The sequence below is a fragment of the Cupriavidus basilensis genome (assembly GCF_000876015.1).
GTDB lineage: Bacteria > Pseudomonadota > Gammaproteobacteria > Burkholderiales > Burkholderiaceae > Cupriavidus > Cupriavidus basilensis_B.
The window spans coordinates 670,360-726,934 of record NZ_BBQM01000012.1; the positions used below are offsets into that span (position 1 = coordinate 670,360).

Consider the following 56,575-nt stretch of genomic DNA (forward strand, 5'->3'; position numbering starts at 1 on the left):
TATCGCGCGCCGCTGGGACCGCGGCTACGGCCATTTCAGCACCCGCCAGAACATGCAGTTCAACTGGCCGCGCCTGGAAGACGCGCCCGCCATCCTCGCCGAGCTGGCCACGGTGCAGATGCACGCGATCCAGACCAGCGGCAACTGCATCCGCAACACCACTACCGACCACCTCGCCGGCATCGCGCCGGACGAGATCGTCAACCCGCTGGTCTGGTGCGAGATCATCCGGCAATGGTCGATGCTGCATCCCGAGTTCGCCTTCCTGCCGCGCAAGTTCAAGATCGCCGTGAGCGGCGCGCGCACGGACCGGGCCGCGGTGGGCGTGCACGACATCGGCCTGCAGGCCGTCAGCCGCGACGGCGAGACCGGCTTTCGCGTGTGGGTGGGCGGCGGCATGGGCCGCACGCCCATCGTGGGCAAGCTGATCAGCGAATACGTGCACTGGTCGGACCTGCTGACCTACCTGCAGGCCACGCTGCGCGTCTACAACCTGCATGGCCGCCGCGACAACAAGTACAAGGCGCGCATCAAGATCCTCGTCAAAGACCTCACCCCGGCCGTGTTCGCGCAGCAGGTCGACGAGCAATGGCAGCGCATCCGCGGCGGCCCCGACACGGTCAGCGCCGAGTTCGTGCAGGACATCGCCGGCCGCTTCACCACGCCGGCCTACGATCCCGCCGCGGCCGGCGACGACGACCCCGCGGCCGCGCTGACGGAACAGGACCCGCGCTTCCGGCGCTGGCTGCGCAGCAACGTCCATGCCCACCGCGTGGCCGGCTATTGCTCGGTCACGGTATCGCTCAAGGCCACCGGCAGCCCGCCGGGCGACATCACCGCCGACCAGATGGATGCCGTCGCCGACCTCGCCGACACCTACGGCTTCGGCGAGCTGCGCGTCTCGCACGAGCAGAACCTCATCCTCGCCGACATCCGCCGCGTCCACCTGCATCAGGTCTGGCAACGGCTGGACCCGTTGCGGCTGGCCACGCCGAACATCGGCCTGCTGACCAACATCATCGCCTGCCCGGGCGGCGATTTCTGTTCGCTCGCCAATGCCGTCTCCATCCCGCTGGCCGAGGCCATCCAGCAGCGCTTCGACGACCTCGACTTCCTCCACGACATCGGCGAGCTGGACCTGAACATCTCCGGCTGCATCAACTCGTGTGGGCACCACCACGTGGGCCACATCGGCATCCTCGGCGTCGACAAGGCCGGCGAGGAGTGGTACCAGGTCACCATCGGCGGCCGCCAGAACGGCGCGCTGTCCGGCGAGCGGCGCGACATGGAAGACGGCGCCGGCGGTGCGGCCATCGGCAAGATCATCGGCCCGTCGTTCGCGCGCGAGGAAATCCCCGACGTGGTGGAACTGCTGGTGCAGACCTACCTCTCGCTGCGCGAGGACGACGAGGAACGGTTCATCGACGTGGTCGAGCGCACCGGCATCGAACCGTTCAAGACCGCGGTCTACACCGACGCGCGGATCGTCCAGCGCAAGCTGCAGGCGGAGAACGCACGTGTCTGAGGCCCGCATGACAAACCCGGTCGCCAACGTCATCCGCAACGGCGCGCTCGAGCCGGACAAGTGGCGCGCCTTCGTGGCCAATGACGGCGAAGGCGATGAAGGTGGTGAAGTTGGAAAAGGCGACGGCGCCGATGCGTCCGCCGCGCTGCCGCCCGACGAGGACGGCTGGCTCGTCACCGCCGCCACCTGGCTGGCGATGAAAGCCCGGCTGCGGCAGCGCGCGCATCCGGTCGCCGTGTATCTCGCGCCGGACGCCGACCCCGAGCTGCTGCTCGAGCCCGGCGCGAACGTCATCGACCCGGCCGGCATCGCCCACCTGGCGATCGACTTCCCCGTCTACACCGATGGCCGCGGCTACTCGCTGGCGCAGTTGCTGCGCACGCAATACGGCTGGACCGGCGAGCTGCGCGCGGTGGGCGACGTGATGATCGACACGGTGCACTACATGGCGCGCTGCGGCTTCGACAGCTTCGCCATCAAGCCCAGTCACGATCCGCGCGCGGCCCTCGAAGCGCTCGGCACGTTCACGGTCCATTACCAGAAAGGCTACCGGCGCCCGGCCACGCCGGCCTGAGCGTCCGGCGCTGGCGTCCAGGCCGGCAGCACCTCCTGGGCGAACGCGACGAAGGCCCGCACGGCCGCGCTGCAGTAGGCGCCCCTGCGCTGGAGCAGCGCGGCCTCGCGCGGCGGCAGCGGCGGCTCCAGCCTGACCTTGCGCAGGTCGCCGCTGTCCTGCGCGATGGCGGCCGGCAGCACCGTCATCAGGCGGCCGCGCCGCACCGCCTCGACCACCGCGCTGACCGAGTTCGCCTCCAGTGCGACCTGCGGCACGATGCCCTGGCGGCCAAGATAGTTGTCGATGTAATGGCGCGTGGCGAACTCCTGCGTCAGCAAGGCAAACGGCTCGTCCTGCATCTCCTTGCGCGTGAGCGGCGTGCGCCGCCTGGCATAGCGGTGCCCCGCGCCCACCACCAGCGCCAGCGGCTCCAGCAGCAGCGGCTGCGTGTCGATGTCCGCCAGCCGCACGTCCTTGAACGCGATGCCCATGTCGAGGCTGTCCTGCAGCAGCATCTGCTCGATCTGCGCCTGCGGCATCTCCAGCACACTCAAGACGATGCCGGGATAGCGCTCATTGAAATCCATCACGAGCGGCCCGACCAGATAAGGCGTAAACGTCGGCGTCATCGCCAGCCGCAAGCTGCCGCGCGTCAGTTCCTGGACGTCGTGAACCGCCCGCTTGCCCGCCTCCAGATCCTGCAGCGCGCGCCGTGCATAGAGCAGGTAAGCCTGCCCGGCATCGGTGGTGCGGACGCTGCGGCCCGAGCGGTCGAACAACTGCACGCCGAGCGTGTCCTCCAGTTGCCGGATCTGCTGCGAAAGCGTCGGCTGCGAAACATGCAGCGCCTCGGCCGCGCGGGTGAAATTGCCGCATTCGGCAACGGCGAGAAAGTAGCGGACATGGCGGAGCAGCATCGGGATCAACGATTGGGATTGGCTATGGGAGGGATGGTAAGCCAGTCCCTGGACCAATAGCGGATCGCACCTGGACTTTCGTGCGCCGCCGCCGGAACCGCTTCGCGGCAGATGGCGGCCCGTGACAATGCGACAGCGCGGGCAATGCGCGCGGCGACGGACAGGGCAATGAAAAAGACAATGCAAAAAGGGCTTCCGGAAACGGAAGCCCTTCAAATAAGGTGGTGCGGCTGGCAGGATTCGAACCCACGACCCCTTGGTTCGTAGCCAAGTACTCTATCCAACTGAGCTACAGCCGCACGCGAGGTCGCAATTGTAGCGCAGCCATGCCTGAATGCAAGCGTTTTTTACAGCTATGTGTCAGGCCGTTTCCCCGCCGCGGCGGGGCTTACCAGCGATAGCGCGCGCCCAGCGTGCCGCCCGGGTTGCGTCCGGCCTTGAGCTTGATCCACAGCTTGACGCCGCCGTTCGTGCTGCCGTGCGCGCCGACGTTGACCGACAGCAGCCCGCGCAGCATGTCGGGGTCGATGCGTGTGCCGTTGATGTTGATGGCCTGCTTGTGGTCCTGCCAGAGATCGGCCTCGACGAACGGGTAGACCCCGTTGGCGCCGTTGAGCCGGGTCGGCTGGGTACGGTAGAGCCGCACCAGCACTTCGGCCGCGCTCGCGTCCGCGGGCTGGCTGCCGAGGAAACCCGTGCCGCTGCGGTCGAGGGCCGGCTGGTAGGCGAGCTGCACGCGCGGCTGGATCGTCAGGCCGCCGCTGCGCGGCAGCACGGTGTCGAGCGACAGCGCCATGCTCTGCACGCGGTTGCCGACATGGCCCGTGGCCGAGGTGGCGTCGTCGAGGTGCACCGACACGGCGGGCCACGCGGCGCGCGGCGCCGGGTCCGCGTAGGCGGGCAGCGGGCCTGGCGCGTCGTTGTAGGCCGTGGCGGGCGTGCCGGACGAATGCGTGGTGGCGGGCCGGCCCCAACCGCCGAGCGAGGCAACCAGGACAGGCTGGCCGCCGCGCGCCGCGCCGGCCGGCATGGCCGGCGCCGCGACAACCGTGTCGGTGGCCATGCCGGCCGGCACGGCGCCGAGCGTATTGGCGGCGACGATGACCGCATCGCTGCCGGAGACCTGCGCGGGCGGTTCGCCTTCGAGCTGGTCCCAGCCGAAGGCGCCGCCGCCGGCTGGCCGTTCCTCGCCCTGGGCGAGGCTGGCCACGATCATGGCGAGTATCGAGCAACAACACTGGCGGCACGGATGGGGATGGAGATGGCGATCGTGAATACCCGGGCAATGCCCGCTAGCACCGACCTGCGCCCTGCTCGGAGACCACGCGCCCCTGGCCATGACCGCACCTCTGGCTTGAAAATCCGCTACGGCTTTGCTTGAGCATAGGTCAAAGCCCTCGCGACCGTAAGGGCGCTCCGTAGGCACCCGCGCGCACCTGCGTGTGCCACCGCACGGCGGCAATGCGAGGGGGTTCCGCGCTTGCCGGCGCGCGAAGAGGAAACGAGGAAACGAGGACTGGCGCAGAGAGATGCGCGATGGCGGGTCCGCATGGACCGGCGTGGCGGACGATGCAAACCTGAAACAGAACGGCGCTGAAGGCGCGAAGCCGGCGCGTACCCGCGGACCAGGACCGTGCCGCCGGAAGCTCGCCTCGCCATCGGAGTCTCATCGCAAAACGAGCGCCGCAAAAAGAAAAAGGCCGCTGCATCTGCAACGGCCTTTCTCATCGAGTCTTGGTGCCCAGAAGAGGACTCGAACCTCCACAGTGTTGCCACCGCTAGGACCTGAACCTAGTGCGTCTACCAATTTCGCCATCTGGGCTTCGTTTTGCTGCGTGAACTGCTGCAGCGCTGCGAAGAGAAACATTATGGCAAGTTCGGATTCGGCTGTCAACACCCCGGCACGCATTTTCTGGCGCCGGCGGCGCTCATGGCTGGAAGCACACCTGCCCCGGCCGGCCCGGCAGATGCAGCGTGGCGGTGGCCGGACGCGTGCTGGCGACCACCTTGCCCGCGCGCAGCACCATCAGCCGCGTGGCGCGCAGCCGGATCGCCTCCACCGGATCGCGCGCCTGCAGCAGCACGAGGTCGGCGCGGCATCCCGGCGCGATGCCGTAGCCTTCCAGCCCGAGGATGCGGGCCGGGGTCTCGGTGACGGCGGCGAAGCACGCGCGCATGGCGTCCTGCCCGGTCATCTGCGCCACGTGCAGGCCCATGTGGGCAACCTCCAGCATGTCGCCCGAGCCGAGCCCGTACCAGGGGTCCATCACGCAGTCGTGGCCGAACGCCACCGGCACGCCCGCGGCCATCAGTTCGGGCACGCGCGTCATGCCGCGCCGCTTCGGATAGGTGTCGTGCCGGCCCTGCAGCGTGATGTTGATGAGCGGGTTGGCGACGGCGGCCACGCCGGACTGATGCATGAGCGGGATCAGCTTGGACACGTAGTAGTTGTCCATCGAGTGCATCGAGGTCAGGTGCGAGCCGGCCACCCTGCCCTCCAGGCCCAGCCGCACGGTCTGCGCGGCCAGCGTCTCGACATGGCGCGACAGCGGGTCGTCGGTCTCGTCGCAATGCATGTCCACGCGCAGCCCGCGCTCGCAGGCCAGCTCGCACAGGATGCGCACGGAGTCGGCGCCATCGCTCATGGTGCGCTCGAAATGTGGAATGCCACCGACCACATCCACGCCCATGCCGAGCGCGCGCTTGAGGTTGTCGAGCGCGCCGGGCGCGCGCAGCAGCCCGTCCTGCGGGAACGCCACCAGTTGCAGGTCGAGGTAGGGTTTGACCTTCTCGCGCACGTGCAGCAGCGCCTCGGTGGCGAGCAGGCGCGGGTCGCATACGTCCACGTGCGAGCGGATCGCCAGCAGGCCCTTGGCCACGGCCCAGTCGCAATAGGCCAGCGCGCGCTCGACGATGGCGTCCTGCGTCAGCAGCGGCTTGAGCTCGCCCCACAGGGCGATGCCCTCGAGCAGCGTGCCGGACTGGTTGATGCGCGGCTGGCCGTAGGACAGCGTGGAGTCCATGTGGAAATGCGCGTCGACGAACGGCGGCGTCACCAGCTGGCCGGCGGCGTCGACCTCGGTGGCGGCGTGCGCCTTGAGCGCCGGCTCCACCGCCTTGATGTGGTCGCCGGCGATGCCGACGTCGATGCCGGTGCGGCCATCGGGAAGCGTGCAGTTGCGCAGGATCAGGTCGAGCATGGCGGGTTCTTTTTCTGGGAGACGGGATGGATCAGCGTTCGCCCTTGCGATAGGGCTTCATCAGCGCCTGCGGATAGGTGGCGCGCCGCGCCACCAGCACCAGCGCGAGGATCGACAGCACGTAGGGCAGCATCAGGTAGAGCTGGTATGGCAGCGCCGGCAGGCCCGGCAGGCTGGCGCCGCTTTGCTGCAGGCGCAGCTGCAGCGCGTCGAAGGCGGCGAACAGCAGCGCGCCGGCCAGCGCGCGGCCCGGGCGCCACGAGGCGAACACCACCAGCGCCACGCAGATCCAGCCGCGGCCGTTGATCATGTTGAAGAAGAAGGCGTTGAAGGCCGACAGCGTGAGAAAGGCGCCGCCCACCGCCATCAGCGCCGAGCCCGCCATCACCGCGCCGATGCGCATGGCGCCCACGCGGATACCCTGCCCCTCGGCCGCGGCCGGATTCTCGCCGACCATGCGCACCGCGAGGCCGAGCGGCGTGCGGTACAGCAGCCAGGCCACCAGTGGCACCAGCGCCAGCGCGAGCAGGGTCAGCGCGGTCTCTTCCCCGAACACCGGGCCCAATACCGGGCCAAGCAGCGGCACCTCCGCCATCCAGCGCATCGGCGCGAACGGCACGATGGTGGGCGGCGTGGACACCGAGGCAAAGCCGAGCCGGTAGGCGTAGTAGGACAAGCTGGTGGCCAGCATGGTCACGCCCAGCCCGGCGACGTGCTGCGACAGCGCCAGGCTCACCGTCAGCCAGCCGTGCAGCAGGCCGAACGCCAGCCCCACGGCCGCGGCCGCCGCCACGCCGCCCCACAGCGGCAGGCCGTGATAGACCGCCAGCCAGCCGCCGAAGGCGCCGGCCACCATGATTCCCTCGATGCCGAGGTTGAGCACACCGGCGCGCTCGCACAGCAGCACGCCGAGCGTGCCGAACACCAGCGGCGTGGCCACGCGCAGCACCGCGATCCAGAACGGCGCCGAGGCCAGGATGTCGAGCAGTTCCATCAGGCCACCTTGCGCAGGGCGTCAAAGCAGATGCGGTAGCGCGCCAGCATGGTCGCCACCAGCATGGACAGCAGCGCCACCGCCACGATCACGTCGGCGATGGTGTTGGGCACGCCCACCGCGCGGCTCATGCCGTCGGCGCCGACCAGCACGCCGGCCACGAACACCGAGGCCGCCACCACGCCCAGCGGATGCAGCCCGGCCAGCATGGCGATCACCACGCCCGCGTAGCCGTAGCCCGGCGAGATGTCCAGCGTCAGGTAGCTGGTGCGGCCCGCCACCTCCACCACGCCGGCCAGCCCCGCCAGCGCGCCCGACAGCAGCGCGGTCCACATCGTCACGCGCCGCACCGGCACGCCGACGAAAGCCGCCGCGCGCGCGTTGGCGCCCACCGCGCGCATGTGCAGGCCGAACACCGTGAAGCGGTTGACCGCCCACAGGATCAGCGCCAGCGCGCACGCCAGCAGCAGGCCGCTGTGCACGCGCGAGCGCGCCATCAGCTTCGACAGTTCCAGCTCGGGCACCAGCGGCACCGACTGCGGCCAGCCCATCGCGGTGGCGTCCTTCATCGGTCCGTCCAGCATCATCGAGACGAACAGCAGCACGATGAAATTGCCGAGCAAGGTGGTCACCACCTCGTCCACGCCGAGCCGCGTCTTGAGCCACGCGGCGCCCAGCAGCAGCAAGGCGCCGGCCAGCATGCCGGCCGCCACCATCAGCGCGAAATGCACGGCCACCGGCAGGTGCTCCGCCCACGGCGCCACCGCGCCGTCGACCTGCCCGCCCACGGCCACCGCCGCCAGCGCGCCGAGGTACAGCTGCCCCTCCGCGCCGATGTTGAACAGCCGCGCGCGGAACGCCACCGCCACCGACAGCCCGGTCAGGATCAGCGGCGTGGCGCGCGTCAGCGTCTCCGACCATGCGAAGCGCGAGCCGAAGCCGCCTTCGAGCAGCAGCGCATAGGCGCGCCCCACCGGCGCGCCGGCCCAGCGCACCAGCACCGCGCAGATCAGCAAGGTGGCCGCGATGGCCAGCACGGGCGCGGCCAGCATGGCCACGCGCGACACGCCGCTCCGGGGTTCAAGCCGCATGCAGCACCTCCGCGTCGCCGGCGCCGCCCGGCGCGCCGCCGCCGGCGCCGGCCATCGCCAGGCCGAGCGCCGCGAGCGTCCAGTCCGCCGTCGGGCGCGCCTCGGTCAGGCGGCCGGCGTGCATGACCGCGATGCGGTCGGCCAGCGCGTGCAGTTCGTCGAGGTCTTCCGAGATCAGCAGCACGGCCGCGCCCTCGCGCGCCGCCTCCAGCAGGCGCGCGCGCACGTAGGCCACCGCGCCGATGTCCAGTCCCCAGGTCGGCTGGCTGGCCACCACCAGCAGCGGCGCGCGGCCCTCGCCGCGCACCGACAGCGCCCGGCCCAGGATCAGCTTCTGCATGTTGCCGCCGGACATGGTGCGCGCCGGCACCTCGATGCCGGCGGTGCGCACGTCGAAGCGCGCCACCAGTTCGCGCGCGAAGCGCTGCGCCGCCGCGCGGCGGATCACGCCGGCGCGCGAGAAGCGCGGCTGGCCAAGCTGCTCGCTGGCGGCGTTCTCCCACACGGCGAGGTCGCCCACCACGCCGACCGCATGGCGGTCTTCCGGCACGCGCGCGACACCCGCGCCGATCCACGCGCGCGGGCGCGCCGGCATCGGCTGGCCGGCCAGCGTGACGCGGCCTTCGGTGGCCGCCAGCGTGCCGCTGAGCAGTTCCGCCAGCGCCGCCTGCCCGTTGCCGGACACGCCCGCGATGCCGACGATCTCGCCGGCGCGCACCCGCAGGCTGAGCCGGTCGAGCCGCATGCGCCCGTCCGCGCCGCGCGCGCCGGCCTGCTCCAGCGCCAGCACCACCGGCGCGGCATCGCCCGCGGCACCGGCGGCCCGCTCCGGCATGGCAACCGCGCGCCCCACCATCAGTTCGGCCAGTTCCGCCTTGCTGGTCTGCGCCGCCTCGCGCTGCGCCACCAGCTTGCCGCCGCGCAGCACGGCGATGCGGCTGGACACGCGCAGCACTTCATCGAGCTTGTGGCTGATGAAGATCACCGACAGGCCCTCCGCGATCAGTTGCGCCAGCGTGGCGAACAGCGTCTCGGCCTCGTGCGGCGTCAGCACCGCGGTGGGCTCGTCGAGGATCAGCACGCGCGCGCCGCGGTACAGCGCCTTGACGATCTCCACGCGCTGGCGCTCGCCGACCGACAGCTCGCCCACGCGCGCGCCCGGCCGCACCGCGAGGCCGAAGCGATGCGCCAGCGCCAGCACCTTCGCGCGCGCGGCGCGGCGCTCCAGCCGCCATTGCCACAGCGGCTGCGTGCCGAGCAGGATGTTGTCGAGCACGGAAAGATTGTCGGCCAGCGTGAAATGCTGGTGCACCATGCCGATGCCGGCGGCCAGCGCCGCGCGCGGCTGGCCCGGCGGCAGCGGCCGGCCGTCGACCTCCACGGTGCCGGCGTCGGCCACGTAATGGCCGAACAGGATGCTGACCAGCGTGCTCTTGCCCGCGCCGTTCTCGCCCAGCAGGGCCAGCACCTCGCCGCGCTGGAGTTCCAGCGAGATGGCGTCGTTGGCCAGCAGCGTGCCGAAGCGCTTGGTGATGCCGGTCAGGCGGAGGATGGGAGTTGGCATGAAAACGAAATGCGGAGCATCAGGAATACCAATGGTTCGCTCCCCTCTCCCACAAAGTGGGGAGGGGAGAAAGACGGGGCCGGCGCTACCAACGCCAGCCTCACTGCGTCGACTTCGGCTCCGTCTCCACCACCTTCACCACGAACTTGCCGTCGAGAATGGCCTTCTCCTTCGCCTTGACCTTGGCCATCACGTCGGCCGGCACCTTGCCTTCGAAGGTGCCCAGCGGCGCCAGCTCGGCGCCCTTGTACTTCATCAGCGAATACGAGCCGTAGTCCTCGTTCTTGAACTGGCCCGACTTGACCTTGGCCAGCGCCGCGGCCACCGTGGGCTCCATGTTCCACAGCGCCGAGGCCACCACCGTGGCCGGATACTGCGGCTGGGTGTTGATGACGTTGCCGATGGCCAGCCGGCCCTTCTCCTTGGCCGCGTCGGAGACGCCGAAGCGCTCGGCGTAGAGCACGTCCGCGCCCTTGTCGATCATGGCGAAGGCGGCTTCCTTGGCCTTGGGCGGATCGAACCACGAGCCGATGAAGCTGACCGTGAACTTCACCTTGGGATTGACCTCGCGCGCGCCTTCCATGAAGGCGTGCATCAGCCGGTTGACCTCGGGGATGGCATAGCCGCCGACCATGCCGATATGGTTGGTCTTGGTGATGCCGCCAGCGATCATGCCGGTCAGGTAGGAAGGCTCCTGGATGTAGTTGTCGAACACCGAGAAGTTGGGCGCCTGGGGCTTGCCGGACGAGCCCATCAGGAAGGCGGTCTTGGGATAGTCCCTGGCCACCTTGCGCGCGGCCGCCTCGACCGCGAAGGATTCGCCCAGGATCAGCGCCGAGCCCTGCTCGGCATACTGGCGCAGCACGCGCTCGTAGTCGGCGTTGGACACGCTTTCCGAGAACACGTAGTCGATCTCGCCGCGCGCCTTGGCCTCGTTGAGCGCCTTGTGGATGCGCGACACCCACTGCTGCTCGACCGGCACCGTGTACACGGCCGCGACCTTCACCCTGGCCTGCGCCCATGCCGGCTGCACGCCGGCCAGCGCGCTTGCGCCGGCGGCGGCGGCCGCCAGTTTCAACCAGGTCCTGCGCTTGCCCTCAAACCTCATGGTTTTCTCCCCTTGTTGACGATAACTCCACGGCCAGGCCGGCCGGTTCCAGCCCGCAACCGCGCAGCAGCAGCCGCACCAGGTGGTCGGTGGCCTGTTCGAAATCGCGCTGGCCCAGGTGGCTCACCCCGAGCACGGCGCATACCTGCGACTCAAAATCGGCATAGGTCTGGGTGGCGGCCCAGATCGTGAAGAACAGGTGCCGCGGATCCACGCTGGCCATCTCGCCGCGCGCGATCCATTCCTTGATGACGCCGGCCTTGCGCAGCACCAGCGCGCGCAGCGCGCCGCTGAGCACGTCGCGGATCTCCGGCGCGCCGTGCAGCAGCTCGTTGGCGAACACGCGCGAGGCGTCCGGGTGGCTGGCCGACAGCCGCATCTTGGCGCGGATGTACTGCTCCAGCGCCACCTGCGGGCGCTGCCCGGCGTCGATGATGTCGGTCTCGGACAGCCACAGCGCCAGCGTGTGCGCCAACACCGCGCGGTACAGCGCCTGCTTGGTGCGGAAGTAGTAATGCAGGTTGGACTTGGGCACGCCCGCGCGCGTGGCGATCTCCGCCATCGTGGCGCCGGCGAACCCGGCGCGCGCGAACACGTATTCGGCCGCGCGCAGGATCAGCGCCTCGTTCTCCTGGCGGATGCGCCCGCCAGCCGCCTCCCGCTGCGGCGGGAAGCATGGCGGCTGCGCCGTGGCCGGCGCGCCCATCACTTGGTGCCGTAGAGCCTGTCGCCCGCGTCGCCCAGGCCGGGCACGATGTAGCCGTGCTCGTTGAGCTCCTCGTCGATGGCGGCGGTGACGATGGCCACGTCCGGATGCGCCGCCTGCAGCGCGCGCAAGCCCTGGCGCGAGGCGATCAGGCACACGTACTTGAGCGTGCTCACGCCGGCTTCCTTGAGGCGGTTGAGCGCGGCGATGGCGGAATTGCCGGTGGCCAGCATCGGGTCCACCACGATCACCAGCCGCTCGTGGATGTCCTCCGGCATCTTGAAGTAGTACTCGATCGGCTCCAGCGTCTCCGGGTCGCGGTACAGGCCGATGTGGCCCACGCGCGCGGCCGGCAGCAGGTCCAGCATGCCGTCCAGGAAGCCGTTGCCGGCGCGCAGGATCGACACCAGGCACAGCTTCTTGCCGGACAGCACCGGCGACTCCATCGGCGCGATCGGCGTCTTGATGGCGATGGTCTCCATCGCCAGGTCGCGCGTGGCCTCGTAGGTCAGCAACTGGCTGATCTCGCGCACCAGCCGCCGGAAATTGTCGGTGGTGGTGTCCTCGCTGCGGACCAGCGTGACCTTGTGCTGCACGAGCGGATGGTCCACCACCATCACCGAAGGCGTGACGGGCGGTACGGCGGAAAGGTCGGTCATGTTGCGCTCCTCGGGAGGCGAATCGCGAAAAGGTCGTGCCGCGCGCGGCGGGAAAGCGCGCGGCGCGGCGGCTAGAACACCGTGCCGTCGCTGTCGATGGCGAAGGGTGGCGCGCCGCCCGGCCTGCGCTTGGCGGCAATGCGCCGTCCCGCCGCCCAGGTGCCGCCCTCCAGCACGCGCGCCAGCGGGAAGGCCTCGGCCGACAGCCCGAGCGCCTCGCGCACCGACGCCGCCACCAGGTCCAGCCCGGTGACGGTGAGCGCGCGCCACTCCACGATGACCGGCTCGTCCACCGTATGCGTGACGGTGGCGAAGGCGGGATCGCGCGGCACCATCAGCTCGAAGTCGAACAGCAGGCCACCGTTGCGGTATTCGGGCAGGCCGGTGAGGACTTCCAGTCCCGTCACGGTCAGGCCGGCGTCCTCGAGCGGCTCCAGCAGCGAGTACGTCAGCCATTGCGTGAGCTTGTGGAACGGCACCAGGCCGTCGGCGCAGGCCGGGTGATGCCAGCAGTCGCCCAGCGAGACGCCCTCCAGCTTGACGCGGCCGGGCCACACCGGCCCCAGCGCCACCAGCAGCGTGGTCAGCACGAAGCCGGCTTCGATGCGGCCGTCGACGGCGTGCGCCTTGAGGTAGTCGTACAGGTTGCCCAGCCGCGCCGGCGTGCCGAACACGGCGGGCGTGGCCTGCGCCACCTCGCCCAGCCGGCGCAGCAGCCCGGCGCGGCCTTCCAGGCCGACCAGCGGGTTGTGCTGCGCCACCTGGAACGCGGTGGCGATGGAGGATGCATCGATGCGCATCAGCCGCTCGGCATCGGCGCGCAGCGGCTGGCCGAGCTGCGCGGAAAAACCGCCGCGCGCGAACAGGTCGAAGCTGGCCACGCCGAGCCCTTCCGAGCGCGTGAGCAGCAGGTCGCTGGCCGGGTCGCGGTAGCGCCAGTCGGGGCCGGCGCCGGCGTCGAGCAGCACGCTGGGGATCACCAGGTCGATGCCGATGCGGGCCCGTTCCTCGCGGTCCGCCTCGCCGGACAAGCCGCCGCGCTCGCACAGGATCTGCCAGCGGTCCAGCCGCTCGCCGCCCTGGCCGCTCTCGAAATGGCGCCAGCGGCTGTGATACGGCACGTTCAGGTCCGGATAGCGCTGGCGGATGGTGGCCGCCACGTAGTCGGCCACCGCCGGGATGCGGTCCGGGTGCCAGGTAAACAGCTCGGACGCGCCCGCCGCCACGTGCCCGGTCACGGCCGCGCAACGCGTGCGCACGGCCTGGCCGGTCAGCAGCGCCGCGGCCGGATGCCCCGGCGGCACCGGGCTGGCCCAGCCGGGCGCATCGGTGAAGCCGCCGGACGCGCCGCCCGGCGCGCCCGCTTCAGGTGTCTCGTTCATTCGTCCAGTCCTCTACCCTTTGCCAGCGCCAGTTCTTCCGCGTCGGGCGGGGTATAGCTCGTGAAGTAGCCAGCCGCTACCTTGGCGTCGATTTCCACGCGGGCGTCGGCCGGGATCAGCGCATCGGGAATCGCCACCTGCTCGACCACTTCGATGCCCTGCGCGGTCAGCGCCCCATGCTTCATGTTGCTCATCGAGGCCCAGCGGTCGATGCGCTTGATGCCGAGCCAGTGGAAGACGTCGGGCATGAGTTCCTGGAAGCGCATGTCCTGCACGCCGGCCACGCATTCGGTGCGCGCGAAATAGGTCTCGGCGCGGTCGCCGCCGACCTGGCGCTTGCGCGCGTTGTAGACCAGGAACTTGGTGACTTCGCCCAGCGCCCGGCCTTCCTTGCGGTTGTAGACCACCAGGCCCACGCCGCCCTGCTGCGCCATCTCGATGCAGACTTCGATGCCGTGCGCGAGATAGGGCCGGCAGGTGCAGATGTCGGAGCCGAACACGTCTGAGCCGTTGCATTCGTCATGCACGCGGCATGCCACGCGGGTCTCGGGCTTGCCGAGCTTGCCGACGTCACCGAAGAAATACAGCGTCATGCCGCCGATGGGCGGCAGGAACACCTTCAGGTCGGGCCGCGTCACCAGTTCCGGGAACATGCCGCTGGTCTGCTCGAACAGCGCGCGGCGCAGCACGCTTTCCTTGATGTCGAAGCGCCGCGCCAGCCCCGGCAGGTACCACACCGGGTCGATCGCGGCCTTGGTGACGCGCACGTCGCCGTTGGCGTGCAGGATCTGGCCGTCCGGCACCAGCCGCCCGGCGGCGATGGCGCCGGCCAGCTCCGGCATGTTGATGTGGGCGCGCGTGATGGCGATCGACGGGCGGATGTCGATGCCCGCCGCGATGCGGTCGGCAAACGCGGTGGAGACCAGGTGGCCCCAGGGGTCCAGCGAGACGATCTTGTCCGGGTCGGCCCACTGCGGATGCGGGCCGATCACCTCGGCCGGCGCGGTGTCGGTCAGGTCGGCGCGGTGGTCGCGCTGCAGCTTGCCCGAGGCCACCGCCAGCGCGCGATAGACCGCGTAGGCGCCCGAGTGGGTGCCGATCACGTTGCGCTGCGCGGGATTGGTGAGGCTGGCGATCACGGGACCGCGCTCCGCGGCGGTGGCCGCACCCCAGTGGATGGGCTCCGCCGGCTTGTCGCGGCGTGCGTGCGAGGTCAGGACGATATGATCGGACATGGCAGCCTCGGAACAGGAATCCTGACCAAACGGTCAGGTTTACGATTCCATAGTAGGCAACCTTCATGCCATATCCCAATGCTCGTTTTTACCGTATGTTGCGCGGCCAACCCCGCCGCGCGGCGCCCGGGCGCACCGTGCGCGTGCGGCCCGCCGCCGGCTTGTGGTGCAGCGGCACCATGTGAAAGCGGCGCCCGGCCTGGGGGGGCCGGGCGCCGCCTGGAACGCGCCGCGCAGGAAGCCGGGCCTGCCGGCCGGCAACTCAGGTGGAGCGCTCGCGCCCCACCGGCTGGCGCCGCGCCGCGGACCCGGCGCGGGCCGGCCACAGCGCCTGGCGCATCGCGCTCAGCGGCGCCCCGCTTTCCACATAACGATGGAACAGCGTGCCGGCCACGTTGCTCAGCAGCCATGCCGCGACCATGCCGAGCGCATTGAGCACCGGCTGCTGTGGCGCAAGATGGAACACCACCGCGTTGACCACCAGGCAGACCGGGAAGTGAACCAGGAACACCGAGTAGGAAATGCGCCCGAAAAATGCCAGCGCGCTGGCGCGCGGCCAGTGCTCCAGCCAGCCGCCGCGGCGCGCCATGCCCAGCAGCAGCGCCACCGCCAGCGCCACCGCGATGCGCAGGCGGAAATCCACGATCAGCGCGGCCGCCACCGCCGCGCCCAGCACCAGCAGCGCCACCGGCGAGCGCTCGGGCGCGGAGGCCCAGTACGCCAGCGTGCCCATGCCATAGGCGCCGAAGAAATAGATCGCCCACATGTCCCAGGCGGCATCGCGGTTGAACCAGAACAGCGACGCCAGCGCCAGCGCCGACACCGCCAGCATGCCCAGCGCCGCGCCGCCCGCTTCCAGCCGGCGCGCGCACAGGCGCGCCGCCCACAGCGCCACGATCAGCAGCGCGAACAGCTGCAGGTCGATGGCCACGTACCAGACGCCCGCCGAGAGCGCGTCGAAATCGAGCACGTTGTGCAGCAGCAGCACGTGCGCCAGGAACTGGTGCAGGCCCGGCGCGCCGGGAATGGAATCGTGATGCATCCAGGTGCGCGCGATCGCGGCGCCGGCGATGGCGATCAGGATGGCCACGGTGTAGGGCACCACCAGCTTCTGGTAGCGCCGCCAGATCGCCAGCAGCGGATGCGGCACCATCAGGTGGCCGCCGGGCGCGAGGCTGCGCGCCGCCAGGAAGCCGCTGATGACGAGGAAGGCCTGCACCGCGATGCGCGCGTACTGCGAGAACCAGTCGAGCAGGTCGGGGGCCAGCACGTGGGCCACATCCGACATCGGGCCGTAGAAAGCAAGGTGATGCAGCACGATCAACTGCGAGCTGATCGCCTTGAGTGCGTCAATGCACGCCATGCGCGAAGGACGGGGGCTCATCGTTATTTGTTATAGGAATGCGACAAAGTGCAGGAGGCGTGATTCTACTCCTATGTGTGCATGGCGCACCGCCGCGGTGCGGTACCCGCCCGCCGCGTCACTTTCCCGCCACTGCCCGATTCCCCGTTCTCGTGCGCTCCCCCGGTTCAGCCCGGTTCAGCCCGGCCGCCGGCACGAAAACCACAGCAGCGCCGCCGCCGCGCCGAGGCCGACCCAGTAGTCGGTCGGCGCGCCGCCCAGCCAGTGGACATGCCACGGCACGAACGCCGGCGCGAAGCGCGCTACGCCGTAGGCCGGGTTGAGCACGAACCAGAGAAAGTCCTCCGTAATCCAGAACAGCATGATGCAGGCGAGCACCCGGGCCTCGGCGCGCCAGTTCCAGCGCCCGGCGAACAGCAGCGGGAAATGGAAGAACAGCGCCACGCACGGAAACACCCAGGCGTGATAGCCGGTCATGGGGCGCCCGCCCCAGAAGATGTCCAGCAGCCAGTGGCGCTCGATGCGCCAGGTCGGCAGGTTGGCGGCCCAGCCGGCGGCGCCTTCGATCTGGATCTCGACGTTGGCGAAGAAGTACGCCATCAGCAGGGTCCAGCCGACCGTCAGCACCAGCGCCAGCGGATGGCGCGGGGGCCAGGCCTGCGCCTGCCGCGGCAGGGCCGAGAGGTTCAGGGAGCGCATCAGTGCGCCCCCGCCAGCGCCGGCGCCGGCTGCGGCCGGCCGGACAGTTGCGCCAGCACGGTCTGCAGCACGCGCCGCGCCGCCGCCGGCCGGCCCAGCGCGCGGGCGCGCTCGCGCATCTGCGCCAGCCGCGCCGGCTCGGCCAGCAGCAGGCGCACGCGGTATTCGAGCGAGACCAGGTCCACCGACTTGAGCGCCGCGCCCTGCTCCAGCAGGTAGTCGGCATTGCGCTCTTCCTGCCCGGGGATCGGCGCGTTGACGATCATCGGCACGCCCATCGCCAGGCACTCGGAGGTGGTGAGGCCGCCCGGCTTGGTGATGACGAGGTCGGAGCAGGCCATCAGCCGCGCCACCTCGTCGGTGAAGCCGAACGGGAACAGCCGGCCCGGCCGGGCGGCGGCGAGCGCCCCGAGGCGTGCCAGCGCGGCCTCGTTGCGCCCGGCCATGACGATCAATTGGAAGTCGTGGTCCAGCCCCAGCAGCGCGCCGGCCACCTCGTCCAGGCCGCCGAGGCCGGCGCCGCCGCCCATCAGCATGATGGTGCGCCGCGCCGGGTCCAGCCCGAAGTGCGCGGCGCAGGCCTGCCGGTCCTGCGGCGCGGTGAAGGCCGGCACCACGGGGATGCCGGTGGCATGGACGCGGTCCGGCTCGATGCGGCTCGCGCGCATGCGGAAGGCGATCTCCTCGCTGGCGGCGAAGTAGCCGGTCATATGCGGGATCACCCACATGCCGTGCAGGTCGAAGTCAGTCACCTGCACCCACACCGGCACCGCCAGGCGCTGGCGGCGCACCTCGTGCATCAGGATCTCGGCCGGCAGGAAATGCGTGCAGACGATGGCGTCCGGCGCGAACTCGTCGATCGCGCGGCGCAGCGCACGCGTGCTCAGGCGCTCGGCGGCGCGCCGCAGCTTCTGCATGGGCGCGGCCGGATCGGCCTCGGAAGTGTGAGCGTAAAGCATGCCCCACAGGGCCGGATAGCTGTTGACCAGCTTGATGTAGAAATCCGTGTAGAGCTTGCGGAAGGTGGCGGGCACGTAGCCCATCACGTCGAGATGCAGGGTCCGCACCTCGGGGAATTCGGCCTGCGCGGTCAGGCGCAGCGCCTCGGCCGCGCGCATGTGGCCGGCGCCGGCGGAAACGCTGAGAAACAGGATCTTGTGCGGCGGCGGGGGCGGCATCGGGGGCATCGGTTCCGGGTCACTTCATGACAAAGGACTTGATCAGGGTCAGCTCGCCGGGCTTGCGCATCGGCACGCGGAAGACCTGCTGCTTTTCGTTGGGCGTGTTCTCGTCGGTGATCACCGCCACCTGCGCCACGGTGATCGCCTCGGGCCCCGCGCCGCTGCCGTAGTAGTTCACGTAGACGAGGTAGGTGCCGGGCGGCGGCGCGGCGATCGAGTAGATCTCCGGCCCGTAGCCGGTGGTCACGTCCACGTCGAGCGCGCCGCCGTTGCCGGCCACGCGGTTGGCGTAGAAGGTGTGCTGGCCGTCGGGCGCCACCACGTGCAGGTCCAGGTCGGTCGCGTCGCTGTCCCAGGACAGTACCACGCGCAGGCGCGGGCGGGTCCGGCCCTGGTAGCCGTCGTAGAACTGCACGCGCTTGCCGGCGCCCTGCGCGGTGCGCATCTCCACGCTGTTGCTGCCGCCGGAGAAGGCGTAGGGCCGCGAGAAGCTACCGTCTTCTTCCACTCGCTGCGGCATGGCAACGCCGTTGACTACCAGCGTGGCGACCTGGCCGGCGCCGCGCCGCCCGCGGGCAGCCGGCGCGGCGGCGCCGGCCGCATCGCCAGCATCGCCCGCGTCGGCCTTGGGCGAGGTACGGATGCGCCCGGCGATCATCGCGCTGGCGGGCTGCCCCGCCGGCGTGGACACCGACACCGCCGGATAGTGGACCTCCTGCGTGTAGGCAGCCGTGTCGCCGGCGGCGTTGCGCCAGCCGTTGCGCGGCGTGGTGAACTCGATGGCGTCGCCGGCGTGCGCGGCGGTGGCCAGCAGCAGCAGGATCAGGCTGGCTAGAACGAGGTTCGGCTTGCGATGCATATCCACGGTCCCATCGCCCTTGCGGGCATTGTCTTTCCCGGCGGCGGGCTTCAGAAGCGCACCGACTTCATCAGCGCCAGTTCGCCCAGCTTGCGCAGCGGCATCACCAGCGTCTCGCGCTTTTCGTTGAGGGTGTTTTCGTTGTAGATCAGCGTGAGCTTGGCGGTGATCAGGTCGCGCGCGTTCGCCCCGGACTGGAAGTTGTAGCCGCTCGCGTCGAAGTTGCCCCAGTAGTTCACGTAGAACAGCCACACGCCGGGGCGCGGCGCGGCGCTGGAGAAAATCTCGGGACCGGCGCCGTCCACGCTGTCCACGTCGAGCCCGCCGCCCTCGGCCAGCAGCGGACTGGCCCAGAAAGCGTGCCCGCCTTCGGGCGAGATCACATGGAGGTCGACTTCCGCCTTGGGATCGTCCCACGTCAGCACCGCGCGCAGCTTGGCCTGGACCTTGGTGGCGTCGGCCTCGTAGAACTGCAGGCGCTGGCGCGCGGCGCCGTCGGCGGAAATGATCTCCACGCTGTTGGAGCCGCGCCCGAACGCCCACGGCCGCGCAAAGCGGCCCTGCTCGTCGGCATAGAGCGGCATGGCGTTGCCGTTGACCACCAGCGTGGGCGGCTTGCGGCCTGCGCTGCCGGCCTGGCGCAGGCGGCCTTCGATCAGCGTGCGGTATTTCTGCGCGCCGCGGTCCACCGGCGGCTTGGGATAGGCCGCCGTGTAGCGCTCCAGCTCGCTGGACAGGCCGCTGTGGCGCCAGCCGCCGGCGGGGCCGTCGAGGTCGGCCACCGGACCGGCCGTGGCCGCCAGCGGCGCCAGCGCGCAAGCCAGCGCCACGCGGCGCCAGCAACGCGAAAAAAGAGAGTGGCGGTTCATGAGGGATCTTCCGTGCGCACCAGCCGGCGCGCGAGGCTTTCGACGAACGACTCGTCCTGGCCGCGCGGATGGCGCGCGAATGCGAGATGCAGGTATTCGTGCGCCAGCGCGATGCGGTCGTCCTCGCTGGCGAGCCGGTGGATGTAGAGCCGGTTGCGGCGCGCGTCGGCATAGGGCCGGCCCTCGCGCACCTCGCACACGGCGGGCAGCGGCGGTGCCTCGAAGCCGGGCTCGGCGCCGAGCCGGCGCTGCCATTGCGGCGCGCGCTGCGCCAGCCATTGGCGCGCGCCGGCCACCGCCAGGCAGTCGCCGGCCACCGGGCTCTGGAACGAGGTCAGCGTGGCCTGCGGCCACCAGCGCGCGAGGATGGCGTCGAACGCCTGCCCCTGCGCGGCAGCGCGCCGGGCCTCGGTCCACGCCATGCGGCCCTGGCCGCCGGCATCGTGGTGGTAGCGCACGGCCACGCCGGACAGCACCAGCGCGTCGGTCTGGTCGGCCGCGCGCCGCGCGGCGGCGCCGGCGGGACGCGGCAGCACGCGCTGGGTGCGGCTGCTGTCGGCGATGCGGAAGCAGCCCTGCTCGCGCGCGGCCTGTTGGACCAGGTAGCTGCGCGCGGCCACGGCCAGCGCGCGGGCCGCCTCGGGCTCGGCGGTGTCGCCTTCGCGCTCCACCACGCGCGCCACGTAGTCGTTGAGGCCGAAGCGCCCGACCACGCGCGGCGCGGCGCCGGCCGGGCGCAGCAAGCTGAGCTCGCCGCGGCTTGCCACGCGCGCGCTGTTGCCGTTGGCGAACTCGGCGCGGAAGCTGCCGTCGAGCGGGCCAGCCGGCGCGGCCTTGCCATCGGCGCCGCGCACATCGCGCAGCGGGTAGCGCTCGAACAGGTCGACCAGCACGCAGGCGCCGTCGTCGGGCACCGGCACCGCGGCCAGCAGCGGCCGCAGCAGCGGCGCCGCGCGCCGCAGCACGCTGGCGCTGGCGCCCTGCCCGCCCAGCCACGCCGGGCTGCCGTCGGCCAGCCAGCCGGCCGCGCCGCCGATGGACGCGCCCGGCCGCGCCGGATCGGGCATGGTCCAGGTCTTGGCGCGCAGCAGGCTGCCGTAGTCGGCCAGCGTGCCTTCGCCGCGCCCCACGGTCAGCACCGACACCAGCGTGGCCGAGGCGGCCTGCTGCGCGGCGGGCGGCACCGCGTGCAGCGCCGCCAGCAGCTCGGCCACCGGCACCGCATGCTCCGGGCGCATCGCCTGCATGTCCTGCAGCCAGGCGGGCGCGCCGGCGTCTTGCCAGAAGCGGCGCCAGTCGGCGCCCGACAGACCCAGCCGGCGCGGCTCGAAATAGCGCCCGCACGACCGCACCAGCGCATGCTCGCGGTCGATGCCCTGGCCGGCCGTGCAGCAATAGACTTCCTCGGGGTCGCCGCCGCGGCAGGTGTAGTCCTCGGTGCGCTGGTCACGGCCCACGAGGTAGCTGTAGACGAACAGCTTCCACACGCTGCCCAGCGGCGTGCGCAGGCCGGCGGGCAACGGCGCGGGCGCGCTCTCGCCGCCGCCGCCGAGGCGGTAGAGCCGCGCCTCGCCGCCGGCCAGCCGCGCGAAGCGCGGCGGCTCGCCGCCGGCCAGCCGCGCGAAGCGCGGCGGCTCGCCGCCCTGCGCCTGCGCCGCGGCGAACGCGGGCGCGGCGCAGGACAAGGAAATCAGCAGCGCAAGACAATGCACCAAGCGGCGCGCCCCGCGGCGCCCCGCCCTGCCTGCCGTCACGGCCGCGCGCATGCCGGCCTCACTCCACCGTCAGCGGGAAGGCCGCGGTCTTGCCGTCGCCCTGCAGGGCCTTGGCCTCCGGCTGGTACATGCGGAAGTAGCGCACCGGCGGCAGGCTGAACTTGCCCGGCCGCGAGAACCGCACCAGTTGGCGCAGCACCACGGGCCGCTCCAGCGCGACCACCGGCTGGTGGTACGACAGCATGCCCATCTCGTAGGTCACGGCGCGCTGGAACGGCTGCAGGCCGGTGGCCTTGTTGTCGGGGTCGGGCAGGCCTTCGATGCGCAGGCCCCAGGTGGTGCCCTCGACTTCGCCGCCCGGCGGCAGCGGCGCCTCGACCAGTCCGTAGCGGTAGGTGCCCTGGCGCGGGCTCAGCACGATCTCGTCGACATAGAGCGTATTGCTGTCGAGCTTGTCGCCCGGCTTGACCGGCCTGGCCGAGAACGCCAGGCCTGCGGTGCCGGCGGCGGCGGGATCGGCCGGCTTGCCGCCCTTGTCGGCCTTGTCGGTCTTGCCCTCCTCCCCGCCCGGCACCAGCCGGTAGAGCTTGCGCTCGATGCCCACCAGCAGGCCTGGCGCCTCCTGCGCGCGGCTGCGGTACGACACCACCGCATTGGTGTTGTACGACTGCGATGCCGCGTCCATGTTCGGCGCCGCCGCCAGCGTCAGCGCCTCCGGCAACTGCGCGCCGGTCCAGCGCCATTCGGGCAGGCCGAGCGGGCCGCGCGCGGCCTGCCAGTTGCCTTGCGGCGCGCGCGGCGCGGCGCCGGCCTCGCCGGACAGGCCGCGGCCAAGGCCGCCGCCGAGCGCCTTGTCGAGCCACACCAGGGTCACGGCGCGGTCGATGGTCGGGCTGGCGGCGCCGGCGCGCGACAGCAGTGCCTGCACGTCCGAGGCGGCGGCGCCCTTGCCGGCCATCAGCAGCAGGCTCTGCACCAGCGGCGAAGGATCGGCGGCCAGCGCCTGCCGCGCGGCGTCGGCCGCGCTTGCCAGCCCTTCGGGCATGGGCTGGCCGATCTGCTTGTAGAGCTGCGCGGCCAGCACGGTGGCCACGCGGCGACCCTGCGGCGAATCGGGCGCGGCGAAGACCAGGCTGTCTCCGGCCCCCACGGCGGCGCTTGCATCGCCGCCGGGCCGGCCCAGCTCGGCGGACACGCCGCCCAGCTGCGTCGCCACCGGCAGGCCCATCTCGTTGATGAACCACAGCGCCAGCACGCGGTGCAGCGGCGGCTCCTTCATGCTCTGCTTGTAGGCGTCCAGCGTGCGCTTCCAGTGGTCGGGCGGCAGGCTGACGCCGACCGCGCGCGCGGCCAGCCAGTCGGCGTAGTAGGCGTAGGCGGTCAGCAGCGCGCTGTTGCCGAGCGTGTCGCCCCACCAGCCGAACTGGCCGTTGACGCCGGCCAGCAGCGCCAGACGCTGGCGCTGGGTGCGCACCAGCGCGTCCAGGCCCTGCGTGTCGCCGCCGGCATTGGCGCCGATACTGGCACCGCTCGCGGCCAGGCTGCGCTGGGCCAGCGCCAGCGGAATCAGGCGGCTGGCGGTCTGCTCGGTGCAGCCGTAGGGATAGGCCAGCAGGTCGTCGGCCACGCGGGCGAACTGGCTGGCGGCGCTGTCGACGAAACGCAGGCGCACGTCCTGCGCGTCGGCCGGCAGCTTGAACGCGGCGTTGGCGCCCGACAGCGGCAGCGTCAGCTCGCGCTGCGACAGCCAGCCGGTGGGCTCCACCGTCAGCGTGGTCTGCAGGCGGTCCACCGCCTTGCCCTGCTGCCGGATCTCGGCGCTGACCGTGCCGCTGCGCAGCGCGCCCGGCGCCACCGGCAGGCGCACGTAGTTGGCGCCGCGCTTGAGCGTGACGCTCTGGCTGACGTTCAGGCCCGCGCCCGTGGCCACGAGGTCGGCGGCGACGTCCTGCTCGCCCTGGTTGAAGGCGACCATGTCGATGCGCGGCGCATCCTCGGCGCGGTAGCGCTGCGGGCCGGTCCACTTGAGGTACAGCGCCTTGTCCGAGCGGATGTTGGCGGTGCGCTGGCCGACCGTGCCGTCCGCGGCGATGGCGCGCACGGTGATGCGCCAGCGGGTGAGCGAGTCCGGCATGACGAAGGTCATGCGCGCGCGCCCGTCGGCGCCGGTGCGCAGGCTGGCTTCCCACGCGGCGGTGTCCTTCTCGTCGCGGCGCGGGCGCTCCAGCACCTTGACGCCGCGCTCGTTGTAGCGGCCGCGCTCGGGGCCGGCGCCGCCCTGCTGGCCGGAGACGGCCAGGTCGTAGCCGATGAAGTTCAGGCTGGAGGTGGTGCGCACGCTGTTGCGGCGCGGATGGTAGAAGAAGTCGACGATGCTCGGCGCGATCTCCGGCTGCAACACGTAGACCATTTCGTCGACCACGCTGACCGTGAGGTTGGCCGGCACCGGCTTGCCGCCGAAGGCGCTGCTCAGGTCCAGCGTGACGGTCTCGCCGGGCGCGTAGACCGGCTTGTCGCTCTTGACGGCCAGATCGATGGTCGGCTGCACCACGGCGATGCCGGCGTTCTGGAACACGTAGTCGCCGTCCTTCACGTACAGCACCGAGAACGTCATGTTGGGGCTGAAGCCGTTGCCGACCTTGATGCGCGCGCGCCACTGCCGGTCCGTGACCTTTTCCAGCGAGAGCCAGTCGCCGCCCCTGGACAGCAGGCCGCGGCGCTCGACGCGGTCGCGCTCCAGCGTGAGCAGCGCGTCCTCCACCGCCAGCGGGAACGTCACCAGTGCCTCGGCGGTGTCGCCGATGCGGTAGCGGTCGCGGTCGAACACGATCTCGATATTGCCGGGCACGGTCTGCAGGCCCTCGCCCGCGACCCAGTGGCTGGCCGCCGCCAGCAGGTTGCCCGCGGCGTCCTTGACCGACAGCGTGTACGAGCCCGGCTGGTCGAACTTCACCGGGAACGACAGCGCGCCATTGGCGGCCGCGCCCAGCTTGCCCTCGGTGCGCGCGCGCGATTCGAGCCGCACCAGCTCCCAGCTGGCGGGCGCCTGCGCCGGCGCCGCCGCCTGGGCGGCCAGCGCCTGCAGCGTGAAGGTCACGCTCTGCCCGGCGTTGGTGAAGTTGGCCGGGCCGGTCAGCTTGTACGGCGTGGCGCCGCGCGCGATCAGCAGTTCGCGCGTGACCTTGACGCGGTAGGCCGCGCCGTCGTTGGCGAATACCGTGACCACGTAGCGGCTCGGCTCCCTGGCCGCCGGCAGCGCGAGCGTGGCGTTGCCGCTGCCGTCGGTGGTCAGTTCCTGCTGCTCCAGCTTGACCGGGAACAGGCCGGCGTAGCGCAGTTCGCCCTCGACCATCGTCACCTGCTGCGCGCGCAGGCTGACCGACAGCCTGGCGTCCTTGACCGGCTTGCCATCGGGATAGCGCAGCTGGATCTTGCCCTTGACGGCCTCGCCGGTGGCGTAGTCGGCCTTGTCGAGCGCGAGGTTGACGTCGAAATGCGGCTTGATGTACTCGGCCACGCGGAAAGCGCCGCCGTAGGTGTTGCCGCCGTAGTCGAAACGCAGCGTGTAGCCGCCGGCCAGCGCGTTGGCCGGCAGCGTGAAGCGCGCGTCCGCGCCGTTGTCGGCGTTGAGCACGGTGCCGAGCGAGGCCAGCGGCGCGCCGTTGGGGTCGAGCACCTCGAGCTTGATGTCGCCGGCGGCGGCGGGCGCCGACTCGGTGGCGCTGCGGAAATTGCGGCCGATGAACTTGACGCGCACCTCGTCGCCGGGGCGGTACAGCGGCCGGTCGGTGAAGGCGAACAGCTTGGTGTTGTAGATCTCGCTGTCGTAGTAGAAATTTTCCGAGATGAAGGCGCCGCCCGCCGGGTCCACGCCGAGCAGGTAGCTGCGCTCGGGGCTGGCGTGCGCGAGTTCCGCCGCGCCGTCGGCGCCGGTGGCGGCGCTTTGCAGCACGCCGAGGCCGTCGGTCCACGCCAGGCTGGCGCCGCTCACGGGGCGGCCGCTCTTGCGCTGCGCGGCCCACACCAGCATGCCGTCGGCGGTGCTCTTGGTGATGGCCACGGTGTCCGAGACGAACAGCAGCGTATGCGCGCGGTAGGTGCCGATGATGCCTTCGACGATGTACAGGCCCGGCTTGAGCTTGCCCAGCGGCACCATCACGTTGCCGGCGTCGCGCGGCAGGAATTCGCTGCTGCTGCCTTCGAGCTTGACGTCCTTGGGCGGCGCGATCTCCTTGGCGTCCCAGATCGGGTAGCGGAAGCGCGCCACCACGTCGTAGCCCTTGAGCGGCTCGTATTGCGGGTTGTTCTCGAAGCGCGTGGGCTGGGCGATCTGGTCGCCCATGCTGAACTGCGGCGCGTCCTCCACCGCCTTGCTGCGCGTGGCGAACGACAGCACGCGCTGCCACGCGCGGCGCGCCTGCTTGTACCAGCTGTCCCACAGATAGGACAGCGTGTTGGCCAGCCCTTCGCCGCGGTAATTGGCCTTGACGTCGATGCGGTGCAGGTTCTTTTGCGCGCGCAGGAAAGCGAGCGGATCGGCCACGCGGTAGACCAGGATGTCGGCGCCGCCGTAGCGCTGCAGTTCCGCCTTGTACTCGCGGCCCGGCGCTTCGAGCCGCACCTGCGCGGTCTGGTCGCTGCCGAAGCTTGCGTCCGAGAGCAGGAAGAACGGCTGGCCCTGGAATGCGGCGTAGCCGCTGGGCGGCACCGTGTCGAGCGTGGCGCCCGGCTGCCCTTCGGCGCTGGCGGCGTGGGCCGCGCCCAGCAGGGCCAGCGCCAGCAGCAGGCGGGCGGTCACGGAACGCAGGAGCGCGCGGGCGCGCGTCATGACGACAGGCATCGTCTTTACCTCGACAAAAAAGCGAAACGGAATACGCCGATGAAATTGGGATTGCCGTCCTGCGGCTGCCAGCGCGAATCGTTCCATTGCATCAAGCGGGAAAGGGTGACGGCACGCAGACCGTTGTCGGTGCGGGTCACGGTGCCGGTGTGGTAGGCCAGGGACTGGCCCATCCAGATCATCAGGTGCTGCTCGTCGCCCTGGTCGTAGAACAGCAGGTCGCCGGGCAGCGCCAGATTGACGTTGCGCGCGACGAAGCGGCTATTGCCCTGCACCAGCGCGAGCGCCGAGGCATAGGCGCCGGTGCTGCCGTCGGCGCGCGTCCAGCGCTGGCCGAGCGTGCGCTGGGCGGCGGTGAGATTCAGCTCGGGCGGAAGCTGGCGCGCGGAGGCCGCGCCCTGCATGCCGTTGGCGCGCAGCCAGCGCGCGTCGTGCACGCGCAGCGCCTCGCCCACGGCGAAGCGGACCAGACCGGCGCAGTCGCGCTGGTACCAGCGCGGGGTCGGGCCCTGCCGCAACTGCTCGCCGACGATGCGCACGAACCACGCGCGGAACACCGCCGACTGCGCGGGGTCGAGCAGATCGGCCGCGGGCACGTCGGGCGCCAGGCCCGACAGCGCCAGCGCGCGGCCGATGCCGGCCAGCGGCAGGCCGGCGGCGGCCAGCACCGCCAGCGCGGCGCGCCGGCCGCGCAACGCTGCCGTCACTGCGCGGCCTCCGCCGCCCGCGGCTGCGCCGCGCTGGCCAGCACGCCGCGCGGCGCGCCGGACTGCCGCCACGTCACCGGCACCCAGGCGCGGCCCGAGGGCAGGCTGTCGGCCAGCACCAGCGACATCGCCGGATAGGCGCCGAGCGCCTTGAGCTTGGGGAACAGATGGGCGCGCGCCGCGTTCAGGAACAGCGCTTCCTGCTCGGCCGGCAGCGCCTTGGTGGCCTCGCGCCGCACCAGCGGCGCCAGCGTGGACGGGGTGAAGCTCAGCACCGTGCGGGCCTGCTGCTCGCGCGGCATGGTGTCGGCCGCCGCCGGGAAGCGCTTGCCGCGCACCGCCAGCGCGTCGTCGACCAGCGTGGCGTCCGGCGAGAACAGCACGGTATCGCCGGCCAGCGCCAGCGTGACGGGGAAATAGGCGCCCGCGGACAACTGCTCGGCGAACGGCGCGCCCTTGGCTTCGCGCGTGCCGTAGGGCGAGCTGACCGGGCGCGACCACAGATCCGCGTCGCCGGCGCCCTTGCTGGCCTGCACGGGCAGCCGCGCGTAGCCGCCCTGCTCGGCGGCGGCCTTGGGCTCGTAGGCGCCGATGACCTGCGCGAACAGGCTGGCCAGCAGCGGCCGCAGCGCGGCCGCCGCCGACGCCGACTTGAGCCGCGCCATGAACAGCGGCGCGACCAGCGCGGACTTGCTGTACCAGCACACCGCGGCCGGTCCTTCGAACGCCTGGCCGATCTGCGCGGCCAGTTCGTCCTGGGCACCGCTGACCTTCTGCAGCATCTTGCCGGCGGCCTGCCAGTCGACCGGCAAGGTGGCGCAGGCGGCCGGATCGGCCGGCAGGGCCTGCCAGAGCGCGGCGGCATTCCACTGGTCCGGCAGGCGGGCGCCGTCGACCAGCACCGCGCTGCTCCAGTCGGCGCCGCCGGTGGCGGCCTTGGTATCGGCGCCGGCGAAATCGAAGCGCAGCGCTTCGATGCCGGGGAAGAAAGCCTGATAGCCGAACGAGAGATAGTTCACCCCGACCACCGCGCGGTGCCCCTTTGGCGCGCCCTTGGCGGGCTCGAGCGCGAACGACCGCAGCGGCGCCTCGCGCGCGGCGGCATCGTCGGACAGCCACGCCGCCACCGCCTTGGCGCGCGCGCCGATGGGCTTGCTCTCGGCATCGAGCAGCATGCCCGCCTCCGACAGCACCACCAGGCGGTCGCCCTTGCCGGCGATCAGCAGGCTGCGCGCGGCGCTGATGCGCAGCGCGTAGAGCGGCGTGCCGTCGATCTCGCCGGCGCGCGTGAGCTGGGCATCGGCCGGCGCCACGGTGGCCAGCGCCTGCAGCACCTTGGCCAGCCCGTTGCGCTCCATCGCCAGCGCCCAGTAGCGCAGCGTGCCGTCGGCGCCGCGCCACGCCATCAGGCGGCCGGGCTCGTCGAACACGCGCTTGAGCAGGCTGTCGGACCAGTCGAGGTCATGCTCGAAGGCGATGCGGCGCAGCGCGCCGGCCACCGACAGGCGGCCCTCGTTGTCCTCGTAGTAGTTGACGAAGTCCTCGGTGAGGACATCGCGCAGCAGCGGCACGCGCAGCATGTCGCGCGGCAGGCTGGACAGGCTCTCGCTGTCGACCAGCGCGTCCGGGCGGCCGAAATCGAGCTCGACCTGCCGCGGCTGGCCCTTCCACGGCCTGCCGAAAGGATGCCAGACAAGCTGCACCGCCACGCCCGCGGCAACCGCCAGCGCGGCCACGCCAAGCGCGATTTTCCTGCGCGACATCTTCATGGTCCCCTTCCCGTTTTCTTGGTCGCCCTACTCTTGGTCGCCCTACGTCACGAACGCGGCGCGCCCGGTAGCGTACCGTGCACATCGATCCCCTCGCAAGCGGGGCGCTGTGAAAATTTGTGATAGATCCGGCTCTGTCTGTCACACAGTCGGCACGATGATGCCGCCCGCGGGCAAGAAAATGCCCGCGCGGCAGAGCCGGGCGGGCGTTGGCGATTCGCACCTTGGTGTCGAATCGTCCAAATGAGATCGTCCAAATGAAAAGGGGCCGCGCTGTGGCGCGGCCCCTTCGATTCTTGCTGGCGTTTACGCTGCCTTGCCTTTCCTGACGACCACGACGGTCTTGTCCTTCCCGGCTGCTTTGCGGGCAAGCACCGCGCCCTTTCGCAAGGGTTCGACCTCCCCCGCCAATCCGGCCTCTTCAAAGCTAAGGTCCGAACGCCTTCCCGTGCCCTTTGCGGCACGTTCAATCTCCTGGCGCGTCGAAGGGCGCAATTTCTTGGCTAGCATGCTGGCAAGCGCCGTCATGACCGAATTCCGTTTTCCTGCATGTATCGGTTGAGTATAGCCCACGACCGGCTGTCAGGCTTCAGGTCGAACTCCATCAATCTGCCGGCCCCGTTCTCATACCACCAGGCGCGTCCCTCCTCGGAGTCCATCAGATCGAGGACCGTCGTGGCGTATTGCAGAGGCTCGGGCAACCTTGCCCGCTCGCCAGGTTCCAGTTCGGCATCGTAGCCGAGCCGCGGCCACGTGTAGTAGCCATTGAAGTGGGCGCTGTCGCGGCTGCCGACAGCTTCGGTGACGATCTTCGAGAAGTCTTGCGCCGACGCCTCGGTGGCCTCGATTGCGAAACTCCTGACCCCAAGCCCCTGGTTCTGATATTCCGTCTTCAACAAGAAGGACTCATTGACGATCAATACCAGCCCGTCTTCTCCCGTTCGGATCTCGCGAATCATCTCGGTGAGCATCCTGTGCCTGACCGTGAGGAAGATGGCCTTTGCGGATTCGGCAACCTGGATGCGGGAATCGTCCATGGCACCCGCGAGCCGGGCTATCTGGGCAGGCTGCATGGCGGCACGGGTATCTTCAGAGACGGACGGGTCATATGAAACATCGACCTTCCCGTTGAAATGTGCCTTGGTAATATCATCTCTGGCATCCACGGCGGCGATCTTAGCAGCCTCGGCACAGCCCTCTCAAGATCGGCAGGCCGCCGAGCGCCCGGCAGTTCCGGCAACGCGATCGCCCGGAACGCCCATGACTGCCTCCTACCGTGATACGCGTGTCGCGAAGCGGGCCGAAATCGAGCCGACCGGCTCATTCCTGCCAGACAGTCCAAGCCCGGCCTGGCCTTCACGGCGGCGAATTTACTTATGACCAAGATGTACTTTGTGCACCGCGGCAACGCGCGTAGCCTTCGTTTTTTTGAGAATTTCGCCACGATGCTGCCGTTTGCCACCCTCCGCCGCGCCGGCGCGGCGCGCGCTTCCCGCCTGCTGGCCGGGCTCGCGCTTGCCGCCGGCGCCGTCGCCGCCGCTCCCCACGCCGCCTTGGCCCAGGGCGCGAGCCCGGTGCTCGACAAGATCCGCAGCACCGGCATCATCGTGCTCGGCTACCGCGAATCGGCGCTGCCGTTTTCCTTCGCCGACGACAAGGGCCAGCCCGCCGGTTATGCCGTGGACCTGTGCCTGCGCGCCGCCGAGGCCGCGCGCGTCAAGCTGGGCCTGAACGCCATCAAGGTGCGCTGGATGCCGCTCACCCCGCAGAACCGCATCCCGGCCGTGGTCAACGGCCTGGTCGACCTGGACTGCGCACCCAACACGAATTCGCTGGAGCGCCAGAAGCAGGTGGCGTTCAGCGTGTCGCACTACATCTCGACGGTGCGCATGCTGGTGCGCGCGGATTCGGGCATCCAGTCGTTCGACGACCTGCGCGGCAAGACCGTGGTGACCAGCGCCGGCTCCACCGGCGACCGCCACGTGCGCCGCCTCAAGGGCCAGTACGGCTTCCACGACGTCTACGCCAAGGACCACGGCGAGTCCTTCCTGCTGCTCGAGTCCGGCCGCGCCCAGGCTTTCGTGATGGACGACGTGCTGCTGGCCGGCCTGCGCGCCCGCGCCAAGGACCCGTCGCAGTACGTGATCGTCGGCCCGGCGCTGTCGACCGAGCAGAACGCGCTGATGATGTCGCGCGCCGACCCGGAATGGAAACAGCTGGTGGACCAGACCCTGGCCTCGGCGTTTGCCGGCCCGCAGGTGGTGGCGCTGCAGAAGCAGTGGTTCCAGCAGCCGATCGGGGCGCGCGGCATCAATCTCGCGCTGGCGCCGAGCGCGCAGGTGCGCGAGGCGTGGAAGCACCCTTCCGACGTCGCCACCGAATAAGCGCGGCCGTCCCGCCCCCGAGGAATCCCGCAGCCGGCAGGCTCGCGGGATTTTTTTTGCGCCTGGCGACGCACAATTCCGCAATGCCGCGCCCTCCGCATGGAGCACGACGCACATTCGCGGCGGCTGGCAAGCAAGAGCCGGCGACTACGGCAATAGCGGCTTTCCATAGGCCGGCATCAACCGTGTTCCCGGCAATACAACGCCGACCGCCGCAAGTTGACAAGCCGGCGAAATGTTGGCGACACTGGGCCCGAGCGGACAAACCGGCAGGGGCGGCCAGGCTCAGGCAAGGCGCATCTCCCCACGGCGATTTTTCCGCGCACTCGAACCGCCGAGAGGCGGCATTTTCCAGGAGAAACCATGAACAAGTTCGTCACGACAGCCATCGCGCTTTGCATCGGCGCCGTTTCCGTGGCTGCCCAGGCCCAGACCGGCGGGAAGAAGTTCGACCCGTACAGCCAGGGAGCCAAGTCGGGCGAGAAGTTCGACCCGTATACCCAGGGCGCCAAGTCCGGCGACAAGTTCGACCCGTACACCCAGGGCGCGAACAAGAGCACGCGCGCCGACCTGACCGGCGATGCCTCGGCACCGGCCGCCAAGAAATCGCACAAGAAGAGCAAGAAGACCAAGAAAGCCGCTTCGGCAGCCGCCGCAAGCTGACCGGCGGCAGCCGGCCGCACCGCATGAAGCCCGCCAGCCGGCGGGCTTCATGCTTTCAGGCATTCGTGCGCGGGGTCATGGCGGACCGTGCGGCAGCGCTCAGGGCGCGCCCAGTTCCAGCGCGGTCACGTCGATGCGCTCGACCTTGCTTTCCTTGTTGTCCTGCTTGTCCCGCTGCCGGACCTCGGTGCGCAAGACGAAGGCCTCCGCCGGGCAGTACCAGTCGGTGACGTTCAGCACCGCGGGCTCTACCTGCACGACTTCCTCGTCCACCATCAGCGGCCCCAGCGAGGTCCGCTTCTCGTAGGTGATGGGCATGCATTCCTTGCGGCCCAGCACGGTGTCGATCATCTGGCGCTTGCCGACGTGGCGCGTGCCGACGTTGATCGACGCATAGAGCGCGCGCATGTTGCCGATGGCTTCGTCCCGGCCCAGCGGATAGATCTGCAGCGAGACGCTGGACTCGAAGGTCTCGCCGTCGAGCGTGCCGCCTTCCCGGATATCCTGCCCGGCGTAGTTGAACACGCCCTGCCCGCGGAACGCCGCCTCGCCGTACATGCGGGCATAGCGCCCCTGCGCGTTGATCACGGCATGCTCGCTTTCGATGCTGGTCCGGGCCGTGCTGGCGCGGCGCTCGATGTTGACCATGTGGATCTGGTCCATGATGACCGGCGGCCCCATCAGCGCGGAGAGCGCCGACTTGGAGCGCACTTCGAGCTGCGCCCGGCAGCCGTCGGCGCTCTTGGTGGCGTGGCGCAGCGTCATGGTGATGGAAGTGGGCATGTCGCCGTCGCCTTCCATCTGCACGCGCGCGCCGGAGCGGAACCACGGCGCGTCGCACAGGAACGCCGCGGAGCGCGCCACGGCTTCCATCGGCATCTGCGCCGCGGCCTGGCCCTGCGGCGCGGCCTGGGCGAGCGCGGAGCCGCCGTGCGCCAGCAGTCCCGCCGCCAGGGCGGCCACCCCGGCCAGTTGCGCCTTTGTCCTCACATGATTCCTGTCTAGAATGATTTCACGCCCCCGCTGGTCCCTGCAAGGCACCGCGCGCCAGGGCGGGCAGGCGTGTGCGCCCGCGCTGGACCAATGTACTGGCAAGTGCCCTGAAAAGTGCCCTGGATCCCGCGGCCGCCGGTTCGGCGGGCTCCGGCATCGGGACACTAGAAAGTAGCGCTTTTTCGCTGGCTTGTCTTGTCGGTCTTCGTCGATGCAGGCCACATGCCCGCCGCGGCAGCCTGCCGTTCGTCAGGGAGTTTCCATGCTTCACTACTATGCCAAGCTCTGGTGGGTCGTCGGCCTGCGCGGCGCGTTCGCGCTGCTGTTCGGCATCTGCGCGCTGTTCGCGCCCATTGCCACGCTGGCCGCGCTGGTGCTGGTGTTCGGCGCCTTTGCCGCGGCCGACGGCGTGACCGCGCTGGCAATGGCCATCTCGGGCAGCCAGCGCGAGGCCAGCGACCGCGGCATCCTGGCGCTGCAGGGCCTGCTCGGCCTTGGCGTGGGGCTGCTGACGTGGTTCAGCCCCGTGGTCACGGCATTCTCGCTGCTGTTGTATATCGCGGCCTGGACGCTGGCCACCGGCGTGCTGCAGATCGTGGCCGCCATCCGCCTGCGCAAGGACATGCCGAACGAATGGTGGCTGGTGCTGGCCGGCGTGGCCAGCATCGTCTTTGCGTTCCTGCTGCTGTGGCAGCCGCTGGCCGGCGCGCTCGCGCTGCTGTGGCTGATCGGGGCCTGGGCGCTGGTCTGGGGCGTGCTCCTGATCGGCGTGGCGCTGCGCCTGCGCGGCGCCCGTAACGGGCCGGCGGCGCCACTTCCGGGCTGACGGGCCGCGCGCGACGGGCCTCGCGGGCGCCGCCCGCCCCTGCCGCAGGCGGGGAACCCCGGCGGTCGTGCTAACATTGCGCGCCGCGCCACAAGAGGGCGCGGTTTGCCGTTGGCGAGTACCGCCCGGGCGGCCTGCGCCGGCATGGCTTCGGCTTGTTGTCCACCGAAGCGGCCGCTGCAGCGTTGTGATGTGTTTCCTGCACGCGAGCCGCCCCCGAATCCGCCCGATCCGGGCTGGCCACCGGCACGCGATGCACTGGCACACCCACGGCCGATCCGGCGCACCCGGCGGCACGGCGCCATGCCGTGCCCCGCCGGGGATCGCCCGTCATCATTGCCATGACGCCCATCCGACCGTTTCCAGGAGATGTATGCGTAGTTCCGTGACCTCGCGAGATGCTTCGCGAAACACCGCGCAGGGTGTTTCGCAATCCGCCGGCCTGCCGCTGGGCGCGATTATCCTGGTCAGCCTGCTTATTCTCCTGGTCTGGTTCGGCACGCTCGAGGCGCGCCACCTGCTGCGCTCGGACGAAGGCCGCTATGCGGAAATCGCCCGCGAGATGTTCGCCAGCGGCGACTGGGTCACGATCCGCTACAACGCGCTCAAGTATTTCGAGAAACCGCCCTTCCACATGTGGGTGACGGCGCTGTCGTACACCCTGTTCGGCGTGGGCGACTGGCAGGCGCGGCTGTGCGTGGCGCTGTCCGGCATGCTCGGCCTGGTGGTGTCGATGAAGGCCGCGGCGCGCTGGTACGGCACCCGCGCCGCCCTGCTGACCGGCCTGGTCCTGGTGGCCGCGCCGATGTGGAGCGTGGCCTCGCACTTCAACTCGCTCGACATGACACTGTCCGGCGCGATGGCCTGCGTGCTGGCGTTCATGCTGCTGGCCCAGCACCCGGCCGCCACCCCGGCCGCGCGCCGCTACTGGATGTGGGCGTGCTGGGTGGCAATGGGCGTGGCGATCCTGACCAAGGGCCTGGTGGGCATCGCCCTGCCGGGGCTGGTGCTGGTGATCTACACGCTGATCGCACGCGACTTCGGCCTGTGGAAGCGGCTGCATCTGGTCAGCGGCATCGCGCTGATGCTGATCGTCACGGTGCCGTGGTTCTGGCTGGTGTCGGAGCGCAACCCCGAATTCCTCCATTTCTTCTTCATCCACGAGCACTGGCAGCGCTACACCTCCACGGTGCACTCGCGCAAGGGCCCGCTCTGGTATTTCGTGCCGCTGCTGGTGGCCGGCTTCCTGCCGTGGCTGGGACTGGCGCCGCGCATGTGGCAGGTGGTGCGCGGCGGCGCCGCGGCGGCGCGCGCCACCGGCACCCGGCCGTTCCAGCCGGCGCTGCTGCTGGCGGTGTGGGCCATCGCCATCTTCGTGTTCTTCAGCCTGTCGGGCTCCAAGCTGCCGGGCTACATCGTGCCGATCTTCCCCGCGCTGGGCATGCTCGCCGGCGTGGCGCTGCAGCATATCGACGACCGCAGCTGGCGCCGCCAGATGAACGGCATGCTGGCGATCGCGGTGGCCGGCCTGCTGGCCAGCCCCTACGTGGCCACGCTGAATTCCGACAACACCCCCAACGAGCTGTACCGCCTGTTCGCGGTGTGGGTCGGCGCGGCCTTCGCGCTGATGATCGTCACCATCTTCGCCGCGCGCTGGCTGCTGGCCCGCAAGGGCCTGATGGTCAGCATCACGGTCTACGCGGTGGGCCTGTTCGGCAGCTTCACGGTGGCGCTGCTCGGCCACGAAGTGATGGGCCGGCCGACCTCCGGCGTGGACATGGTGCCCGCCATCGAGGCGGTGCTGACCGACGACATGCCGATCTACGGCGTGCGCATGCTGGACCACACCCTGCCGTACTACCTGCGCCGCACCACCATCATGGTGGAATGGCCCGACGAGCTGGAGTTCGGCACCCAGCAGGAGCCGCAGAAATGGCTGCCCACGCTGGATGCCTTTATTGCAAAATGGCAGGATGGCCAGCGCGCCGTGGGGATCATGTCCGCCGCGACCTACCGCCTGCTGCAGGAGCGCAACGTGCCGATGTACAAGATCGCGCAGGACAAGCGCCGCGTGGCGGTGGCCAATTTCCCGCTGCCGGGCCAGGCCCCGGCGGCCGCACAGCCCTCCGCACAGCCAGAACCGAACCGCGCCCCATGACGCTTTCCACCTTCGCATTCATCTTCACCGGCGTGCTGCTCAATGCCTGCGCGCAACTGCTGCTCAAGGCCGGCACCAACGCCATCGGCGCCATCACGCTGGAGCGCGCCACGCTGTTTGCCACCGCGCTGCGCGTGCTGACGCAGTGGCCGGTGCTGGCCGGGCTGACGCTCTACGTGGTGAGCGTGGGCGTGTGGATCGTCGGCCTGTCGCGCGTGGACGTCTCGATCGCCTACCCGATGCTGTCGCTCGGCTACGTGGTGAACGCGCTGGCGGCCTGGTGGCTGTTCGGCGAGATGATCGGCCCGCTGCGCGTGGCCGGCATCCTGCTCATCCTGGCCGGCGTGTTCCTGATCGCCCGCTCGTGAGCGCCATCCCAACGTACCGCAAGGCCCGACCGTCATGACCGCACCCGCTGCCCAAGCCTTCCTGCCCTTCGTCAAGCCGTCGATCGACGCCGACGCCATCGCCGAGGTCGGCAAGGTGCTGGCCTCGGGCTGGATCACGTCCGGCCCCAGGATGCACGCGTTCGAGGACGCGCTGTCCGCGCTGTTCGGCGGCCGCCCGGTGCGCACCTTCGCCAACGGCTCGGCGACGATGGAAATCGCCCTGCGCATCGCCGACATCGGCCCCGGCGACGAGGTCATCACCACGCCGATCACCTGGGTGGCCACCGCCAACGTGGTCGTCACCGTGGGCGCCAAGCCGGTCTTCGTCGACGTCGACCCGCGCACGCGCAACCTCGACCTCGACGCCGTGGAAGCCGCCATCACACCGCGCACGCGCGCCATCATGCCGGTCTACCTGTCGGGCCTGCCGGTCGACATGGACCGCCTCTACGCCATCGCGCGCAAGCACGGCCTGCGCGTGATCGAGGACGCCGCCCAGGCCATCGACTCGCGCTGGCGCGGCCAGCGCATCGGCGCCTTCGGCGACCTGGTGAGCTTCAGCTTCCAGGCCAACAAGAACATCACCAGCGTCGAAGGCGGCTGCCTGGTGATGAACTCGCCGGAAGAAGCGCTGCGCGCCGAGCGCCTGCGCCTGCAGGGCGTGATCCGCAGCGGCCCGGATGGCATGGACGTGGAGGAGCCCGGCGGCAAGTTCAACCTGACCGACGTCAACGCCGCCATCGGCCTGTCGCAACTGGCGCACCTGGACCACGTCACCGCGCGCCGCGCCGAGCTGGCCGAGGCGTATTTCCGCAGTGCCGCCGACCACGGCCTGGCCGGACTCGGCATCGAGCTGCCGCTGCCGCGCGACGGCGAGCTGGCCACCACCAACTGGCACATGTTCCAGGTGGTGCTGCCGGCCGCGCGCATCGCGGGCGGCCGCACCGCCGTGATGGACGCCATGCGCGAGCGCGGCATCGGCACCGGCGTGCACTATCCCGCCCTGCATCTGTTTACCTACTACCGCTCCCTTGGCTGGCGCGAAGGCATGCTGCCCCATGCCGAGCGCATCGGACAGGGCATCCTCACCCTGCCGATGTTCCCTGCGATGCAGGCCGCCGACGTGGAGCGGGTCTGCGCAACCCTCAGCGAAACATGCAAACGCCTCCTCAAATGAGCCCCGTCGAGGTCTCCGTCGTCATTCCCGTCTATAACGAGGAAGACGGCCTGCAGGCCCTGTTCGACCGCCTCTACCCGGCGCTCGACGCCCTCGCCTGCAGCTACGAGATCATCTTCGTCAACGACGGCAGCCGCGACCGCTCCGCGCAGATTCTGGCCAGCCAGTACCGGCTGCGCCCGGACGTCACGCGCGTGGTGCTGTTCAACGGCAACTTCGGCCAGCACATGGCCATCCTGGCCGGCTTCGAGCAGACCCGCGGCCAGATCGTCATCACGCTGGACGCCGACCTGCAGAACCCGCCGGAAGAAATCCCGCGCCTGGTGGCGACCATGCGCGAAGGGCACGACTACGTCGGCACCATCCGCCGCGAGCGCAACGACACGGCCTTCCGCCGCGTGGCGTCGCGCGCCATGAACCGGCTGCGCGAGCGCATCACGCGCATCAAGATGACCGACCAGGGCTGCATGCTGCGCGCCTACGACCGCAACGTGATCGACACCATCAACGCGTGCCGCGAGGTCAACACCTTCATTCCCGCGCTGGCCTACACTTTCTCCTCCAATCCGGTCGAGATCGTGGTCGAGCACGAGCAGCGCCACGCCGGTGAATCCAAGTACTCGCTGTTCCAGCTCATCCGGCTGAACTTCGACCTGGTGACGGGCTTCTCGATCGTGCCGCTGCAATGGTTCTCGGCCATCGGCACGCTGCTGTCGCTGGCCTCGGGCGGGCTGGTGGCGGTGCTGCTGGTGCGCCGCTTCCTGCTCGGCGCGGAAGTGCAGGGCGTGTTCACCCTGCTGGCCTTCAACTTCTTCCTGGTCGGCATCATGCTGTTCGGCATCGGCCTGCTGGGCGAGTACATCGGCCGCATCTACCAGGAAGTGCGCAACCGCCCGCGCTACCGCATCCAGGCGGTGCTCGAGGGCAACCCCGAAACACAGAAAGGCCAGCCGGCCGCGGAGCCATCGTGCGCGCAGTAGTCTTCGCCTACCACAACGTCGGCGACCGCTGCCTGCGCGTGCTGCACGCGCGTGGCGTCGAAGTGGCGCTGGTCGTCACCCACCGCGACCGCCCGGACGAGAACATCTGGTTCCGCCGCGTCGCCGATACCGCCGCCGAACTCGGCGTGCCCTTCATCTACGGTGAAGACCCCGCCGACCCGGCGCTGGCCGAGGCGGTGGCCGCGGCGCGCCCGGACATGATCTTCTCGTTCTACTACCGCGCGATGATCCCCGCCGCCGTGCTGGCGCTGGCGCCGCGCGGCGCGTTCAACATGCACGGCTCGCTGCTGCCGAAGTACCGCGGCCGCGTGCCGGTGAACTGGGCCGTGCTGCGCGGCGAGACCGAGACCGGCGCCACGCTGCACGCGATGGAAGCCAAGCCGGACGCCGGCTACATCGTCGACCAGACCGCCGTGCCGATCCTGCCGGACGACACCGCGGGCGAAGTCTTCGAGAAGGTCACGGTGGCCGCCGAGCAGACGCTGTGGCGCGCGCTGCCCGCCATGATGGCCGGCAACATCGTCCCGCTGCCCAACCGCCTTGCCGAAGGCAGCTACTTCTCCGGCCGCAGGCCGGAGGACGGCCGCATCGACTGGCAGCAAGATGCCGCCCGGGTCTACGACCTGGTGCGCGCGGTGGCGCCGCCCTACCCCGGCGCCTTCACCGACATCGGCGCGCGCCGCTTCGTGGTGGCGCAGGCGCGCCGCCCGCACGGCGCCGCGCCCGCCCTGCCGGCGGGCGCCCGGCCCGGCCTGCACGTGGCCGGCGGGCAGATCGTCGGCCTGTGCGGCGACGGCGAAGTGATCCTGATCCGCGAATTACTCGACGCGGGCGCACCGGCACAGGCCGTTTCGCCCGACGCACTCTCTACATTTCTTACCGCATCGTCCAAAGAGGAACACCGATGAAAAAGGTCCTGATTCTTGGCGTCAACGGCTTCATCGGCCACCACCTGACGCGCCGCATTCTCGAAACCACGCCGTGGGAGGTCTACGGCATGGACATGGCCAGCGACCGCCTCGGCGACCTGATCGACCACCCCCGCATGCACTTCTTCGAGGGCGACATCACCATCAACAAGGAGTGGATCGAGTACAACATCCGCAAGTGCGATGTCGTCCTCCCCCTCGTCGCCATCGCCACCCCGGCCACCTACGTGCGCCAGCCCCTGCGCGTGTTCGAGCTCGACTTCGAGGCCAACCTCCCCATCGTCCGCGCCGCCGTCAAGTACGGCAAGCACCTCGTCTTCCCCTCGACCTCCGAGGTCTACGGCATGTGCCACGACGACGAGTTCGACCCCGAGACCTCCGAGCTGATCTGCGGCCCCATCAACAAGCCCCGCTGGATCTACGCCTGCTCCAAGCAGCTGATGGACCGCGTCATCCACGCCTACGGCATGGAGCAGGGCCTCAACTACACCCTGTTCCGCCCGTTCAACTGGATCGGCGCCGGCCTCGATTCCATCTTCGAATCGAAGGAAGGCTCCTCCCGCGTCGTCACCCAGTTCCTCGGCCACATCGTGCGCGGCGAGCCGATCAAGCTGGTCGACGGCGGCGCCCAGAAGCGTGCCTTCGCCGACATCACCGACGGCATCAGCGCCCTCATGCGCATCATCGAGAACCCGCAAGGCGTCGCCACCGGCAAGATCTACAACATCGGCAACCCCGCCAACATCCACTCGGTGCGCGAACTCGCCGAGATGATGCTCAAGATGGCCGCCGACTACCCGGAATACGCCGAACTCGCCCGCCAGACCCAGATCGTCGAGACGTCCTCCGGCGACTTCTACGGCAAGGGCTACCAGGACGTGCAGAACCGCGTGCCCAAGATCGACAACACCGTCGAAGAACTGGGCTGGAAACCCGCCGTCAGCATGGAAGACGCGCTGCGCGCCATCTTCGAGGCCTACCGCGGCAAGGTCGTCGAGGCCCGCACCCTGGTCGACTCGGCCAACTGAGGCCCGCGCCGATGGCACGCATCGCCCTCAAGGTCGACGTCGACACGCTGCGCGGCACCCGCGAAGGCGTGCCGGCGCTGCTCGCCATGCTGGCCCGCGTGCGGGCCGAGGCCACCTTCCTGTTCAGCCTCGGCCCGGACCACACCGGCTGGGCGCTGCGGCGCGTGTTCCGGCCCGGCTTCCTGCAGAAAGTCTCGCGCACCTCGGTGGTGTCCAACTACGGCCTGCGCACGCTGATGTACGGCGTGCTGCTGCCCGGCCCCGACATCGGCCGCAAGGCCGCGGCCGAGATGCGCGCCGCGCGCGCGGCCGGCCACGAGTGCGGCATCCATACCTGGGACCACGTGTACTGGCAGGACAACGTGCGCGCGCGCGACGCGGCCTGGACCCGGCGCCAGATGCAGAGCGCGTTCGACCGCTACGTCGACATCTTCGGCGAAGCCCCGCCCACGCACGGCGCGGCCGGCTGGCAGATGAACGACGAAGCGTTCCGCCAGATCGACGACTGGGGCATGGCCTACGCCTCCGACGGGCGCGGCAGCGCGCCGTATATCCCCACCGTGGACGGCGTGGCGCTGCGCCACGTGCAGATGCCCACCACGCTGCCCACGCTCGATGAACTCATCGGCGTGGACGGCCTGACCGAGGACAACGTCCACGAAGCCGTGCTGCGCCTGAGCGGCGACGGGCGCGACCACGTCTTCACGCTCCATACCGAACTCGAAGGCGGCAAGCTGGCGCCGGTGTTCAACCGGCTGCTGGACGGCTGGCGCGCGCAAGGCCACGAACTGGTGTCGATGGCCACGCTCTACCGGCATCTCGACCGGACCGCCTTGCCGCTGGCGCCGGTCACGTGGGGCGCCATCGAAGGCCGCAGCGGCGAATTGATCGTGCAGCCCTGAATACCGGCAACGCATCCGCATTGCCATCGGTTTGCTCCCCTCTCCCGTTTCATGGGAGAGGGGAAACTCCGTGCGGCAAAGCGAATTCCCCGGCTGGCTAATCCCTCACCCCCGCCCCGCCTTCGCCAGCCGCAGCCCGTTGAACACCACCAGCAGGCTCGCGCCCATGTCGGCGAACACGGCCATCCACATGGTGCCCAGGCCCGCCGCGGTCAGCGCGAGGAAGATCACCTTGATGCCGAGCGCCAGCGCGATGTTCTGCTTCAGGATGGCCGAGGTGCGCCGCGACAGCCGGATGAACGTGGGGATCTTGCGCAGGTCGTCGTCCATCAGCGCCACGTCCGCGGTCTCGATGGCGGTGTCGGTGCCGGCCGCGCCCATCGCGAAGCCGATGTCGGCGCGCGCCAGCGCGGGCGCGTCGTTGACGCCGTCGCCGACCATGCCCACCACCACGCGCCCGGCGGCGCCCGCGGCGCCATCGCCGCCCTTCACGCTCAGCGCGGCGATGGCATCGGCCTTGTCCTGCGGCAACTGATTGCCGCGCGCCTCGTCGATCTGCACCTGCGCGGCGATGGCCTGCGCCGTGTGCGGGTTGTCGCCCGACAGCATCAGCGTGCGCACGCCCAGCGCGTGCAGCTCGGCCACGGCCTGGCGGCTGTGGTCCTTGACCGTGTCGGCCACGCCGAACAGGGCCTCGACACCGTGGTCGGCGCCCAGCACCACCACCGTCTTGCCTTGCCGCTCCAGCGCTTCCAGCGTGGCCTCCAACTCGGGCGAGCACAGCCCGCGGTCATGGATCAGGCGGTGGTTGCCGAGGTAATACGCGCGGCCGTTGACGGTGCCGCTCACGCCGTAGCCGGGCAGCGCCGCGAAGTCCCGCACGTCCAGCGGCGCGATGCCTTCGGCGCGCGCCGCGCTGGCCACCGCCATCGACACCGGATGGTCCGAGCGGCCGGCCAGGCTGGCCGCCACCGCGCGCGCCGCCGCGCTTGCCGCGGCGCCGCCCGCGGCGATCTCGCCGAGCGGCTGGAAGTCGGTCTGCGCGGGCTTGCCGTGCGTGATGGTGCCGGTCTTGTCCAGCGCCAGCCAGGCCAGGTCCTTGCCCTGTTCGAGATAGATCCCGCCCTTGATCAGGATGCCGCGCCGCGCCGCCGCGGCCAGGCCGCTGACGATCGTCACCGGCGTGGAGATCACCAGCGCGCACGGGCAGGCGATCACCAGCAGCACCAGCGCCTTGTAGATCCACGCGCTCCAGTCGCCGTCCAGCGCCAGCGGCGGCACCACCGCCACCAGCACCGCGCCGAGGAAGACCAGCGGCGTGTACACGCGCGCGAAGCGGTCGACGAAGCGCTGCGTGGGCGCGCGGCTGCCCTGCGCGGCCTCGACCGCGTGGATGATGCGCGCGAGCGTGGAGCCGCTGGCGGCGGCGGTCACTTCGTATTCCAGTTCGCCGGCCTGGTTGATGGTGCCGGCGAACAGCGCGTCGCCCACGCCCTTGTTCACCGGCACGCTCTCGCCGGTGATGGGCGCCTGGTCCAGCGTGGACTGGCCGCGCAGCACGCGGCCGTCGAGCGCCACGCGCTCGCCCGGGCGCAGCCGCACCAGCGCGCCGACGGCCACCGCGCGCGCGTCGACCGCCTGCCAGCTGCCGTCGGCCTGCCGCACCGTGGCCTGCTCGGGCGCCATCGCCATCAGGCCGCGCACGGCGTTGCGCGCGCGGTCCAGCGAGGCGGCCTCGATGCGCTCGGCCAGCGCGAACAGCACCATCACCATCGCCGCTTCCGGCCACTGGCGGATCAGCATCGCGCCGGTCACGGCGATGCTCATCAGCGCGTTGATGTTCAGGTTGCCGTTGGACAGCGCGATCCAGCCCTTCTTGTACACGCCGAGGCCGGCGATGGCGACCGCCGCCAGCGCCAGCACCGGCGCCAGCCAGTCCTGCCCCGGCACCTGCAGCCAGCCCACCGCTTCCGCGCCCAGCGCCGCCGCGCCGGCCAGCGCCAGCGGCCACCACGGCTTGGCGGCCTGCGGGGCGAGCTCGGCGGCCTGCTCCGAGAGCGGCTCGGCCTTCATGCCGAGGCTTTCGATGGCGCGCACCACCGGGTCCAGCGAATCCAGCGTGTGGTGCACCGTCAGCACGCGCTGCATCAGGTTGAACTGCAGCCCCGCCACGCCCGCCATGCTGCCGAGCTTGTTGCGGATCAGGGTTTCCTCGGTCGGGCAGTCCATCGCGTCGATGCGATAGGTGGCCATCGCGGCGCCGGCCGGCACGTTGGCGGCGGGCGTGGGCGCCATGCTGGCCGAGGCGCATCCGCCGCCGCAGCAGGCGGACGCGCTGGCATGGCCGTGCGGCTGGCCTTGCGCGTGATCATGTGCGTGATCGTGCGCGTGCTGATGGTCCTGGCCGTGGTTACTGTCGTGGTCGTGGTCGCAGCAATGCGCATGGCCATGCGCGCGGTTTTCCGTCTGATCGTGCGCATGGTCATGGCGGTCGCCCTCCCGCTCGCGGACGGCGGTGTGGTCTGGCGTGGCGTCGGACATGGCGGTGCTCCCTGCTTTGTTGTGCTTGCCGTCCATTTAAGACCCTGGAGCGGCTACAGGGTCAAGCGCCGGAAGTGAATTGCCTGCCGCATGGCCTGTCGGGGAACCCTCGCCACGTTTCCCGCTCAAACCCGCCATTCCCGCCAGCCAGGGGGACAAGACCCCGGCCGCATCTTGGTCATATCCTGGCCGTATCGCGGTCAAAGCCGCTGCCTATATAATCCGCCGCATGCGCCGTTTCCTGATCCTGCTGTTCGTGCTCCTGCTGCCACTCCAGTTCGCCTGGGCGGGCGCCGCGGCCTATTGCAGCCATGACGGCCAGCAGGACCGCGCCGACGCGATCGGCGCGAAGTGGCATTTCGGCCATCACAGCCATGCCCACCACGGCGAGGCCGCCGACCACCGCGCCGCCGGCGACAAGGACAGCCAGGACGGCAGCGGCAAGACCAAGCTGCCCGACCTCGACTGCGCGGTCTGCCATTTTGCCGGCGCGCAGCTCGTGCTGCCCGACTTCTCCGGCGCCGGCGCGCACTTCGGGGTAGCGATCAGCTACCACGCGCTGGCCCCGTCCTTCCTCTCCGCGCCGGGCACCACACCCGACCGCCCCCAGTGGCCGTCCGCCTGACCGGCGAGACGACCCCACTCCTTTCCAGACTCCCGTCTCGCCGAGCTTCCCTGGTCTTTTTCCGGTGAAATTCGATGAGAACACTTGTGATCCCGCTCGGGCTGGCGGCTGCTTTGCTCAGTCCCGCCGTGCCCGCCCAGGGCGCGGCGCCCGCCGCCATGCCCGCCATGCTGCCAGCGCCGCAGGCCGAGGAAGCCGCCGGCCCGCTGACGCTGGACAACGCCCTCGCGCTGGCAAGCGCGCGCAGCTTCACGCTGTCGGCCGCCGGCCATGAGCTCGATGCCGCCGAGGGCGGCATCATGCAGGCCCGCGTCCTGCCCAACCCCGAGGTCGCCGTCCTGCTCGAGGACAACCGCCGCGACACCCGCACCACCACCGCGCAGATCAACCTGCCCATCGAGCTCGGCGGCAAGCGCGCGGCGCGCATCGGCGCGGCGCAGAAGGCGCGCGAGCTGGCGCAGTCCCGGCTCGGCGCGGCGCATGCCGGCCTGCGCGCGGCCGTGGTCGGCGGCTTTTTCGGCGTGGTCGTCGCGCAGGAGCGCCTCAAGCTGGCGCGCGGCGCCGCCGAGATCGCCGCCAAGGGCGCGCAGGCCGCGGCGCGCCGCGTGGCGGCCGGCAAGATCGCCCCGCTGGAGGAAAGCAAGGCGCGCGTCGAGCAGGCCAACGCCGAACTGGAGGTGGCCGACGCCGAGGCCGGGCTGGCCGCCGCGCGCCTGTCGCTGGCCAACCTGTGGGGCAGCGGCGAGGCCCGCTTCAGCGAGGCCGCCGGCAACCTCGACGCGCTGCCCGCGCGCCCCGACACCACCAGCCTGATGCAGGCGCTCGACAGCGCCCCCGAACTGCTCAGCAGCCGGCTCGAACTCGAGCGGCGCCAGGCCGTGATCGGCGTGGAGCGCAGCCGCCAGTACCCCGACCTGACCCTGAGCCTGGGCAGCAAGCGCGACAACGGCGCGGAGCGCGGCACCATGCCGGTGGTCGGCGTGGCCCTGCCGCTGCCGCTGTTCGACCGCAACCAGGGCAATCTCTACGCCGCCACGCGCCAGGCCGACAAGGCCGCCGACGAGTACCGCGCCACCCAGGTGCGCCTGTCCGGCGAACTGCAGCAGGCCGCGCAGCAGCTGACGGTGTCGCGCGCCTCGGCGCAGGCGCTGCGCGGCACCGTGCTGCCTGCGGCGCAGCAGGCCTACGAGGCCGCCACGCGCGGCTTCGAGGCCGGCAAGTTCAATTTCCTCGACGTGCTCGATGCGCAGCGCACCTGGTTCCAGGCGCGCGTGCGCTATCTCGGCGTGGTCGCCAGCGCCTACCAGGCCGCCACCACCATCGACCGCATTCTCGGCCGCTAGCGCCAAAGGAACCCCATCATGGCAATCAACACAAAACAGAAAACCGCCGTCGCCGTCATCCTCGCCGGCGGCGCGCTGGCCGGCGCGGCGCTGATCTTCGCCGGGCGCGGCAGCGATACCGGCGCGCATGGCGGCAACACCCACGCGGAAGCCGCCGCCCACGGCGACAGCGACGGCAACGGCGAAAACCACGACAGCACCGCCGGCCCCAACGGCGGCCAGCTGTTCCGGCAGGGCGACGCCGTCGTCGAAGTGCTGGTGGCCGAAGCCGGCCCCGGCGAAGGCGGCTCGCGCCTGCGGCTCTGGGCCTCGCGCGCGGGCCAGCCGCTCGCGCCCGCCGGCGTCAAGGCCGCCGGCGAACTGCGGCGGCTGACCGGCGAGCGCGAGCGCCTCGCCTTCGCGCCGGCCCAAGCCTACCTGCAAAGCGCGGCGGCCATCGGCGAGCCGCACGCCTTCGAAGCCAGCCTCGACGTGACCCTGCCCGGCGCGAGCGCTCCGCTTGCCATCAAGCTGCGCAAGGAGGAAGGCCTGGTCGAGATGACGCCCGCGCAGATCCAGGGCGCGGGCCTGACGCTGCAAGGCGCCGGCCCGGCCCGCATCGAAGGCACCGTGTCCTTCCCCGGCGAGATCCGCTTCAACGAAGACCGCACCGCGCACGTGGTGCCGCGCGTGGCCGGCGTGGTCGAAGGCGTGTCCGCCAACCTGGGCCAGCAGGTGCGCAAGGGCGACCTGCTGGCGGTGCTGGCCAGCACCACGCTGTCGGACCAGCGCAGCGAGCTGCTGGCCGCGCAGAAGCGCCTGGAACTGGCCGAGACGACCTTCCGGCGCGAGAAGAAGCTGTGGGAGGACAGGATCTCCGCCGAGCAGGACTACCTGGCCGCGCGCACCGCGCTGCAGGAAGCCCGCATCGCCACGCAGAATGCCGCGCAGAAGCTCACCGCCATCGGCGCGTCCGGCAGCGCGGGCGGCGGCGCGGGTGGCAGCACGGACAACGCGCGCGCGCTCAACCGCTTCGAGCTGCGCGCGCCGTTCGACGGCACCGTGGTGGAAAAGCATCTCGCGCTCGGCGAAGCCGTGGCCGCCGACGCCAACGTCTTCACCATCTCCGACCTGAGCACCGTGTGGGCCGAGTTCGTGATCGCGCCCAAGGACCTCGACCGCGTGCGCGTGGGCGAGAAGGTGCGCATCGCCTCGACCGCGTTCGACGGCAAGGCCGAAGGCACGGTCTCCTACGTCGGCTCGCTGCTGGGCCAGCAGACCCGCACGGCCACCGCGCGCGTGACCCTGGCCAACCCCAAGATGGCCTGGCGCCCGGGGCTGTTCGTCACCGTGGGCGTGACGGATTCCAGCGCCGAGGTGCCGGTCGCCATCGACGCGCAGGCGCTGCAGAGCCACGGCGACCAGCAGGTGGTGTTCGTCGCCGTGCCGGGCGGCTTCCTGGCGCAGCCGGTCAAGACCGGGCGCGGCGACGGCAGGCTGGTCGAGATCACCGAGGGCATGCGGGCCGGCTGGCAGTACGTGGCCGGCAACAGCTTCATGGTCAAGGCGGAACTCGGCAAGGCCGGCGCCGAACACAGCCACTAAGCGGAGACCGATATGTTCGAACGACTGATCCGCTTCGCCATCGCGCAGCGCTGGCTGGTGCTGCTGGCCGTGCTGGCCATCGCCGCGCTCGGCGCGTACAACTACAGCCGGCTGCCGATCGACGCCGTGCCCGACATCACCAACGTGCAGGTGCAGATCAACACCGCCGCGCCCGGCTATTCGCCGCTGGAGGCCGAGCAGCGCGTGACCTACCCGATCGAGACCGCCATGTCCGGCCTGCCCGGGCTGGAGCAGACCCGCTCGCTGTCGCGCTACGGGCTGTCGCAGGTCACGGTGATCTTCAAGGACGGCACCGACATCTACTTCGCGCGCCAGCTGGTCAACCAGCGCATCCAGGAGGCCGCGCGCAACCTGCCGCCGGGCGTGGCGCCGCAGATGGGCCCGATCTCCACCGGCCTCGGCGAGATCTACCTGTGGACCGTGGAAGCCGAGGACGGCGCCAGGAAGCCCGACGGCGGCGCCTACACGCCGACCGACCTGCGCGAGATCCAGGACTGGGTCATCAAGCCGCAGCTGCGCACCGTGCCCGGCGTGACCGAGATCAACTTCATCGGCGGCTTCGCCAAGGAATACCTGGTGGCGCCCAGCCCCGAGCGCCTGGCCTCCTACGGCCTGAGCCTGCAGGACGTGGTGGCCGCGCTGGAGAAGAACAACGCCAACGTGGGCGCCGGCTACATCGAGCGGCGCGGCGAGCAGTACCTGGTGCGCGCGCCGGGACAGGTCAGGTCGGTCGACGACATCCGCGAGATCATCGTCGGCAGCGCGCAGGGCCAGCCGATCCGCATCCGCGACCTGGCCGAGGTCGGCATCGGCCGCGAGCTGCGCACGGGCGCGGCCACCGACAACGGGCGCGAGGTGGTGCTGGGCACCGTCTTCATGCTGATCGGCGAGAACAGCCGGGCCGTGTCGCAGGCGGTGGACAAGCGCATGGCGGCCATCAACCGCTCGCTGCCGGCGGGCGTCAAGGCCGTCACCGTGTATGACCGCACCCTGCTGGTGGACCGCGCCATCGCCACCGTCAAGAAGAACCTGATCGAGGGCGCGGCGCTGGTCGTGGTGATCCTGTTCCTGTTCCTCGGCAACCTGCGCGCGGCGGTGATCACCGCGCTGGTGATCCCGCTGTCGATGCTGTTTACCTTCACCGGCATGGTGACGTACAAGATCAGCGCCAACCTGATGAGCCTGGGCGCGCTGGACTTCGGCATCATCATCGACGGCGCGGTGGTCATCGTCGAGAACTGCGTGCGCCGCCTCGCCCACGCGCGCCAGCGCCACGGCAGGCCGCTCACGCGCGGCGAGCGCTTCCACGAAGTGTTCGCGGCCTCGCAGGAGGCGCGTCGGGCGCTGGTGTTCGGCCAGTTCATCATCATGATCGTCTACATCCCGATCTTCGCGCTCACCGGCGTGGAGGGCAAGATGTTCCACCCGATGGCCATGACCGTGGTGCTGGCGCTGGCCGGCGCGATGATCCTGTCGGTGACGTTCGTGCCGGCGGCGGTGGCGCTGTTCATCGGCGACAAGGTGGCCGAGAAGGAAAACCGCCTGATGCTGTGGGCCCGGCGCGCCTACGCGCCGCTGCTCGGCAAGACCCTGGCCAACACGCCGGTGGTGCTGGCCTTCGCCGCGGTGGCCGTGCTGCTCAGCGGGCTGGTGGCCACGCGCCTGGGCAGCGAGTTCATCCCCAACCTCAACGAAGGCGACTTCGCCGTGCAGGCGCTGCGCATCCCGGGCACCAGCCTGACGCAGTCGCTCGCCATGCAGCAGCAGATCGAGACCCGGCTCAAGGAGAAATTCCCCGAGATCGAGCGCGTCTTCGCCCGCACCGGCACCGCCGAGATCGCCTCGGACCCGATGCCGCCCAATGCGTCCGACGGCTACATCATGCTCAGGCCGCGCGCGCAGTGGCCCGATCCGGGCAAGACGCGCGAGCAGTTGCTGGCGCAGATGGAGGCCGAACTGGAAACCATCCCCGGCAACAAGTACGAGTTCTCGCAGCCGATCCAGTTGCGCTTCAACGAACTGATCTCCGGCGTGCGCAGCGACGTCGCCGTCAAGATCTTCGGCGACGACAACCAGGTGCTGGAGGACACCGCGCAGAAGGTCGCTGGCGTGCTGCGCGGCATCCCCGGCGCGGCCGAGGTCAAGGTCGAGCAGACCAGCGGCCTGCCGGTGCTCACGGTGGACGTGGACCGCGCCCGCGCGGCGCGCTACGGCCTCAACATGACCGACGTGCAGGACACCGTGGCCATCGCCGTGGGCGGGCGCGACGCGGGCATCTTCTTCCAGGGCGACCGCCGCTTCAACATCGGCGTGCGCCTGCCCGAAGGCATCCGCGCCGACGTCGAGGCGCTGCGCCGCCTGCCCATCCCGCTGCCGCGCGGCGGCGCCGCGCGCAACGGCGAGGCCGCGCCGGCCAGCTACATCCCGCTCGGCGAGATCGCCACGCTCACGCTCGCGCCCGGCCCCAACCAGGTCTCGCGCGAGAACGGCAAGCGCCGCATCGTGGTCAGCGCCAACGTGCGCGGCAGCGACGTGGGCAGCTTCGTCCCCGCGGCCATGAGCGCGCTCGACCGCCAGGTCAAGGTCCCGGCCGGCTACTGGATCACCTGGGGCGGCACCTTCGAGCAGCTGCAGTCCGCCACCACGCGCCTGCAGATCGTGGTGCCGGTGGCGCTGCTGATGGTGTTCGTGCTGCTGTTCGCGATGTTCGGCAACGTGCGCGACGGCCTGCTGGTCTTCACCGGCATCCCGTTCGCGCTGACCGGCGGTATCCTCGCGCTGTGGCTGCGCGGCATCCCGCTGTCGATCTCGGCCGCGGTCGGCTTCATCGCCCTGTCCGGCGTGGCCGTGCTCAACGGGCTGGTGATGCTGTCGTTCATCCGCAGCCTGCGCGAGGAAGGCAAGCCGCTCGACGAAGCCATCCACACCGGCGCCCTCACGCGGCTGCGCCCGGTGCTGATGACCGCGCTGGTGGCCTCGCTCGGTTTCATCCCGATGGCCATCGCCACCGGCACCGGCGCGGAAGTGCAGCGGCCGCTGGCCACGGTGGTGATCGGCGGCATCCTGTCGTCCACCGCGCTCACGCTGCTGGTGCTGCCGGTGCTGTACCGGCTGGCGCACCGGCGCGAGGCGGAGCAGGAGGGAGAACAGGATGTGGGACAGCAGGACGGCGGCGGCGAGGCGGAAACCGGCGCGGCGCGGTTGCCAGCGTGACGGCGTGACGGCGTGGGGGCCGCGCAAGGCGGTTCCTGACTGCCAGCAGCGCTCCGCATGCCGAAGGTTTGCTCCCCTCTCCCATGCAATGGGAGAGGGGAGAACACAGCCGGTGGGCTGGTCTTATCGACAGCGCCGAGCCAACGCGACGCCTCGCCTTCGTTTCAACCCCGCCCTACCCACCCACGCGCTGCGCCAGCACGTTCACGACCGGGAACGACAGTTCCAGCACCGTTTCGCCGGGCAGGCTGCGCACGCTGACGCTGCCGCCGTGCAGGCGCATGATGGTGTCGACGATCGCCAGCCCCAGGCCGGCGGAGGACGAGGAATTGCTGCGCGCGGGATCGCCGCGGTAGAAGCGGCCGAACACGTGCGGCAGCGCTTCGGGCGGGATGCCGGCGCCGCCGTTGCCGACGCGGATGGTGGTGGCGGCGCTGCCAGCCGCCACGCGGATGTCGACGGCGCTGCCGGCCGGCGCGTGGCGCAGCGCGTTGTCGACCAGGTTGGTCACGGCGCGGCGCAGCAGGGTCTGGTCGGCGCGCACCGTGCCCTGCCCGCTCAGCCGCAGCTTGATGTCGCGGTCGGCGGCCACGGCCTCGAAGTATTCGGCGACCTTGTCGAGCTCGGCGCGCGCGTCGAGCTCGCGCACGTTCATGGCGACCTGGGCATGGTCGGCGCGCGCCAGGAACAGCATGTTCTCGATCATGCGGGCCAGGCGTTCGTATTCCTCGAGGTTGGATTCGAGCAGGCTCTCGTATTCCTGCACCGTGCGGTTCTGCCCGAGCGTGACCTGGGTCTGGCCGATGAGGTTGCTGATGGGCGTGCGGAAATCGTGCGCGAGGTCGGCGGAGAAGTCGGACAGGCGCTGGAAGCCATCCTCCAGGCGGGCCAGCATGTCGTTGAGCGCGTCCACCAGCACGCGCAGCTCGGACGGCGCCTGGCCGGCGTCGAGCCGGGTGGCGAGCCGGCTCACGGTCACGGCCGAGGCGTCCTCGGCCATGCGCCGCAGCGGGCGCAGGCCGCGCCGCGCCAGCACGCAGCCGAGGCCGGCAGCGGCCGCGGCGCCGCACAGCGTGGCCCACAGCATCTGCGACTGGTAGGCCTTCATCAGGGCGGCGCGGTAGCCGGCGTCGCGCAGCACCACGATCTCGACGGTGCGCTCGCTGTCGCCCAGCTGGCCGAGCGCGGCGATGCCGCGCGAGGCCACGCCGTTGCGGGGATACCAGGTATGCAGCCGCGACTTGTCCGGCGTGGTGGCCGCGGGCAGCACCGGCAGCGCCGGCACCGGCTCGTGGCGCGGGTTGAGCGTGACCAGCGGCTCGCCCAGGCTGTCGCGCACCAGCAGGATCAGGCCTTCGTGCCCGAGCGCGAGGTCGGCGAAACGATGGGTGTCGGCGCGGATCTCGGCCTCCGACCTGACCTCGCGCAGCAGGTGGCGCACCAGCAGCACCTCGCTGACCAGTTCGCCCTCGTCGCGGTCCTGCAGCTGGGTGGCCAGCGCGCCGGCCAGGTAGGTGCTGACCGCCACCAGGATCGCCACGGTGGCCGCGCCGTAGGCCAGCGCCATGCGCGCTGTCAGCGAGGCCGGCAGGCGCATCACGGCGCGCGCCAGGCCGCCGTCCTGCGCTGGCGCCCCGCTCATCGGGCGTCCTCTTCGTCGAGCACGTAGCCCATGCCGCGGCGGGTATGGATCAGCTTGGCCGGAAACGGGTCGTCGACCTTCGCGCGCAGGCGGCGGATGGAGACGTCGACCACGTTGGTGTTGCTGTCGAAGTTCATGTCCCAGACCTGCGAGGCGATCAGCGAGCGCGACAGCACCTCGCCGCGGCGGCGCGCCAGCAGTTGCAGCAGCGCGAATTCCTTGGAGGTCAGCTCGAGCTTCTGCCCGCCGCGCGTCACGCGGCGCTTGACGGTGTCGATCTGCAGGTCCGCCACCTCCATCAGTTCGCTCTCGCGCAGCGGCCCGCGCCGCAGGATGGTGCGGATGCGCATGACCAGCTCGGCGAAGGCGAAGGGCTTGACCATGTAGTCGTCGGCGCCGAGCCCGAGGCCTTTCAGGCGGTCGGACAGCTCGTCGCGCGCGGTCAGGAACAGCACCGGCGTGTCGCGCTCGCGGCGCAGTTCCTGCAGCACGGTCCAGCCGTCCATGCCGGGCAGCATGACGTCGAGCACGATCAGGTCGTATTCCTGTCCGCGCGCGTGGGCGAGGCCGTCCACGCCGTCGCGCGCCAGATCCGCCACGAAACCGGATTCACTCAGGCCCTTGCGCAGGTAGTCCCCCGCCTTGGGCTCGTCTTCCACGATCAGTATGCGCATTTCCGTTCACTCCGGGCCGGCGTGCGGCCGTTTGCCGCCATCGGCCCGGCCCCGCCAAGCCGACAAGCTATACGAGGAAGCGCGGCCGCGGCCGAACATGTCAACATTGTCATGTTCGCGTCACGCTCAGGCGGCTTTCAATGCGGGTACAATACCGCATCCATTTTTGCCCGGTTTCGATGAAACGCGCCCTCCGCTGCTTCCTGTTGTGCCTTGCCATGATCGCGCTGCCCGCACAGAGCATCGCGGCGGCGGTCATGATGGTATGCAGCACCGCGCAGTCGATCCGGGCGCCGCACCACCACGCCATGCCGGCGGCGGCGATGGCCGCGATCTCGGTCGATTCGCCGGCCATCGAGTCGATGATGCTGCGCCACGCCGCCATGAAGTCAGCGGCGGAAGCGGCGCTCGCCGGCGGGCATTGCCATGACGACGCGGCGGCGCACGAGATGCCCGCCGCTGCCGACGACGACGACATGGCCGCCGCCGGGCCGCTCGCGCTGCATCCCGCCGACCCGCACGCCGGCCACCACCACGCCGGTCACGGCGCCGGCGGCACGTGCAGCGCCTGCGCGGCCTGCGCCGCCGGCGCGGTGATCCCCACCATCCTCCCTGAACTCGCGCTGGCCAGCCACGGCCATGCCGCGCCGCAGGCGGCGCTCGCCGCCTTCGCGGGTTTCCTCCCCGCCCCCTCCGACCGTCCGCCCGCCGCACGCTGCTGACACCCGAGGTGCGTCCATCGCACGCTCGCCGAAGTCCGTTCCAGGGTTGATCTTCCGGGTCGGCCCTTCCCGCGCCGACCGCGGCGCACCCCACGAACACTGAGGTTGTCATGCAATACGTCCGCATCCTGGCGGCGGCCTGCCTGTTGCTCGGGCCGGCCCTGGCGTCGGCGCAGTCCGGCGGCGCGCCCGCCGCAACGCCTGCCGGTCCGTCCGCCGGTCAATCCGCCAACAAGCCGGTCGATCCGTCCGCCAGTCCCGCCGCCACGCCCGGCGATCCGCTCGATCCCGGCGCCGCGGTGCCGCCGCTGCCATCGCCTGACGTGCTGGCCGGCTACCTGCCGTTCCAGGCGCAGCCGGTCGCGCCGTGGCGCCAGACCAATGCGCAGGTCACGCCCGGCGCGGCCGGGAACGCGGCGCCCGACACCGGCGCCATGCCGATGCCAGCCGCGCCGGGCAATGCCGGCGCGGCTGCCCCGGCGCCCGGCGGGCACACCCACCATCACTGAGGAAGCCGCATGTCTTTTCCATTTCCCGGGCGCCCGGCGGCATCCAGGGCGGGGCTGGCCGCGGCCGCCTGCGCGCTGCTGCTGGCCGGCTGCGCCAGCTTCACCGATGACGGCGGCTTCGGCACCGCCGCCGAGGCCGCGCGCCAGCGGCTCGGCCAGGACGCGCTCTGGGTGCGCTCCGACCAGGACCGCGCCGAGGCCTACCGCCGCACCCAGGCGCTGCTGGCCGAGCCGCTCGATGCCGACAGCGCGGTGCAGATCGCGCTGCTCAACAACGCCGGCCTGCAGGCCGCCTTCGCCGAGCTCGGCATCTCGGAAGCCGAATACGTGCAGGCCACGCGCCTGCCCAACCCCGGCTTTTCCTTCAGCCGCACGCGCCAGGGCGACGACCTCAAGATCGACCGCGCCATCGCCGTGGGCCTGGTCAACCTGCTGACGCTGCCGCTGGTGGCGCGCATCGAGCAGGATCGCTTCGCGCAGGCCCGGCTGGCGGTGGCCGATACGCTGCTGCGGCAGGCGTTCGCCACCCGCCGCGCCTTCGTCAACGCGGTCGCGGCGGAACAGGCGGCGCGCTACGCCGAGCAGGTCAGGCACGCCGCCGAGACCGGCGCGCTGTTCGCGCGCGACCTCGCGCGCGCCGGCAACGTCAGCGCGCTGGACCACGCGCGCGAGCAGGCCTTCTATGCCGATGCCGCCGCGCAGCTGGCGCGCGCGCGCCAGCAGGCGCTGGCCGCGCGCGAGCAGCTCACGCGCCGCCTCGGCCTGTGGGGCACCGGCGCGCAATACCGCCTGCCCGAACGCCTGCCGGACCTGCCCAAGGCCCGTCCCGCGCTCACCGACCTGGAGGGTTATGCCATCGGCAACCGGCTCGACCTGCAGGCCGGCCGCGTGCAACTGGAAAGCCTGGCGCGCTCGCTCGGCCTCACGCGCGCCACGCGCTTCGTCAGCGTGATCGACGTGGCCTACCTGCGCAACTCGGAGACGGCCAAGCCCACCGAGAGCGGCTACGGCATCAATATCGAGATCCCGCTGTTCGACTGGGGCGGCGCGCGCGTGGCGCGGGCCGAGGCGGTCTACATGCAGGCCGCCGCGCGCCTGGCGGAAAGCGCGGTCGACGCGCGCTCGGAAGTGCGCGAGAACTATGCCGGCTACCAGGCGCGCTACGACATCGCGCGGCACTACCGCGACGAGGTGGTGCCGCTGCGCAAGCGCATCACCGACGAAGACCTGCTGCGCTACAACGGCATGCTGGTCAGCGTGTTCGAACTGCTGGCCGACGCGCGCGAGCAGGTCAACGCGGTCAACGGCTATCTCGACGCGCTGCGCGAATACTGGCTGGCCGAGACCGACCTGCAGGCCACGCTGGGAGGACGCCTGCCCGGCGCCGATGCGCCCCCGCCCTCCCCGCCGCCCGCCGGGTCCGCCCCGGCCGCCGCCCAGCCCAAAGGAAACTGAACATGGTCACCCGAAGACAATTCCTGCATGGCTCCGGCGCCGCCATGCTCGGCGCGGCGCTGGTGTCGCGCGCCGGCGCCGCCGCGCTGCCCGAAGCCGCGCTGCAATCGAGCCCCGCCACGCAGGCGCCACTCCAGCCCGCCTCCGGCCGGCCCTACAACCCCGTGGTCACGCTCAACGGCTGGAGCCTGCCGTGGCGCATGCGGCAAGGCTGGAAGGAATTCCACCTGGTGGCCGAGCCGGTCGAGCGCGAGTTCGCGCCCGGCATGAAGGCGCACCTGTGGGGCTACAACGGCCAGAGCCCGGGCCCCACCATCGAATGCGTGGAAGGCGACAAGGTCCGCATCTTCGTCACCAACAAGCTGCCCGAGCACACCACCGTGCACTGGCACGGCGTCATCCTGCCGGCCGGCATGGACGGCGTGGGCGGCCTGTCGCAACCGCATATCCCGCCGGGCAAGACCTTCGTCTATGAGTTCGAGATGAAGCACGCCGGCACCTTCATGTACCACCCGCATTCCGACGAGATGGTGCAGATGGCGATGGGCATGATGGGTTTCATCGTGGTGCACCCGAAAGACCCGGCGCAGATGCAGGTCGACCGCGACTTCGTCTTCCTGATCGCCGCCTACGACATCGATCCGGGCTCCTACACGCCGCGCGTGGCCGAGATGACCAACTTCAACATGTGGACCTGGAACAGCCGCGTGTTCCCCGGCATCGACAGCCTGCCCGCGCGGCTCGGCGACCGCGTGCGCATCCGCTTCGGCAACCTGACCATGACCAACCACCCGATCCACCTGCACGGCCACCGCTTCGAGGTGGCCGGCACCGACGGCGGCTGGGTGCCGCCGTCG

At 70.7% G+C, this 56,575-nt stretch carries 46 protein-coding genes and 2 tRNA genes (2 of these 48 running past the window's edge); 20 read left to right on the forward strand and 28 right to left on the reverse strand.

Annotated elements, in window-relative coordinates:
• Both KF708C_RS10755 and KF708C_RS10760 read left to right on the forward strand, forming a co-directional pair.
• A protein-coding gene (locus KF708C_RS10755; RefSeq protein ID WP_059411754.1) for a nitrite/sulfite reductase crosses the window boundary here: on the forward strand, nucleotides 1-1,525 show its 3' portion. It extends 218 nt beyond the left edge of the window; only the last 1,525 of its 1,743 coding nucleotides appear in the window; its start codon lies off the left edge, out of view; its stop codon occupies nucleotides 1,523-1,525.
• Nucleotides 1,526-1,532: 7 nt separating this feature from the next.
• Entirely contained in the window at nucleotides 1,533-2,099 is a 567-nt protein-coding gene (locus KF708C_RS10760; protein WP_059411755.1) for a DUF934 domain-containing protein, read from the forward strand.
• Here KF708C_RS10760 and cynR read toward each other — a convergent pair.
• From cynR to KF708C_RS10880, 24 genes are all read right to left on the reverse strand, one after another.
• Nucleotides 2,072-2,998: a transcriptional regulator CynR gene (cynR, locus tag KF708C_RS10765; RefSeq protein ID WP_059411756.1), complete on the reverse strand. Its 927-nt coding sequence runs from the start codon at nucleotides 2,996-2,998 to the stop codon at nucleotides 2,072-2,074. The genes KF708C_RS10760 and cynR overlap by 28 nt on opposite strands.
• A gap of 222 nt (nucleotides 2,999-3,220) precedes the next feature.
• Nucleotides 3,221-3,297: transfer RNA gene (locus KF708C_RS10770), tRNA-Arg, on the reverse strand.
• Nucleotides 3,298-3,386: 89 nt separating this feature from the next.
• Nucleotides 3,387-4,214 carry a hypothetical protein gene (locus KF708C_RS10775; RefSeq protein WP_059411757.1) on the reverse strand — a complete coding sequence of 276 codons (828 nt, stop codon included), beginning with the start codon at nucleotides 4,212-4,214 and terminating at the stop codon, nucleotides 3,387-3,389.
• A gap of 519 nt (nucleotides 4,215-4,733) precedes the next feature.
• Nucleotides 4,734-4,820: transfer RNA gene (locus KF708C_RS10780), tRNA-Leu, on the reverse strand.
• Nucleotides 4,821-4,926: 106 nt separating this feature from the next.
• Nucleotides 4,927-6,198 (reverse strand): amidohydrolase family protein, encoded by a 1,272-nt coding sequence (locus tag KF708C_RS10785; RefSeq protein WP_059411758.1) that lies wholly within the window; start codon nucleotides 6,196-6,198, stop codon nucleotides 4,927-4,929.
• Between the two features lie 31 nt (nucleotides 6,199-6,229).
• The gene (locus tag KF708C_RS10790; RefSeq protein WP_197090340.1) at nucleotides 6,230-7,192 is read right to left on the reverse strand and encodes an ABC transporter permease; all 963 of its coding nucleotides are present in this window, start codon (nucleotides 7,190-7,192) and stop codon (nucleotides 6,230-6,232) included.
• A complete protein-coding gene (locus tag KF708C_RS10795) occupies nucleotides 7,192-8,283 on the reverse strand; it encodes an ABC transporter permease (RefSeq protein ID WP_059411760.1) in 1,092 nt (363 codons plus the stop codon). The genes KF708C_RS10790 and KF708C_RS10795 overlap by 1 nt, the downstream gene beginning before the upstream one ends.
• Nucleotides 8,273-9,847 carry an ABC transporter ATP-binding protein gene (locus KF708C_RS10800; protein WP_059411761.1) on the reverse strand — a complete coding sequence of 525 codons (1,575 nt, stop codon included), beginning with the start codon at nucleotides 9,845-9,847 and terminating at the stop codon, nucleotides 8,273-8,275. The genes KF708C_RS10795 and KF708C_RS10800 overlap by 11 nt, the downstream gene beginning before the upstream one ends.
• 100 nt (nucleotides 9,848-9,947) lie before the next feature.
• Nucleotides 9,948-10,955, reverse strand: coding sequence for a BMP family protein (locus KF708C_RS10805; RefSeq protein ID WP_029043691.1), 1,008 nt, complete (start codon nucleotides 10,953-10,955; stop codon nucleotides 9,948-9,950).
• Nucleotides 10,945-11,661: a TetR/AcrR family transcriptional regulator gene (locus KF708C_RS10810; RefSeq protein ID WP_059411762.1), complete on the reverse strand. Its 717-nt coding sequence runs from the start codon at nucleotides 11,659-11,661 to the stop codon at nucleotides 10,945-10,947. The genes KF708C_RS10805 and KF708C_RS10810 overlap by 11 nt, the downstream gene beginning before the upstream one ends.
• Nucleotides 11,661-12,320 carry a uracil phosphoribosyltransferase gene (gene upp / locus KF708C_RS10815; protein ID WP_020203344.1) on the reverse strand — a complete coding sequence of 220 codons (660 nt, stop codon included), beginning with the start codon at nucleotides 12,318-12,320 and terminating at the stop codon, nucleotides 11,661-11,663. Before upp ends, KF708C_RS10810 begins: the two co-directional genes overlap by 1 nt.
• A 71-nt stretch (nucleotides 12,321-12,391) precedes the next feature.
• Nucleotides 12,392-13,702, reverse strand: a complete 1,311-nt coding sequence (locus KF708C_RS10820) for a URC4/urg3 family protein (RefSeq protein WP_059411763.1) — start codon at nucleotides 13,700-13,702, stop codon at nucleotides 12,392-12,394.
• Nucleotides 13,699-14,937, reverse strand: coding sequence for a GTP cyclohydrolase II (locus KF708C_RS10825; RefSeq protein ID WP_020203342.1), 1,239 nt, complete (start codon nucleotides 14,935-14,937; stop codon nucleotides 13,699-13,701). Before KF708C_RS10825 ends, KF708C_RS10820 begins: the two co-directional genes overlap by 4 nt.
• 262 nt (nucleotides 14,938-15,199) lie before the next feature.
• Entirely contained in the window at nucleotides 15,200-16,321 is a 1,122-nt protein-coding gene (locus KF708C_RS10830) for an acyltransferase family protein (RefSeq protein ID WP_059411764.1), read from the reverse strand.
• 156 nt (nucleotides 16,322-16,477) lie between these two features.
• Nucleotides 16,478-16,999 (reverse strand): hypothetical protein, encoded by a 522-nt coding sequence (locus KF708C_RS10835; protein WP_020203340.1) that lies wholly within the window; start codon nucleotides 16,997-16,999, stop codon nucleotides 16,478-16,480.
• The gene (locus KF708C_RS10840; protein WP_020203339.1) at nucleotides 16,999-18,177 is read right to left on the reverse strand and encodes an MGDG synthase family glycosyltransferase; all 1,179 of its coding nucleotides are present in this window, start codon (nucleotides 18,175-18,177) and stop codon (nucleotides 16,999-17,001) included. The genes KF708C_RS10835 and KF708C_RS10840 overlap by 1 nt, the downstream gene beginning before the upstream one ends.
• 19 nt (nucleotides 18,178-18,196) lie before the next feature.
• Entirely contained in the window at nucleotides 18,197-19,039 is an 843-nt protein-coding gene (locus KF708C_RS10845) for a YfaP family protein (protein ID WP_059411765.1), read from the reverse strand.
• 50 nt (nucleotides 19,040-19,089) lie between these two features.
• A complete protein-coding gene (locus tag KF708C_RS10850) occupies nucleotides 19,090-19,908 on the reverse strand; it encodes a YfaP family protein (RefSeq protein WP_231586435.1) in 819 nt (272 codons plus the stop codon).
• A complete protein-coding gene (locus KF708C_RS10855; protein WP_059411767.1) occupies nucleotides 19,905-21,674 on the reverse strand; it encodes a DUF2300 domain-containing protein in 1,770 nt (589 codons plus the stop codon). Before KF708C_RS10855 ends, KF708C_RS10850 begins: the two co-directional genes overlap by 4 nt.
• Before the next feature lie 7 nt (nucleotides 21,675-21,681).
• Nucleotides 21,682-26,463, reverse strand: a complete 4,782-nt coding sequence (locus KF708C_RS10860) for an alpha-2-macroglobulin family protein (RefSeq protein ID WP_231586436.1) — start codon at nucleotides 26,461-26,463, stop codon at nucleotides 21,682-21,684.
• A 5-nt stretch (nucleotides 26,464-26,468) separates the two neighbouring features.
• Complete coding sequence (locus KF708C_RS10865; protein WP_155888091.1) at nucleotides 26,469-27,170, reverse strand: DUF1175 domain-containing protein; 702 nt, start codon at nucleotides 27,168-27,170, stop codon at nucleotides 26,469-26,471.
• Nucleotides 27,167-28,939 (reverse strand): DUF2138 family protein, encoded by a 1,773-nt coding sequence (locus KF708C_RS10870; protein WP_059411769.1) that lies wholly within the window; start codon nucleotides 28,937-28,939, stop codon nucleotides 27,167-27,169. Before KF708C_RS10870 ends, KF708C_RS10865 begins: the two co-directional genes overlap by 4 nt.
• Before the next feature lie 306 nt (nucleotides 28,940-29,245).
• Nucleotides 29,246-29,467 carry a hypothetical protein gene (locus KF708C_RS10875; protein WP_059411770.1) on the reverse strand — a complete coding sequence of 74 codons (222 nt, stop codon included), beginning with the start codon at nucleotides 29,465-29,467 and terminating at the stop codon, nucleotides 29,246-29,248.
• A complete protein-coding gene (locus KF708C_RS10880) occupies nucleotides 29,464-30,105 on the reverse strand; it encodes a hypothetical protein (protein ID WP_156173782.1) in 642 nt (213 codons plus the stop codon). The genes KF708C_RS10875 and KF708C_RS10880 overlap by 4 nt, the downstream gene beginning before the upstream one ends.
• 279 nt (nucleotides 30,106-30,384) lie before the next feature.
• On the opposite strand from KF708C_RS10880, the gene KF708C_RS10885 reads away from it, so the two are divergent.
• Both KF708C_RS10885 and KF708C_RS10890 read left to right on the forward strand, forming a co-directional pair.
• Complete coding sequence (locus tag KF708C_RS10885) at nucleotides 30,385-31,323, forward strand: amino acid ABC transporter substrate-binding protein (RefSeq protein WP_059411885.1); 939 nt, start codon at nucleotides 30,385-30,387, stop codon at nucleotides 31,321-31,323.
• Between the two features lie 363 nt (nucleotides 31,324-31,686).
• Nucleotides 31,687-31,986 (forward strand): hypothetical protein, encoded by a 300-nt coding sequence (locus KF708C_RS10890; RefSeq protein WP_059411772.1) that lies wholly within the window; start codon nucleotides 31,687-31,689, stop codon nucleotides 31,984-31,986.
• Between the two features lie 99 nt (nucleotides 31,987-32,085).
• Here KF708C_RS10890 and KF708C_RS10895 read toward each other — a convergent pair whose 3' ends face one another.
• Nucleotides 32,086-32,976 carry a hypothetical protein gene (locus tag KF708C_RS10895; RefSeq protein ID WP_059411773.1) on the reverse strand — a complete coding sequence of 297 codons (891 nt, stop codon included), beginning with the start codon at nucleotides 32,974-32,976 and terminating at the stop codon, nucleotides 32,086-32,088.
• A gap of 265 nt (nucleotides 32,977-33,241) precedes the next feature.
• On the opposite strand from KF708C_RS10895, the gene KF708C_RS10900 reads away from it, so the two are divergent.
• The 8 genes from KF708C_RS10900 (at nucleotide 33,242) to KF708C_RS10935 (ending at nucleotide 41,389) form a co-directional block, all read left to right on the forward strand.
• The gene (locus KF708C_RS10900; protein WP_020203327.1) at nucleotides 33,242-33,805 is read left to right on the forward strand and encodes an HdeD family acid-resistance protein; all 564 of its coding nucleotides are present in this window, start codon (nucleotides 33,242-33,244) and stop codon (nucleotides 33,803-33,805) included.
• A 373-nt stretch (nucleotides 33,806-34,178) separates the two neighbouring features.
• Complete coding sequence (locus KF708C_RS10905; protein ID WP_059411774.1) at nucleotides 34,179-35,963, forward strand: glycosyltransferase family 39 protein; 1,785 nt, start codon at nucleotides 34,179-34,181, stop codon at nucleotides 35,961-35,963.
• Nucleotides 35,960-36,331 (forward strand): DMT family transporter, encoded by a 372-nt coding sequence (locus tag KF708C_RS10910; protein ID WP_020207055.1) that lies wholly within the window; start codon nucleotides 35,960-35,962, stop codon nucleotides 36,329-36,331. The genes KF708C_RS10905 and KF708C_RS10910 overlap by 4 nt, the downstream gene beginning before the upstream one ends.
• A 34-nt stretch (nucleotides 36,332-36,365) precedes the next feature.
• Nucleotides 36,366-37,529, forward strand: coding sequence for a DegT/DnrJ/EryC1/StrS family aminotransferase (locus KF708C_RS10915; RefSeq protein ID WP_059411775.1), 1,164 nt, complete (start codon nucleotides 36,366-36,368; stop codon nucleotides 37,527-37,529).
• On the forward strand, nucleotides 37,508-38,509 hold the full coding sequence (locus KF708C_RS10920) for a glycosyltransferase (protein WP_059411776.1): 1,002 nt from the start codon (nucleotides 37,508-37,510) through the stop codon (nucleotides 38,507-38,509). The genes KF708C_RS10915 and KF708C_RS10920 overlap by 22 nt, the downstream gene beginning before the upstream one ends.
• On the forward strand, nucleotides 38,497-39,438 hold the full coding sequence (locus tag KF708C_RS34500) for a formyltransferase (RefSeq protein WP_059411777.1): 942 nt from the start codon (nucleotides 38,497-38,499) through the stop codon (nucleotides 39,436-39,438). The genes KF708C_RS10920 and KF708C_RS34500 overlap by 13 nt, the downstream gene beginning before the upstream one ends.
• Entirely contained in the window at nucleotides 39,435-40,487 is a 1,053-nt protein-coding gene (locus tag KF708C_RS34505) for a bifunctional UDP-4-keto-pentose/UDP-xylose synthase (RefSeq protein ID WP_059411778.1), read from the forward strand. Before KF708C_RS34500 ends, KF708C_RS34505 begins: the two co-directional genes overlap by 4 nt.
• An 11-nt stretch (nucleotides 40,488-40,498) precedes the next feature.
• Nucleotides 40,499-41,389 carry a polysaccharide deacetylase family protein gene (locus KF708C_RS10935; protein ID WP_059411779.1) on the forward strand — a complete coding sequence of 297 codons (891 nt, stop codon included), beginning with the start codon at nucleotides 40,499-40,501 and terminating at the stop codon, nucleotides 41,387-41,389.
• 105 nt (nucleotides 41,390-41,494) lie between these two features.
• On the opposite strand, the gene KF708C_RS10940 is transcribed toward KF708C_RS10935, so the two are convergent.
• Nucleotides 41,495-43,930: a heavy metal translocating P-type ATPase gene (locus KF708C_RS10940; RefSeq protein WP_231586437.1), complete on the reverse strand. Its 2,436-nt coding sequence runs from the start codon at nucleotides 43,928-43,930 to the stop codon at nucleotides 41,495-41,497.
• Between the two features lie 229 nt (nucleotides 43,931-44,159).
• Between KF708C_RS10940 and czcI the strand changes: the two genes are divergently transcribed.
• The 4 genes from czcI (at nucleotide 44,160) to KF708C_RS10965 (ending at nucleotide 50,716) form a co-directional block, all read left to right on the forward strand.
• Nucleotides 44,160-44,555, forward strand: a complete 396-nt coding sequence (gene czcI, locus KF708C_RS10950; RefSeq protein WP_020204869.1) for a cation efflux protein, CzcI family — start codon at nucleotides 44,160-44,162, stop codon at nucleotides 44,553-44,555.
• 74 nt (nucleotides 44,556-44,629) lie between these two features.
• Entirely contained in the window at nucleotides 44,630-45,898 is a 1,269-nt protein-coding gene (locus KF708C_RS10955) for a TolC family protein (RefSeq protein ID WP_059411782.1), read from the forward strand.
• Between the two features lie 18 nt (nucleotides 45,899-45,916).
• Entirely contained in the window at nucleotides 45,917-47,482 is a 1,566-nt protein-coding gene (locus KF708C_RS10960) for an efflux RND transporter periplasmic adaptor subunit (protein ID WP_059411783.1), read from the forward strand.
• A gap of 12 nt (nucleotides 47,483-47,494) precedes the next feature.
• Nucleotides 47,495-50,716 (forward strand): CusA/CzcA family heavy metal efflux RND transporter, encoded by a 3,222-nt coding sequence (locus KF708C_RS10965; RefSeq protein WP_059411784.1) that lies wholly within the window; start codon nucleotides 47,495-47,497, stop codon nucleotides 50,714-50,716.
• Nucleotides 50,717-50,891: 175 nt separating this feature from the next.
• On the opposite strand, the gene KF708C_RS10970 is transcribed toward KF708C_RS10965, so the two are convergent.
• Nucleotides 50,892-52,358: a heavy metal sensor histidine kinase gene (locus KF708C_RS10970; protein ID WP_231586438.1), complete on the reverse strand. Its 1,467-nt coding sequence runs from the start codon at nucleotides 52,356-52,358 to the stop codon at nucleotides 50,892-50,894.
• Complete coding sequence (locus tag KF708C_RS10975) at nucleotides 52,355-53,032, reverse strand: heavy metal response regulator transcription factor (RefSeq protein ID WP_020204864.1); 678 nt, start codon at nucleotides 53,030-53,032, stop codon at nucleotides 52,355-52,357. Before KF708C_RS10975 ends, KF708C_RS10970 begins: the two co-directional genes overlap by 4 nt.
• A 179-nt stretch (nucleotides 53,033-53,211) precedes the next feature.
• Between KF708C_RS10975 and KF708C_RS10980 the strand changes: the two genes are divergently transcribed.
• The 4 genes from KF708C_RS10980 to KF708C_RS10995 all read left to right on the forward strand — a co-directional run.
• The gene (locus KF708C_RS10980) at nucleotides 53,212-53,754 is read left to right on the forward strand and encodes a hypothetical protein (protein ID WP_231586439.1); all 543 of its coding nucleotides are present in this window, start codon (nucleotides 53,212-53,214) and stop codon (nucleotides 53,752-53,754) included.
• A gap of 110 nt (nucleotides 53,755-53,864) precedes the next feature.
• Complete coding sequence (locus tag KF708C_RS10985; protein ID WP_020204862.1) at nucleotides 53,865-54,263, forward strand: hypothetical protein; 399 nt, start codon at nucleotides 53,865-53,867, stop codon at nucleotides 54,261-54,263.
• Nucleotides 54,264-54,272: 9 nt separating this feature from the next.
• Complete coding sequence (locus KF708C_RS10990; RefSeq protein WP_059411786.1) at nucleotides 54,273-55,718, forward strand: TolC family protein; 1,446 nt, start codon at nucleotides 54,273-54,275, stop codon at nucleotides 55,716-55,718.
• A gap of 2 nt (nucleotides 55,719-55,720) precedes the next feature.
• Nucleotides 55,721-56,575, forward strand: the 5' portion of a protein-coding gene (locus KF708C_RS10995; protein ID WP_059411787.1) for a copper oxidase. The gene runs 456 nt beyond the window's last position; the window shows 855 of its 1,311 coding nt (coding positions 1-855); its start codon is at nucleotides 55,721-55,723; the stop codon falls past the right edge of the window.

What these genes read in the sequence shown, in the direction of transcription:
- KF708C_RS10760 (WP_059411755.1), top strand. Translation starts at nt 1,533, where the DNA reads ATGACAAACCCGGTCGCCAACGTCATCCGCAACGGCGCGCTCGAGCCG.
- cynR (WP_059411756.1), bottom strand. Translation starts at nt 2,998, where the DNA reads ATGCTGCTCCGCCATGTCCGCTACTTTCTCGCCGTTGCCGAATGCGGC.
- KF708C_RS10775 (WP_059411757.1), bottom strand. Translation starts at nt 4,214, where the DNA reads ATGATCGTGGCCAGCCTCGCCCAGGGCGAGGAACGGCCAGCCGGCGGC.
- KF708C_RS10785 (WP_059411758.1), bottom strand. Translation starts at nt 6,198, where the DNA reads ATGCTCGACCTGATCCTGCGCAACTGCACGCTTCCCGATGGCCGCACC.
- KF708C_RS10790 (WP_197090340.1), bottom strand. Translation starts at nt 7,192, where the DNA reads ATGGAACTGCTCGACATCCTGGCCTCGGCGCCGTTCTGGATCGCGGTG.
- KF708C_RS10795 (WP_059411760.1), bottom strand. Translation starts at nt 8,283, where the DNA reads ATGCGGCTTGAACCCCGGAGCGGCGTGTCGCGCGTGGCCATGCTGGCC.
- KF708C_RS10800 (WP_059411761.1), bottom strand. Translation starts at nt 9,847, where the DNA reads ATGCCAACTCCCATCCTCCGCCTGACCGGCATCACCAAGCGCTTCGGC.
- KF708C_RS10805 (WP_029043691.1), bottom strand. Translation starts at nt 10,955, where the DNA reads ATGAGGTTTGAGGGCAAGCGCAGGACCTGGTTGAAACTGGCGGCCGCC.
- KF708C_RS10810 (WP_059411762.1), bottom strand. Translation starts at nt 11,661, where the DNA reads ATGGGCGCGCCGGCCACGGCGCAGCCGCCATGCTTCCCGCCGCAGCGG.
- upp (WP_020203344.1), bottom strand. Translation starts at nt 12,320, where the DNA reads ATGACCGACCTTTCCGCCGTACCGCCCGTCACGCCTTCGGTGATGGTG.
- KF708C_RS10820 (WP_059411763.1), bottom strand. Translation starts at nt 13,702, where the DNA reads ATGAACGAGACACCTGAAGCGGGCGCGCCGGGCGGCGCGTCCGGCGGC.
- KF708C_RS10825 (WP_020203342.1), bottom strand. Translation starts at nt 14,937, where the DNA reads ATGTCCGATCATATCGTCCTGACCTCGCACGCACGCCGCGACAAGCCG.
- KF708C_RS10830 (WP_059411764.1), bottom strand. Translation starts at nt 16,321, where the DNA reads ATGAGCCCCCGTCCTTCGCGCATGGCGTGCATTGACGCACTCAAGGCG.
- KF708C_RS10835 (WP_020203340.1), bottom strand. Translation starts at nt 16,999, where the DNA reads ATGCGCTCCCTGAACCTCTCGGCCCTGCCGCGGCAGGCGCAGGCCTGG.
- KF708C_RS10840 (WP_020203339.1), bottom strand. Translation starts at nt 18,177, where the DNA reads ATGCCGCCCCCGCCGCCGCACAAGATCCTGTTTCTCAGCGTTTCCGCC.
- KF708C_RS10845 (WP_059411765.1), bottom strand. Translation starts at nt 19,039, where the DNA reads ATGCATCGCAAGCCGAACCTCGTTCTAGCCAGCCTGATCCTGCTGCTG.
- KF708C_RS10850 (WP_231586435.1), bottom strand. Translation starts at nt 19,908, where the DNA reads ATGAACCGCCACTCTCTTTTTTCGCGTTGCTGGCGCCGCGTGGCGCTG.
- KF708C_RS10855 (WP_059411767.1), bottom strand. Translation starts at nt 21,674, where the DNA reads ATGCGCGCGGCCGTGACGGCAGGCAGGGCGGGGCGCCGCGGGGCGCGC.
- KF708C_RS10860 (WP_231586436.1), bottom strand. Translation starts at nt 26,463, where the DNA reads ATGCCTGTCGTCATGACGCGCGCCCGCGCGCTCCTGCGTTCCGTGACC.
- KF708C_RS10870 (WP_059411769.1), bottom strand. Translation starts at nt 28,939, where the DNA reads ATGAAGATGTCGCGCAGGAAAATCGCGCTTGGCGTGGCCGCGCTGGCG.
- KF708C_RS10875 (WP_059411770.1), bottom strand. Translation starts at nt 29,467, where the DNA reads ATGACGGCGCTTGCCAGCATGCTAGCCAAGAAATTGCGCCCTTCGACG.
- KF708C_RS10885 (WP_059411885.1), top strand. Translation starts at nt 30,385, where the DNA reads ATGCTGCCGTTTGCCACCCTCCGCCGCGCCGGCGCGGCGCGCGCTTCC.
- KF708C_RS10890 (WP_059411772.1), top strand. Translation starts at nt 31,687, where the DNA reads ATGAACAAGTTCGTCACGACAGCCATCGCGCTTTGCATCGGCGCCGTT.
- KF708C_RS10900 (WP_020203327.1), top strand. Translation starts at nt 33,242, where the DNA reads ATGCTTCACTACTATGCCAAGCTCTGGTGGGTCGTCGGCCTGCGCGGC.
- KF708C_RS10905 (WP_059411774.1), top strand. Translation starts at nt 34,179, where the DNA reads ATGCGTAGTTCCGTGACCTCGCGAGATGCTTCGCGAAACACCGCGCAG.
- KF708C_RS10910 (WP_020207055.1), top strand. Translation starts at nt 35,960, where the DNA reads ATGACGCTTTCCACCTTCGCATTCATCTTCACCGGCGTGCTGCTCAAT.
- KF708C_RS10915 (WP_059411775.1), top strand. Translation starts at nt 36,366, where the DNA reads ATGACCGCACCCGCTGCCCAAGCCTTCCTGCCCTTCGTCAAGCCGTCG.
- KF708C_RS10920 (WP_059411776.1), top strand. Translation starts at nt 37,508, where the DNA reads ATGCAAACGCCTCCTCAAATGAGCCCCGTCGAGGTCTCCGTCGTCATT.
- KF708C_RS34505 (WP_059411778.1), top strand. Translation starts at nt 39,435, where the DNA reads ATGAAAAAGGTCCTGATTCTTGGCGTCAACGGCTTCATCGGCCACCAC.
- KF708C_RS10935 (WP_059411779.1), top strand. Translation starts at nt 40,499, where the DNA reads ATGGCACGCATCGCCCTCAAGGTCGACGTCGACACGCTGCGCGGCACC.
- KF708C_RS10940 (WP_231586437.1), bottom strand. Translation starts at nt 43,930, where the DNA reads ATGTCCGACGCCACGCCAGACCACACCGCCGTCCGCGAGCGGGAGGGC.
- czcI (WP_020204869.1), top strand. Translation starts at nt 44,160, where the DNA reads ATGCGCCGTTTCCTGATCCTGCTGTTCGTGCTCCTGCTGCCACTCCAG.
- KF708C_RS10955 (WP_059411782.1), top strand. Translation starts at nt 44,630, where the DNA reads ATGAGAACACTTGTGATCCCGCTCGGGCTGGCGGCTGCTTTGCTCAGT.
- KF708C_RS10960 (WP_059411783.1), top strand. Translation starts at nt 45,917, where the DNA reads ATGGCAATCAACACAAAACAGAAAACCGCCGTCGCCGTCATCCTCGCC.
- KF708C_RS10965 (WP_059411784.1), top strand. Translation starts at nt 47,495, where the DNA reads ATGTTCGAACGACTGATCCGCTTCGCCATCGCGCAGCGCTGGCTGGTG.
- KF708C_RS10970 (WP_231586438.1), bottom strand. Translation starts at nt 52,358, where the DNA reads ATGAGCGGGGCGCCAGCGCAGGACGGCGGCCTGGCGCGCGCCGTGATG.
- KF708C_RS10975 (WP_020204864.1), bottom strand. Translation starts at nt 53,032, where the DNA reads ATGCGCATACTGATCGTGGAAGACGAGCCCAAGGCGGGGGACTACCTG.
- KF708C_RS10980 (WP_231586439.1), top strand. Translation starts at nt 53,212, where the DNA reads ATGAAACGCGCCCTCCGCTGCTTCCTGTTGTGCCTTGCCATGATCGCG.
- KF708C_RS10985 (WP_020204862.1), top strand. Translation starts at nt 53,865, where the DNA reads ATGCAATACGTCCGCATCCTGGCGGCGGCCTGCCTGTTGCTCGGGCCG.
- KF708C_RS10990 (WP_059411786.1), top strand. Translation starts at nt 54,273, where the DNA reads ATGTCTTTTCCATTTCCCGGGCGCCCGGCGGCATCCAGGGCGGGGCTG.